Annotated in this window: 48 protein-coding genes, 7 pseudogenes and 1 riboswitch (1 of these 56 cut by a window edge); of the genes and pseudogenes, 29 read left to right on the forward strand and 26 right to left on the reverse strand. The window is 70.9% G+C overall.

What is annotated here, in order from left to right; all coding sequences use genetic code 11:
• Positions 1-177 precede the first annotated feature (177 nt).
• The 4 genes from IH68_RS0101370 to IH68_RS57670 form a co-directional block, all read right to left on the reverse strand.
• Positions 178-1,095 carry a hypothetical protein gene (locus IH68_RS0101370; RefSeq protein ID WP_051833054.1) on the reverse strand — a complete coding sequence of 306 codons (918 nt, stop codon included), beginning with the start codon at positions 1,093-1,095 and terminating at the stop codon, positions 178-180.
• The gene (locus IH68_RS0101375; protein WP_030927051.1) at positions 1,092-1,730 is read right to left on the reverse strand and encodes a hypothetical protein; all 639 of its coding nucleotides are present in this window, start codon (positions 1,728-1,730) and stop codon (positions 1,092-1,094) included. The genes IH68_RS0101370 and IH68_RS0101375 overlap by 4 nt, the downstream gene beginning before the upstream one ends.
• Positions 1,727-2,890 carry a tryptophan dimethylallyltransferase family protein gene (locus IH68_RS0101380; RefSeq protein ID WP_051833057.1) on the reverse strand — a complete coding sequence of 388 codons (1,164 nt, stop codon included), beginning with the start codon at positions 2,888-2,890 and terminating at the stop codon, positions 1,727-1,729. The genes IH68_RS0101375 and IH68_RS0101380 overlap by 4 nt, the downstream gene beginning before the upstream one ends.
• Positions 2,891-3,442: 552 nt before the next feature.
• Positions 3,443-3,727 carry a VOC family protein gene (locus IH68_RS57670; protein ID WP_324607658.1) on the reverse strand — a complete coding sequence of 95 codons (285 nt, stop codon included), beginning with the start codon at positions 3,725-3,727 and terminating at the stop codon, positions 3,443-3,445.
• A gap of 472 nt (positions 3,728-4,199) precedes the next feature.
• Between IH68_RS57670 and IH68_RS0101390 the strand changes: the two genes are divergently transcribed.
• From IH68_RS0101390 to IH68_RS0101400, 3 genes are all read left to right on the forward strand, one after another.
• Complete coding sequence (locus IH68_RS0101390) at positions 4,200-4,778, forward strand: dihydrofolate reductase family protein (RefSeq protein WP_030927055.1); 579 nt, start codon at positions 4,200-4,202, stop codon at positions 4,776-4,778.
• Positions 4,778-5,740 (forward strand): GNAT family N-acetyltransferase, encoded by a 963-nt coding sequence (locus IH68_RS0101395; protein WP_030927057.1) that lies wholly within the window; start codon positions 4,778-4,780, stop codon positions 5,738-5,740. Before IH68_RS0101390 ends, IH68_RS0101395 begins: the two co-directional genes overlap by 1 nt.
• 123 nt (positions 5,741-5,863) lie before the next feature.
• Positions 5,864-8,617, forward strand: coding sequence for a helix-turn-helix transcriptional regulator (locus tag IH68_RS0101400; protein ID WP_030927059.1), 2,754 nt, complete (start codon positions 5,864-5,866; stop codon positions 8,615-8,617).
• Positions 8,618-8,880: 263 nt separating this feature from the next.
• On the opposite strand, the pseudogene IH68_RS52345 reads toward IH68_RS0101400, so the two are convergent.
• Positions 8,881-10,132 (reverse strand): annotated as a pseudogene (locus tag IH68_RS52345) (IS256 family transposase).
• A gap of 135 nt (positions 10,133-10,267) precedes the next feature.
• Here IH68_RS52345 and IH68_RS59645 point away from each other — a divergent pair.
• Positions 10,268-10,421 (forward strand): annotated as a pseudogene (locus tag IH68_RS59645) (transposase); the annotation flags it as partial.
• 619 nt (positions 10,422-11,040) lie between these two features.
• Positions 11,041-11,583: a GNAT family N-acetyltransferase gene (locus IH68_RS0101410; RefSeq protein WP_030927061.1), complete on the forward strand. Its 543-nt coding sequence runs from the start codon at positions 11,041-11,043 to the stop codon at positions 11,581-11,583.
• 347 nt (positions 11,584-11,930) lie between these two features.
• On the opposite strand, the gene IH68_RS56210 is transcribed toward IH68_RS0101410, so the two are convergent.
• Positions 11,931-12,098 (reverse strand): hypothetical protein, encoded by a 168-nt coding sequence (locus IH68_RS56210; RefSeq protein WP_159403628.1) that lies wholly within the window; start codon positions 12,096-12,098, stop codon positions 11,931-11,933.
• 290 nt (positions 12,099-12,388) lie between these two features.
• On the opposite strand from IH68_RS56210, the pseudogene IH68_RS0101420 reads away from it, so the two are divergent.
• The 4 genes and pseudogenes from IH68_RS0101420 to IH68_RS0101435 all read left to right on the forward strand — a co-directional run.
• A pseudogene (locus IH68_RS0101420) lies at positions 12,389-12,772 on the forward strand (BON domain-containing protein); the annotation flags it as partial.
• 16 nt (positions 12,773-12,788) lie between these two features.
• Positions 12,789-13,272 (forward strand): annotated as a pseudogene (locus IH68_RS49465) (flavodoxin domain-containing protein); the annotation flags it as partial.
• 236 nt (positions 13,273-13,508) lie between these two features.
• A complete protein-coding gene (locus IH68_RS0101430) occupies positions 13,509-15,569 on the forward strand; it encodes a discoidin domain-containing protein (protein WP_030927064.1) in 2,061 nt (686 codons plus the stop codon).
• Positions 15,570-15,596: 27 nt separating this feature from the next.
• The gene (locus IH68_RS0101435) at positions 15,597-16,205 is read left to right on the forward strand and encodes a TetR/AcrR family transcriptional regulator (RefSeq protein ID WP_030927066.1); all 609 of its coding nucleotides are present in this window, start codon (positions 15,597-15,599) and stop codon (positions 16,203-16,205) included.
• 40 nt (positions 16,206-16,245) lie between these two features.
• Here the strand turns inward: IH68_RS0101435 and IH68_RS0101440 are convergent, their stop codons facing one another.
• A complete protein-coding gene (locus IH68_RS0101440; protein WP_030927068.1) occupies positions 16,246-16,611 on the reverse strand; it encodes a DUF6479 family protein in 366 nt (121 codons plus the stop codon).
• Between the two features lie 110 nt (positions 16,612-16,721).
• Between IH68_RS0101440 and IH68_RS0101445 the strand changes: the two genes are divergently transcribed.
• Positions 16,722-17,093: a ferredoxin gene (locus tag IH68_RS0101445; RefSeq protein WP_030927069.1), complete on the forward strand. Its 372-nt coding sequence runs from the start codon at positions 16,722-16,724 to the stop codon at positions 17,091-17,093.
• Between the two features lie 3 nt (positions 17,094-17,096).
• Here IH68_RS0101445 and IH68_RS0101450 read toward each other — a convergent pair whose 3' ends face one another.
• Positions 17,097-17,672, reverse strand: a complete 576-nt coding sequence (locus tag IH68_RS0101450) for a histidine phosphatase family protein (RefSeq protein WP_030927071.1) — start codon at positions 17,670-17,672, stop codon at positions 17,097-17,099.
• 95 nt (positions 17,673-17,767) lie between these two features.
• A riboswitch (cobalamin riboswitch) is annotated at positions 17,768-17,921 on the forward strand.
• Between the two features lie 36 nt (positions 17,922-17,957).
• Here IH68_RS0101450 and IH68_RS0101455 point away from each other — a divergent pair.
• The 8 genes from IH68_RS0101455 to IH68_RS52590 all read left to right on the forward strand — a co-directional run bounded on the left by IH68_RS0101455 (position 17,958) and on the right by IH68_RS52590 (position 27,395).
• Positions 17,958-18,179: a CbtB domain-containing protein gene (locus tag IH68_RS0101455; RefSeq protein ID WP_030927073.1), complete on the forward strand. Its 222-nt coding sequence runs from the start codon at positions 17,958-17,960 to the stop codon at positions 18,177-18,179.
• A 25-nt stretch (positions 18,180-18,204) separates the two neighbouring features.
• Positions 18,205-18,960, forward strand: coding sequence for a CbtA family protein (locus IH68_RS0101460; RefSeq protein WP_037884427.1), 756 nt, complete (start codon positions 18,205-18,207; stop codon positions 18,958-18,960).
• A 139-nt stretch (positions 18,961-19,099) separates the two neighbouring features.
• Entirely contained in the window at positions 19,100-20,278 is a 1,179-nt protein-coding gene (locus tag IH68_RS0101465; protein ID WP_030927077.1) for an acyl-CoA dehydrogenase family protein, read from the forward strand.
• A gap of 69 nt (positions 20,279-20,347) precedes the next feature.
• The gene (locus tag IH68_RS0101470; protein WP_107057388.1) at positions 20,348-21,145 is read left to right on the forward strand and encodes an oxygenase MpaB family protein; all 798 of its coding nucleotides are present in this window, start codon (positions 20,348-20,350) and stop codon (positions 21,143-21,145) included.
• 62 nt (positions 21,146-21,207) lie between these two features.
• Entirely contained in the window at positions 21,208-23,445 is a 2,238-nt protein-coding gene (locus IH68_RS0101475) for a serine/threonine-protein kinase (RefSeq protein WP_030927081.1), read from the forward strand.
• Between the two features lie 300 nt (positions 23,446-23,745).
• Entirely contained in the window at positions 23,746-25,314 is a 1,569-nt protein-coding gene (locus IH68_RS0101480; RefSeq protein ID WP_030927084.1) for a phytoene desaturase family protein, read from the forward strand.
• Position 25,315: 1 nt separating this feature from the next.
• Positions 25,316-26,098: a class I SAM-dependent methyltransferase gene (locus tag IH68_RS0101485; protein WP_030927086.1), complete on the forward strand. Its 783-nt coding sequence runs from the start codon at positions 25,316-25,318 to the stop codon at positions 26,096-26,098.
• 172 nt (positions 26,099-26,270) lie between these two features.
• A complete protein-coding gene (locus IH68_RS52590; protein ID WP_078912266.1) occupies positions 26,271-27,395 on the forward strand; it encodes a glycoside hydrolase family 16 protein in 1,125 nt (374 codons plus the stop codon).
• On the opposite strand, the gene IH68_RS49470 is transcribed toward IH68_RS52590, so the two are convergent.
• The gene (locus tag IH68_RS49470) at positions 27,396-27,857 is read right to left on the reverse strand and encodes a hypothetical protein (RefSeq protein ID WP_159403629.1); all 462 of its coding nucleotides are present in this window, start codon (positions 27,855-27,857) and stop codon (positions 27,396-27,398) included.
• Positions 27,858-27,963: 106 nt separating this feature from the next.
• Positions 27,964-29,715 carry a serine hydrolase domain-containing protein gene (locus IH68_RS0101500; protein ID WP_030927090.1) on the reverse strand — a complete coding sequence of 584 codons (1,752 nt, stop codon included), beginning with the start codon at positions 29,713-29,715 and terminating at the stop codon, positions 27,964-27,966.
• Between the two features lie 158 nt (positions 29,716-29,873).
• On the opposite strand from IH68_RS0101500, the gene IH68_RS0101505 reads away from it, so the two are divergent.
• Genes IH68_RS0101505 through IH68_RS0101515 form a run of 3 tightly spaced genes read left to right on the forward strand, consistent with a single transcriptional unit; the run spans position 29,874 to position 33,528 of the window.
• On the forward strand, positions 29,874-30,983 hold the full coding sequence (locus IH68_RS0101505; protein WP_030927092.1) for an NAD(P)H-dependent flavin oxidoreductase: 1,110 nt from the start codon (positions 29,874-29,876) through the stop codon (positions 30,981-30,983).
• Positions 30,980-32,542 (forward strand): acyl-CoA synthetase, encoded by a 1,563-nt coding sequence (locus IH68_RS0101510; RefSeq protein ID WP_030927094.1) that lies wholly within the window; start codon positions 30,980-30,982, stop codon positions 32,540-32,542. Before IH68_RS0101505 ends, IH68_RS0101510 begins: the two co-directional genes overlap by 4 nt.
• A complete protein-coding gene (locus IH68_RS0101515; RefSeq protein WP_234341145.1) occupies positions 32,539-33,528 on the forward strand; it encodes a hypothetical protein in 990 nt (329 codons plus the stop codon). The genes IH68_RS0101510 and IH68_RS0101515 overlap by 4 nt, the downstream gene beginning before the upstream one ends.
• A gap of 43 nt (positions 33,529-33,571) precedes the next feature.
• Here IH68_RS0101515 and IH68_RS0101520 read toward each other — a convergent pair.
• The 3 genes and pseudogenes from IH68_RS0101520 to IH68_RS0101535 form a co-directional block, all read right to left on the reverse strand.
• Positions 33,572-34,051, reverse strand: a pseudogene (locus IH68_RS0101520) (penicillin acylase family protein); the annotation flags it as partial.
• Positions 34,052-34,360: 309 nt separating this feature from the next.
• Positions 34,361-35,095 (reverse strand): ABC transporter ATP-binding protein, encoded by a 735-nt coding sequence (locus tag IH68_RS0101530; RefSeq protein ID WP_051833063.1) that lies wholly within the window; start codon positions 35,093-35,095, stop codon positions 34,361-34,363.
• Positions 35,092-35,931: an ABC transporter permease gene (locus IH68_RS0101535; RefSeq protein ID WP_078912267.1), complete on the reverse strand. Its 840-nt coding sequence runs from the start codon at positions 35,929-35,931 to the stop codon at positions 35,092-35,094. Before IH68_RS0101535 ends, IH68_RS0101530 begins: the two co-directional genes overlap by 4 nt.
• A 145-nt stretch (positions 35,932-36,076) precedes the next feature.
• Between IH68_RS0101535 and IH68_RS0101540 the strand changes: the two genes are divergently transcribed.
• Positions 36,077-36,658, forward strand: a complete 582-nt coding sequence (locus IH68_RS0101540; RefSeq protein WP_030927106.1) for a helix-turn-helix domain-containing protein — start codon at positions 36,077-36,079, stop codon at positions 36,656-36,658.
• Between the two features lie 482 nt (positions 36,659-37,140).
• Here IH68_RS0101540 and IH68_RS49475 read toward each other — a convergent pair.
• From IH68_RS49475 to IH68_RS0101580, 8 genes and pseudogenes are all read right to left on the reverse strand, one after another.
• Positions 37,141-37,787, reverse strand: a pseudogene (locus IH68_RS49475) (FAD-binding oxidoreductase); the annotation flags it as partial.
• Positions 37,783-38,393, reverse strand: a pseudogene (locus IH68_RS49480) (sulfite oxidase-like oxidoreductase). The pseudogenes IH68_RS49480 and IH68_RS49475, both read right to left, overlap by 5 nt.
• The gene (locus IH68_RS0101555) at positions 38,390-39,694 is read right to left on the reverse strand and encodes an amidohydrolase (protein WP_030927108.1); all 1,305 of its coding nucleotides are present in this window, start codon (positions 39,692-39,694) and stop codon (positions 38,390-38,392) included. Before IH68_RS0101555 ends, IH68_RS49480 begins: the two are co-directional and overlap by 4 nt.
• Before the next feature lie 14 nt (positions 39,695-39,708).
• Entirely contained in the window at positions 39,709-40,461 is a 753-nt protein-coding gene (locus IH68_RS0101560) for a nucleoside phosphorylase (protein WP_030927110.1), read from the reverse strand.
• Positions 40,458-41,324 carry an ABC transporter permease gene (locus tag IH68_RS0101565; protein WP_030927112.1) on the reverse strand — a complete coding sequence of 289 codons (867 nt, stop codon included), beginning with the start codon at positions 41,322-41,324 and terminating at the stop codon, positions 40,458-40,460. Before IH68_RS0101565 ends, IH68_RS0101560 begins: the two co-directional genes overlap by 4 nt.
• Positions 41,324-42,355, reverse strand: a complete 1,032-nt coding sequence (locus IH68_RS0101570; protein WP_037884429.1) for an ABC transporter permease — start codon at positions 42,353-42,355, stop codon at positions 41,324-41,326. Before IH68_RS0101570 ends, IH68_RS0101565 begins: the two co-directional genes overlap by 1 nt.
• A gap of 1 nt (position 42,356) precedes the next feature.
• Positions 42,357-43,949, reverse strand: a complete 1,593-nt coding sequence (locus IH68_RS0101575; protein ID WP_051833066.1) for an ABC transporter ATP-binding protein — start codon at positions 43,947-43,949, stop codon at positions 42,357-42,359.
• Positions 43,930-44,982 (reverse strand): BMP family ABC transporter substrate-binding protein, encoded by a 1,053-nt coding sequence (locus IH68_RS0101580; RefSeq protein WP_030927118.1) that lies wholly within the window; start codon positions 44,980-44,982, stop codon positions 43,930-43,932. Before IH68_RS0101580 ends, IH68_RS0101575 begins: the two co-directional genes overlap by 20 nt.
• Positions 44,983-45,272: 290 nt before the next feature.
• Here IH68_RS0101580 and mtnA point away from each other — a divergent pair, with 290 nt between their 5' ends.
• Entirely contained in the window at positions 45,273-46,304 is a 1,032-nt protein-coding gene (mtnA, locus tag IH68_RS0101585; protein WP_030927121.1) for an S-methyl-5-thioribose-1-phosphate isomerase, read from the forward strand.
• A 72-nt stretch (positions 46,305-46,376) separates the two neighbouring features.
• On the opposite strand, the gene mtnB is transcribed toward mtnA, so the two are convergent.
• From mtnB to IH68_RS0101600, 3 genes are read right to left on the reverse strand one after another with little or no spacing between them, the layout of a single operon-like run.
• Positions 46,377-46,985: a methylthioribulose 1-phosphate dehydratase gene (mtnB, locus tag IH68_RS0101590; RefSeq protein ID WP_030927124.1), complete on the reverse strand. Its 609-nt coding sequence runs from the start codon at positions 46,983-46,985 to the stop codon at positions 46,377-46,379.
• Positions 46,982-47,707, reverse strand: a complete 726-nt coding sequence (gene mtnC, locus IH68_RS0101595) for an acireductone synthase (protein ID WP_030927126.1) — start codon at positions 47,705-47,707, stop codon at positions 46,982-46,984. The genes mtnB and mtnC overlap by 4 nt, the downstream gene beginning before the upstream one ends.
• Complete coding sequence (locus tag IH68_RS0101600) at positions 47,704-48,303, reverse strand: 1,2-dihydroxy-3-keto-5-methylthiopentene dioxygenase (RefSeq protein WP_030927128.1); 600 nt, start codon at positions 48,301-48,303, stop codon at positions 47,704-47,706. The genes mtnC and IH68_RS0101600 overlap by 4 nt, the downstream gene beginning before the upstream one ends.
• 520 nt (positions 48,304-48,823) lie before the next feature.
• Between IH68_RS0101600 and IH68_RS0101605 the strand changes: the two genes are divergently transcribed.
• The 4 genes from IH68_RS0101605 to mtnK are packed head-to-tail and all read left to right on the forward strand — an operon-like array spanning position 48,824 to position 53,715.
• Positions 48,824-49,921 carry a substrate-binding domain-containing protein gene (locus IH68_RS0101605; RefSeq protein ID WP_030927131.1) on the forward strand — a complete coding sequence of 366 codons (1,098 nt, stop codon included), beginning with the start codon at positions 48,824-48,826 and terminating at the stop codon, positions 49,919-49,921.
• Complete coding sequence (locus IH68_RS0101610) at positions 49,908-51,431, forward strand: sugar ABC transporter ATP-binding protein (RefSeq protein WP_030927133.1); 1,524 nt, start codon at positions 49,908-49,910, stop codon at positions 51,429-51,431. The genes IH68_RS0101605 and IH68_RS0101610 overlap by 14 nt, the downstream gene beginning before the upstream one ends.
• A 37-nt stretch (positions 51,432-51,468) precedes the next feature.
• Positions 51,469-52,515, forward strand: coding sequence for an ABC transporter permease (locus IH68_RS0101615; RefSeq protein WP_030927135.1), 1,047 nt, complete (start codon positions 51,469-51,471; stop codon positions 52,513-52,515).
• Positions 52,516-52,530: 15 nt separating this feature from the next.
• Complete coding sequence (gene mtnK, locus IH68_RS0101620; protein WP_030927137.1) at positions 52,531-53,715, forward strand: S-methyl-5-thioribose kinase; 1,185 nt, start codon at positions 52,531-52,533, stop codon at positions 53,713-53,715.
• A gap of 28 nt (positions 53,716-53,743) precedes the next feature.
• On the opposite strand, the gene IH68_RS56215 is transcribed toward mtnK, so the two are convergent.
• Positions 53,744-53,917 carry a hypothetical protein gene (locus IH68_RS56215; RefSeq protein ID WP_159403630.1) on the reverse strand — a complete coding sequence of 58 codons (174 nt, stop codon included), beginning with the start codon at positions 53,915-53,917 and terminating at the stop codon, positions 53,744-53,746.
• 2 nt (positions 53,918-53,919) lie between these two features.
• Between IH68_RS56215 and IH68_RS57680 the strand changes: the two genes are divergently transcribed.
• Positions 53,920-54,279 carry an LLM class flavin-dependent oxidoreductase gene (locus tag IH68_RS57680; protein ID WP_030927139.1) on the forward strand — a complete coding sequence of 120 codons (360 nt, stop codon included), beginning with the start codon at positions 53,920-53,922 and terminating at the stop codon, positions 54,277-54,279.
• 6 nt (positions 54,280-54,285) lie between these two features.
• On the opposite strand, the gene IH68_RS0101635 is transcribed toward IH68_RS57680, so the two are convergent.
• A complete protein-coding gene (locus IH68_RS0101635) occupies positions 54,286-55,134 on the reverse strand; it encodes a LysR family transcriptional regulator (RefSeq protein WP_037884430.1) in 849 nt (282 codons plus the stop codon).
• Positions 55,135-55,475: 341 nt separating this feature from the next.
• Here IH68_RS0101635 and IH68_RS0101640 point away from each other — a divergent pair, with 341 nt between their 5' ends.
• Positions 55,476-56,110 carry the 5' portion of an alpha/beta hydrolase gene (locus IH68_RS0101640; protein ID WP_030927143.1) on the forward strand. The gene runs 76 nt beyond the window's last position, so the window shows 635 of its 711 coding nt (coding positions 1-635); its start codon is at positions 55,476-55,478; its stop codon lies beyond the right edge, outside the window.

The following is a 56,110-nucleotide window of genomic DNA, read 5'->3' on the forward strand; positions in this document are numbered from 1 at the left end:
GCCTCGATGGACCCTGTTCTGGCAGCCGGTCCACGAATCCGACCCGACCGTTGGCCCGGCCACCCACGTTTCGCCGGTGTATCTGATGGCAGATCTCGCCTTCCTGCGGGATCGCACGCTCGTGAACGAAGGGGAGAGCCACATCTCTCTGCATGCGGCTTTCACCCGGGCCGGGGGTCACGGTGGAGCTGGTGAGGTGCCTGCCGTGTGTCCAAGGCCCTGATCTGGGAGGTCGTGCCGTGGAGGTCGGTGTGCGGGGTGTGGGTTGTACCGGTCCAGGAGTCGTGCGCGCCAGTGGTTGAGGCTTTGTGGCAGGTCGCCGTCTGCGGGAGTCAGTCTGGGAAGGCAGCTGTCGATGTAGTGGAGGTAGAGCGGAACGAGCTCGGCGTGGAGGAGTTCGGTGAGGTGCTCTGCGGAGGCCGGCCGTCCGTGGCGTGCGTCCGTCGCGGCACGGACGAGCTCCTCGGCTACCGGTGAGGAGTGTGCGAGGTGGTGACGGATCGCGTCGTCGGTGGATCCGGGATCCGCAGTGGCGGCGGTGTAGAGGAACCTGAGGGGGAGCAGCACAGCCTTGGTGAACCGCCTGATGTCGTTCGCCAGGCGCGCGGGGTTGTGGAACTCGGCCAGTACGGGGCCCGTCGCGAGCATCTCCAGCGCGAAACGGACACTGTCGGTCAGCAGCGTATCGGCGCCCGGTTGTTTCACGTCCTGGCGTACATCCTTGCCCAGGAGCAGCACGCCGCTGTTCTTGAGGTCGAGCCGGTCGACGGCTGGGAATCTGCCGTCGTCCCGGTTCGTGCGCAGGGCCGCCAGAGAGCTCCAGAATACCGACAGCCGCTGGTGGGAGCCGTCCTTCTCCTGCAGGTCGCGGGTTACACGGTGGATGGTCCGGTCGTCGTCGTGATGGCGGTCCGTCAGGACCAGTCCGAGGTCGATGTCGCTGACGGCGGGTGCGAACCCTCCGTGCGCAAGGCTTCCCAGGGCGTAGGCCGCGATGAGGCGGCTGCCGAGGGCCTGCCGGAACAGCCTCGCGCAGCGTTCGGCGATCCTTGTGGCGGAGCCTGCGTCGAGGGCCTCCTGGGGGAACGTGCTCATGCTGGGGCGACGGTGTCGCGGCGCGCCAGCTCGGCGATCCGGTCGGAGACCATGGTGATGATCTGCCAGGCGCGGTCAAGGAGTTCAGTGACCTCGCCGAGCTGCCACTCCTGGCGCTCGGAGAGCAGACGGTAGCCCATCTCGATGTGCTCCTCGTCCGCTTCGTCGTGCAGCGCGAAGTAGGCGTTGCCGGGGAATGCCAGGGAGCCGGCGTTACTGAAGGTGAGGCTGCCGGCCTCCAGCACGAGGTGGGCCAGGACGACACGCTGCAGTCCGGGCAGGGTGCGGAACTGGTCGACGAACCAGGCGGCTCCGGCTTCGACGACCGGGTCCCAGCCGGCGGTGCGGCTGGTGCGGCGGCTGTCCGCCAGGATGTCGTTGTGGCCGAGCTCCTCCTCCTGGTGCTCCAGGGCGAGTTCCTTGAGCTGGGGGTCGGTCTCGAACGCGACCCGGGCACTGATCATCCGTTGGAACGCGTCCGACCACGGTGCCACGTGTGCCAGTACGGCGTCCTTGGTGGCTGACGGCGTTGTGGGGTCCTCCAGCAGGACGATCAGGTCACTGGCGCGGTAGTCGCGGACGTGCTGTTCGTTCCTGTCGGCGACTTCGCGTAGGGGCGCGGGCATGGTGGTCATAGGGATTCGTCCTCCAGGAGGGTGCTATGGGACGGCTGTGGCGGCGGGCTGGGCTGGGCGGCCTGAAGGGGGTAGACCGGAAACCTGAAGTAGACGGACACATCGCCGTCGTGGCCGAGCGAGCGGTAGCTGACCAGCTCCTGGAGGCCCCGGATCTGGTTCAGGGGCCGTGGCGCCACGGCGTGCAGGAGGGCGTGGTGACGTTGTGAGTCGAGGCCCTCGTGCACCATCAGTGCGCCGATCCTGGCCGCGGCTTCCTCATCGGACGCGGTGAAACTCGACACCCGGAAGTAGGTGGTCGACTCGTCGGCGCATGCGGCGTCCGGCCGAAAGGCCAAGCAGGTCAGCGGGGCTTTCCCGGCGGCTTCGGGGCCTGCGCCGAGCAGAGTCCGGAAAGCCGAGCGAGCCCTGTCCGGTTCATGGGCCCGGGCGAGCGAGGCCATCTGTTCAAGGACCGCGACGCTGCTGGTGTGGTTGCGGTAGTAGACCTTGGCCCGAGCCCGCGCGCTGGTGTCCAGGTCGAGGGCGAAGAACTCCAGTTCGCGCTCGGCTCCGTCCGCCTGTGTCCCTCGGGCCACCCGTGCGCAGGTATCGGCCCACGCGGCGCCCATCGCGAGGCGTTCCATCGCCTCGCTCACCAGAGCGTAACGTTCCTGCAGGGACACGGCGTACAGCCCGAAATAGATCTTGAAGGCCGGAGGTTGCCCTGGCTGCCAGGCCAGGGAGTGCCACACGGGTACTGGCACTGTCCCCGGGCCGGCGCCCGGCGCGAACACATCGGCTACCTTCCCGTAGCGGTCGAGACTGACCAGCGGCTCCCCGGCCAACCGGTCCGTCAGCGCCGCCGCGGCGGTCCGGTTGGAAGCCGCGGTGACGGGCCTGTTGGCGCCCAGCGCCTCGAACAAGATGCGCAATTCCGGTCTCCCCTGGGACCACTTCACCGACATTTCTGCGGGGAAACCGTCGCCGGCGACGTACGAGGGGAACGGGCAGACCTGCCCGACGGGCCTGTCGGCCCATGGCCGCAGAAGATCGTGGACCTGGTCCGTCACAGGCCCGCTCATGGCCTGCGGCAGGCCGAGCCCGTCGCACATTTCGGTCCAGCGTTCGCGGAGGAACCCGCCGATGGAATGCCCTTCACCTGAGAAGATGCTGTCCACTCACCCATCCGTTCTCCAAGCGTTCCGCCCCCTCCCACACCGGCGATTGACACCCCATGGCACGCGGGACGAAGCCATCGACCCTGAGGGGATATGCAGGCATTTCACGCCAGGACTGTCCGATCGCCTTCACAATCCCCGCAGTTGTCCCCGCGGAAAGAGCGCACACGAACCGCTTCACCGCCGGTGTCGACAGATCTCGCTGCGTCTGAGGCGAGCACTACTCTGCAGGCGCTCAAGCGGGGCGATCCAGCTTTTCGACGAGGATCGAAATGGTGGCCTTCAGCGCGCAGCGACAACGACCCACAGGCCTCCGCCGGAGCTCCCGATGGGAGTGTCAGGAACAGGCTCTGACTTGAGTTTCAGCCTCCGCGCCGGTGCGGAGGAGGCGGTCGTAGCGCCCCTGGGCAGACTTTGCCGGCGGTACTGGAGCCGCTGCTGCCAAAGAGCAACCGCCGGTGTGGCCGAGCAATTGTCAAGAGTTGTGGATCGCGGGACGGTTCGGACGTTTCGGGCCTGGGCCGGTATCTGATCCGAGTCAGGTACAGCCGATCATGCTTGATCAAAGCACAGGCAGAAGGGGTGTCCGGCGGGGTCGAACATCACCGGGACCTTCTCCTGCGGCTGGAACTCGGCCACGGTGGCTCCCAAGGCGACTGCCTCGACGACGGCCGAGTCCAGGTCGCCGACCTGGAAGTCGAAGTGCATCATCGGGCGCTGTTCCCCGTCGATCGGAGGCCAGACCGGACTCCGATAGCCGTCCGCCTGCTGGAACACGAAGAACGGTCCTTGCGGGGAGACAGCGACGATGGCCGTTCCGGGCTCCTCGTGTCCGATATGTCACCCGAGGAGCTCAGCGTAGAACTTGGCCAGACCGCTGGGTTCCTGTGCCTCGATCGTCGTTCCCCACCACATGCCACCCGTTCGAGATCTCATGCCAGTAGCCTGCTCCGTGATCACGGTCCAGTCCCGTACGTGAGCCCGGGCAGCAGGCGACAATCGCGCATGATTTCAGGCGGCGCTGGACTGCTTCCGTTCGACCAGGATGCCTCTCCCAGCGTGACGTGTGTTCTGGAGAAGCAGATGTCATGCGAAGGGCTACAGGAATCTGACCTGGGATTTTCCCTCTGAGGCCCGTGAGGGAACTGTCTGCCGATGCCGCGTCGGAACCGTATGGTCGGCAGGTCGGAGTCGACACATTGGGTCGCTGTGACCGATGCCCGGGAAGGCGACCGCGGCCTAAGTTCGGGTCGTCCTCGTCGGTCGCCCAGAGCCCGACGGTCACCCAGCAACAAAGGAAAGGCCGCCCATGCGCCAGCTCACCTACTACATCGGCTGCAGCCTCGACGGCTTCATCGCCGGACCGGACGGGGAGACCGACTCCTCCGGATTCGACGGCGATCTCAAGGACGCGATCCTCAGCGAGTACCCCGAGACGATCCCCGCCCACGCCCGCGAGGCGCTGGGTCTCGCCGACGTGCCCAACAAGGTCTTCGACACGATCCTCATGGGCCGCGCCACCTACGAGCCCGCCCTGCGGATCGGGGTCACCAGCCCCTATCCGCACCTGCGGCAGTACGTCTTCTCCTCCACCCTGACCCGGACCGACCCGGAGGTGGAGGTGGTGTCGGGGGACCCGGTGGAGTTCGTTCGTGGCCTCAAGAGGCAGCCGGGCGCCGGCATCTGGCTGTGCGGCGGGGCCGGCATCGCCGGGCAGTTGCTCGGGGAGATCGACCAACTGGTAGTGAAGCGCTACCCGGTGGTGTTCGGCAGCGGCATCCCACTCTTCCGCGCTCCGTTCGCCCCCGCCGACTGGCAGCTCTGCGAATCCCGGGTCTTCCTCACCGGCACCACCTTGACCAGCTACGTCCAACGCCAGGAGCACTGATGCTGTTTCGACCCACGACCGGGGCCGAGGTCGACCGCGTCGCCGCGGTGACAGTCCCCGAGCCCGTCGGCTGGATCGACGCCGACCGCTACCGGGACGAGCTCGGGAAAGGGATGTACCGGCCGGAGTGGACCTGGCTCGCCGAGGACGACGACGGGCGGCTGCTGGCCCGTGCCCTGTGGTGGGGCCGCGCGGACAGAGCCCACCCGGTCGCCTTGGACTGTCTGCATGTCGACCCGGCGGCGGGCGACCGGGCCCAGGTGGCGACCCGGCTGCTCACCGCCGGGCTGCGGGCGTTCGCCGACGCGGGCGCGCCGAAGCCGCCGCTGTACAACCTGACGCTGCCGGTCGGGTGGCGCGACGACCCGGCGGCGGCGGACGCGGTGGCCTGGCGCCGGACCGCCGCGCGGGCCGCCGGCCTCAGTCACGAGGTGGAGCGGCTGCGGCTGGAGTGGGCGGCCGGCGATGTGCTGCCGAAGCCCGGGAACCGGCTCACCTTCGCCCCGGCCTCCGACGAGGAGTTCCTCGGGATGTTCCGGCGGATCGCGGTCGGCAGCCTGGATGACGAGACCCGCCGGAACGTCGCCGCGATGGGCGTCGAGGCGGCCGCCCGGGAGGAGTTGGAGTTCTACCTCGGCTGCCCGGGCGAGCGGGAGTGGTGGCGGCTGGCCTACGGCCCCGACGGGCGGCTCGCCGGACTGGCGATCCCCTCCGCAACGCCTTACGCCCGGAACGTCGGATTCCTTGGCGTGCTGCCCGAGTTCCGCGGCCGCGGCTATGTGGACGACCTGCTGGCCGAGGTCACCCGGAGCCATGCGGAGGCGGGCGCCGAGCTGATCACCGCCACCACCGACACCGGGAACGCGCCGATGGCGGCGGCCTTCGCCCGGGCCGGCTACCGGACTACGGAGATCCGGATGATCTGGTCGGCGCCGGTGGCTGAGCAGGAGCGACAGCCGTAGGCGCGGCGGTCGCAGCGCCCGGTCCGCCCTCGGGATCATCCCCGGTCCGTCCCGCCCGGTCCGCGTACAGTGATGATCAACGAGGCCCGTCGGTGGCCGGGTTGGCGGATCCGCGGGGGGCAGATGCAGGGACGCGACGAGGAGCTGCGGCGGATCGAGCTGATGCTCGCCGACGCCCGTTGCGGTGAGAGCGGCGCCCTGCTGCTGCAGGGCGAGGCGGGCATCGGCAAGACCGCGCTCCTCGAGTACGCCGCCGCCCGCGCGGAGGGCCTGCGGGTGCTGCGCGTCGAGGGTATCGAGTCCGAGATGGAGCTGGGCTTCAGCGGACTGCACCAGCTCTTCCTGCCGGTCCTTCAGATGCTCGACCGGCTGCCCGCCCCGCAGGCCCAGGCGCTGCGCTCGGTCTTCGGCCTCGCCGACGCGCCGGTGCGGGACCGGCTGACCGTCGCCCTCGCCGCGCTGTCCCTCCTCGCCGAGGCCGCCACCGAGATGCCCCTGCTCTGCCTGGTTGACGACCTGCAGTGGCTGGACCAGCCGTCCGCGGACGTGTTGGCGTTCGCCGCCCGCAGGCTGCGCGCCGAGGGCGTCGCGATGCTCTTCGCCGCCCGCGGCGACTCGCCCGGCAGCACGGCGCGGGCGCTGCCCCGGCTCCACGTCACCGGCATAGACCGGACTGCGGCCGCGGCGCTGCTGCCCGGGCTCGCGCCGTACGTCGTCGAGCGGATCATCGACCAGGCGCAAGGCAATCCGCTGGCGCTGCGGGAGCTGTCCGCAGCGCTCACCCCGGCGCAGCGGTCCGGTCAACTGGGGTCGCTGGCGCTGCCGGAGGCGCCGTCGATGCTGCCGAGCCAGCTGCAGGAGACGCTTGCTGAGCAGATCCGCCGGCTGCCCGAGGCCAGCCGTCGGATCCTCACGGTGGCCGCCGCGGACGATACCGGGGACCTTGCCGCTGTGCTGGCGGCGGCGGCCCGGTCCGGGGGGTCGGTCGAGGATCTGGCGCCCGCCGAGCGGGCCGGGCTGGTGGCCGTGTCCGGCGTGGGGCTGCGCTTCCGGCATCCGCTGGTCCGGTTCGCCGCCTACCGGCGCGCGCCGCTCGCCGAGCGGATCGCGGCGCACCGGGCGTTGGCGGAGACGCTGGATGGCGCCGAGCACGCGCACCGCCGGGCCTGGCACCTGGCCGCGGCAGCGACTGGGCCGGACGAGCGGGTGGCTGCGGAGCTGGAGCGAGTCGCCGAGTGGGCGGGCAGTCGGCAGGCGATGGCGTCGGCCTCCGCCGCCTATGAGCGGGCCGCGCAGCTGACCGTGGACCCGGTGCTGCGGGCGAGGCGCCTGATCGGCGCGGCGCAGCGCGCCAGCGAGGCCGGACAGGACGAGCGCTGCGGCGCCCTCGCCGACCAGGTGCCGCAGCCACTGCAGGACCCCGGCATCGCGGCGGACTTCGCCCGGGTGCGGGCCGTGGTCGAGCTCGGCTTCGGCAGCCCGGCGCGAGCCGCCCGGATCCTCGCCGAGGGCGCGGACGCGACCGCCACGGAGCACCCCGACAAGCTCCCCGTGCTGCTGACGGACGCCCTGCACGCGGCGTTCGCCGCGGGGGACGCGACGCTGATCGCCGAGATCGCGGCCCGCGCGCCCGGTCTGCCGGTCCTCGCGGTGCCGGCTCAGCTCTTCGCCGACGCGGCGCCCGGCCCGCGCGAGGACGGGGAGGCCGCCACGGATGGCGTGCCCACTGTCCTCGGCGTCCGAGCAGTACGCGGCGCGCAGCGGCCGCTCCGCGAGCTGGTAGCCGCCTGCGGCCGCGCCCAAGTCGGCCTGATGGACCGGCTGATGACCGGGCACTACTGTCACCTGCTCGCCGACCACGCGACCGCGCACCAGGTCGCCTCCGCCGCCGTGGCGCACTGCCGCGACCGCGGCGTCGGCGGCTGGCTGCCCACCACGCTGCACCTGCTCGCCCAGGTCGAGCTCGCGCTCGGCCGGCGCGACGAGGCCCGGGCGCACGCAGCCGAGGCGCTCCGGCTCGCCGACTACTACGACCTCGACCACCGGGTCGCCCACCTGCGCGCCCTGCTCGCCGTGCTGGCCGCCGCCCGCGGTGAGGAGGACCGCACCCGTCAACTCGTTGACCTGGCCCTGGAGTACACCCGTCCACGGGGCGTCGGCCGGGGCACCGCAGACGCGCTCTGGGCTCTGGGCCTGCTCGACCTCGGCTCCGGGCAGGCCCAGCGGGCGCTGGACCGGCTGGAGGCGGCACGGGACTCCGTCGGTCACCCGCTGATGGCCCGCCACCTGATGCCCGACCTGGTCGAGGCCGCCGTGCGGGCAGGCCACCCGGAGCGGGCGAAGGCGCCCGCGGAAGCCCTCGCGGCCTGTGCGGACGCCCTCCGGCAGCCCGCGGTCAGCGCGCAGTCCCGCCGCTGCAGGGCCCTGACCGCACCGACTCCCCGAGCCGAGAAGCACTACCTCGCCGCGCTCGACCTGCACCCGGCCGACGACAGCTTCGAGCGGGCCCGCACCGAGCTGCTCTACGGTGAGTGGCTGCGCCGACAGCGCCGCAAGCTCGACGCGCGCGACCGGCTGCGCGCCGCGCTTGAGCGCTTCGACCGGGTGGGCGCGCAGCCGTGGGCGCGGCGGGCCCGGACCGAGCTGCGGGCGGCGGGCGAGCACCACGACCCGGCGCTCGCCGCGGACTCGCCGATCGCGCGGCTGAGTCCGCAGGAGCGCGAGGTCGTGCGGCTCGCCGCGGCCGGCGCGACAAACCGGGAGATCGCCACCCAGCTGCTACTGAGCCCGCGCACGGTGGGGCACCACCTCTACCGGGCGTTCCCCAAGCTCGGCATCAGCTCCCGCACCCAACTCGCCGATCTGCTCGGCGGGTAGCCGGTGCGGGCACAAGCGGCTCCGTGGAGCAGGTCGACCTGGGGCCAAGCCGGTGCCGGTCGCGTCACCCGCCTCGGCGAGACTGTCCGCGATGCCCCCGGTGGTCGAAGCCGGGAGTCGTCCACGGCGAGCACACAGTGGGCGGTGGGTGAGCACGCGGCTGACCAGATCGATCTCGTTCGCATCGGCGACCTGCTGCAGCTTGTCGAGGTAGGCCGCGAAGCGGACATGCTTGTCCCGGGTCTGCGGGATGTCGTGGAGGTTCAGGCGGCCTGCTCCTCGCGCTCGACCAGGACGCCGTTCTCGGCCCGTGCACCCGCTCGGACGAGCGGGACGAGGTGGGCACCGGTGACCGCGCGCCAGCGGGCCTGGGCGGATTCGACGAGCTTGAACACCATCGCGAGGGCTGCGGCCGGGCTGCCGGCACCGCGGGTGACCTTGGTGCGGAGCTTGACCGTGGAGAACGTCGACTCGATGGGGTTCGTGGTCCGCAGGTGGATCCAGTGCTCGGCCGGGAAGTCGTAGAACGCCAGCAGCTCCTCCCGGTCGTCGGTGATCTTCGCGACGGCCCTGGGGAACTTGGCCCCGTAGGTCCTCGCGAACGCCTCGATCGCCTTCTCGGCGTGGGCGCGGGTCTCGGCGTTGTAGATCTCTTGCATTGCCTTCGTCGCGCCCGGCTGTGCGGACTTCGGCAGAGCGTTTGTGACATTGCGGGCCTAGTGAACCCAGCAACGCTGGTGGGGGGCAGCTGGGAACACCTCGGCCAGCGCCTTCCACAGGCCCATCGCGCCGTCGCCGAGGACCAGCTCGGGATCGCGCATGCCGCGACGGCGGCAGTCGCGCAGTAGGTCGGCCCACCACTCGGCCGACTCACGCAGCCCCTCGGCCAGCGCGATCAGTTCCTTGGTGCCGTCCAGACGCACGCCCATCAGCACCAGGACGCAGGAGTGCGCCTGCCCGAGCCGCACCTTGGGGTGCACCCCGTCGGCCCACACGTACACGTAGTCGCTGTCGGCGAGGTCGTGATGTTGGAAGGCGGTCGTGGTCGTCCTGCCACTGCTTCGTCAGCCGGGTCACGCTGGCCGGCGACAGGCCGGCTGCCGACCCGAGGAACTGCTCGAGCGCCGGGACGAAGTCCCCTGAGGACAGGCCCTGCAGGTAGAGCAGCGGCAGCACCCCGCTGACCTTGGGCGACTTGCGGCACCACGGCGGCAGGATCTTCGAGGAGAACCGCATACGTTCTCCGGTGGCTGCGTCCACGCGCTTGTCGTTCACGCGCGGGGCCGTGACCTCGACTGGACCTGCGGCGGTGGTCACGGTGCGGGGCCGGTGGTGGCCGTTGCGGACCACCAGGCGGCGCCCGGCCCCGTCCGTCTCGGCGGCCAACTCGGCTATGTACTGGTTAACTTCGGCCTCCAGAGCGGCGGCGAGCATCCGGCGGGCGCCCTCGCGGACGATCTCGTCGATCAGGGAGCCGGACTCGGTCGAACCGTCGGCGTTTACTCCGCTGAGCACGGGCGAGCCTTCCCGACCCGCGCTGCGAACGCGGGCCTACTCGGTGACCATCACAGGATCATTCGGGAAGGTACGCCCTTCGCGCCCTGTCCCGAAGACCGATCCACAGGTCCTGAGCATTGCTCGTGTGGCCGGTGGCGCGATCACCGACAAATGATCAACGGGATCATCCACCGGCTCAGCACCGGGTGTCAGTGGCGCAAACTGCCTGAACGCTTCGGCCCATGGCAGACCGTCCATGAACGCCACATGTTGTGGTCGGCCGACGGTACCTGGGAACGACCGCTCCAGCACGTCCAGGCCGCCGCCCATGCCGCAGGAGAGGCCGACTGGAACATCAATATCGCCTCCACCTCGATCCGTGCCCATCATTACGGCGCCGGAGCTCCCCAAGATCCACCGCCTCGTCCCGCTGTCTCAAAAGGGGCCACGTAAAGATCAGTTCACACGCGCGAGCATGTGCGCCTTGCGGTCTTCCTGGCGGAGGTGGTGCGGCGGGTGAGGCTCTCGGCCGCTCGCGCGGCGGACTGACCACCAAGAGCCGGCCCGGTCTACGTCGAGGGCCGCGGCTCCTGCGTCGCCTGGGGCGGCACGATCGGCAACGCCTCAGCCGAGGGCTCCGGCCACTGCAGGTGATCCAGGGGCGCTGGGGGCGCGACCACCCGCCACCCGGCACCACCGACCGAGCCGGCTGCGCGAGCACGCCCGCCCCGCAGCGAGAACGCCACCCGTGGTGTCGCCGGCACCGCCTGGTCCAGCCGGTGCCGCCCTCTCCCACGGCGGTCTCCGCGTCGTGACGTGCTTCTGGGCGAGCGACCAGAGTGAGTAGGCCCAGGCGTCCTAGGGCGTGGATCGAAAGTGCCTGGTGAGGATGGCGGACAGCCCATTTTGTGATCCAGAATGATTGGATGCTCACGCTTGAGACTCCCCGGTTGATCCTGCGTCGCTGGCGCGAGGAAGACGTTGCGCCCATGGCCGCCATCAATGCCGACCCGGAGGTCATGCGGTGGATCCGTGACGGCAGTGTCCGTGACGAACAGCAGACTCGCGGCGGGATCCAGGCATGGGAGAGCGAGTGGGAGTCACAGGGCTTCGGCCTGTTCGCCGTGGAGATCCGCTCCACTGGCGAGCTGGCCGGGTTCACCGGCCTTTCGGTGCCCAACTACTTGCCGGAGGTACTGCCGGCGGTTGAGGTCGGCTGGCGGCTGGGACGTTCCCACTGGGGGCAGGGCTTGGCCACCGAGGCCGCCGCGGCCGCTGTACGGTTCGGGTTCGAAGAGCGAGGGCTGGAGCGGATCGTCAGCATCGCTCAAGTGGGCAACAACGCCTCCGAACGGATCATGACCAAACTGGGGATGCATCCGGTCCGTGAGACCCTCAATCCCACCGGTGGTCGGCGGGTCCGGGTTTTCGAGTTGTTGTCGGACCAGTACGTCACAACCACTCGTTGATGGCGGCTACGAGGCCGGTAACCTCGTAGCGGACGGCGAGTTTGATGCCCCTGTGGATGTCATATCTGCCCTCGCTTCCTGCGGTTGTGTATCTGGTCGGCCTTGTCCGGAATGGTGCAGCGGATTGCCCGGCCGTCACCACGATCGACGTGGGCTTCTGCCCCTGCTCGACAGCCAAGTGCAGCTTGGTCGTGAACCCGCCGCGCGAACGCCCCAGCCCCTGATCACCGCACTCGTCGAAGACACCGCCCGGTGGTTCCTTCTGCAGGTCACCCTGCTTGCTGCCGTCCGCTCGCGGCTCACACACCCAATCATGCGTGGGAGGCATTCCGCCGAAGGTTTGTGACTCAACGCCTGGCGGGGACCGAGTTCTGCTCCAACACCTCCTTCATGCGCTGGTGGCGCGCGAAGTCCCGCCCCAGCGGGGGAGTGTGGATGCGTTGCGCGAGGATGGACCAGATACCGGCTCCCACCCCGACGACGCCCGGTATCAATAGCCAGACCAGTGCTCCCACGGGCACGCCTCCTTCAGGCCGTGTGTGCGAGCACCTTTCCGACCTTCTCTGGGGTAAACGCGGTGAGCCCTGGCGTTCTGGCTCAACGGGGCGTGTTCGCGATCAAGGCGCCTGCCTCGTTTCGAGATGTTGGTGGAGTCGATCACGCATCTGAGTGTTCAGGCAGACCGAAGCCACATCCGGATCCATCGTTCGGACGGCTTCCACTGCTTCCCACTGCTTCGGCTTACGGCTCTCGTGTCGCGCCCGCCGCCGAGGCGAGGAACGGGCCCGACAGTTGGCGCTGAAGTTCCATGGCGCAGCACCACATCGAGCGGCTGCCCGTCCTCGACGAGGAGCACCGGCTGGTCGGCATCGTCCCCCGCCGCGACCTGCTCCAGGTCTTCCTGCGGCCCGACGCGGTCATCCGCACCGAGGTCGTCGAAGAGGTGCTGGTGCGCGCGCTGTGGCTGCCGCCGCGCAGCATCGACGTCCAGGTGGTGGAGGGCGTGGTCACGCTCTCCGGTCAGACGGAGCGCAAGAGCGAGACGGAGATCGCCGTCTCCATGACCCGTCAGATCGATGGAGTCGTCGCTGTCGACGACAAGCTCACCTACCGGCTGGACGACGCCAGGATCCAGCCCAAGGAGCAGGCCCTGCACAGCGTGGCCGACGACTGGCCGCGCAAGCTGTGAGAGGAGGCGGACCGCCATGCCGGGCAACGTGCTGGTCGCCTACGGGACGACGAACGGATCGACCGCGCAGATCGCCGAGGCCGTGGCCGAGGTTCTGCGCAAGGAGGGACTGACGGCCGTCGCGCTGCCGGCCGGGGCCGTCGTGAACCTGACGGGGTACCACGCCGTCGTGGTCGGCGGCGGGCTGTACGCCGGACGCTGGCACAAGGACGCCCGCCGGTTCGTACGCCGACACCGTCGCGCACCGGCCGAGCGCCCGCTGTGGTTCTTCAGCAGCGGCCCGCTCGACGCCTCGGCCTCGGAGCGGGACATCCCGCCCGTGCCGGGTGTGCGCCGCGCAATGACCCGGCTCGACCCCAGAGGACATGTCACCTTCGGAGGCTGCCTGCAGGAGGGCCAAGGGCAGGATCGCCAAGATGATCGTGCGCAACGGCAAGGGTGGGGACTTCCGCAACTTCCCCGAGATCGAGGCATGGGCGGCGCGCGTCGCGGGCGAACTGGTGGCGGAACGGGCGAAGAACCGGACAGCGGGAGACGCACTGAATGCGGTGCGGGCAGCTGAGGGGCACGGCTTCGTGACGCCTGGCCGGCGGGAGTCGCGCGCCATCAGGTCAAGCGTCCCGGACTCTTGACTCGGAAGGTGCCCGCACCCATCCTCGTCCCATATCTTGCGCAGGTCATGACAACCTTATGGGTTGGTCAACCGCGCGATCCCGCCGACCGAGGGACGTGGGCCGTGACGCCGACTCGACGCTCGTACCGCAGCCGCAAGAACGTCACCGTGGTGTCGCTGCTTCTCTTTCTCCTGACCCTGACCTTCGGCCCCACGCCGAGTTCCGCGGCCGGCAACGACTGGTGGATCCCGACCTCACGCCCCGCCCCGGACGCCAAGATCAACGTCACCGGCGAGCCCTTCACCGGCACCGATTCCGCGGGCGACGTGCGCGGATTCGTCGACGCGCACAACCACCTGTTCTCCAACGAGGCCTTCGGGGGCCGGCTGATCTGCGGCAAGGTGTTCTCCGAGGCCGGGGTCGCCGACGCGCTCAAGGACTGTCCCGAGCACTACCCCGACGGCACCCTCGCGATCTTCGACTACATCACCCACGGCGGCGACGGCAGGCACGACCCGGTCGGCTGGCCGACCTTCAAGGACTGGCCGGCGTACGACTCGATGACCCATCAGGCGAACTACTACGCCTGGCTGGAGCGGGCCTGGCGTGGCGGACAGCGGGTGCTCGTCAACGATCTCGTCACCAACGGCATGATCTGCTCGGTCTACCCCTTCAAGGACCGCAGCTGCGACGAGATGACCTCCATCCGGCTGCAGGCGAAGCTGACGTACCAACTGCAGGACTACATCGACAAGATGTACGGCGGTCCCGGCAAGGGCTGGTTCCGTATCGTCACCGACAGCTCGCAGGCCCGTGAGGTGATCAAGCAGGGCAAGCTGGCGGTCGTCCTGGGCGTGGAGACCTCCGAGCCGTTCGGCTGCAAGCAGATCCTCGACATACCGCAGTGCAGCAAGGCCGACATCGACAAGGGCCTCGACGAGCTGTATTCGTTGGGTGTGCGCTCGATGTTCCTGTGCCACAAGTTCGACAACGCGCTGTGCGGCGTCCGCTTCGACTCGGGAGGCCTCGGAACCGCCATCAACGTCGGGCAGTTCCTCTCCACCGGCACCTTCTGGCAGACCGAGAAGTGCACCGGACCCCAGCACGACAACCCCATCGGCACCGCTTCCTCCGCCGCGGAGAAGGACCTGCCGGCGGGCGTGGACGTCCCCTCGTACGACTCCGACGCCCAGTGCAACAAACGCGGCCTCACCGACCTCGGTGCATACGCCGTGCGCGGCATGATGAAACGCAAGATGATGCTGGAGATCGACCATATGGGCGTCAAGGCGGTCGGCCAGGCCCTGGACATCTTCGAGGCCGATTCCTACCCCGGCGTGCTCTCCTCGCACAGCTGGATGGACCTGAACTGGACTGAGCGCGTCTACTCGCTCGGCGGCTTCGTCGCCCAGTACATGCACGGCTCCCAGGGGTTCGTCGCGGAGGCCGCCCGCACCAAGGCGCTGCGCGACAAGTACCACGCGGGCTACGGCTACGGCACCGACTTCAACGGCATCGGCGACCACCCGGCCCCGCGCGGCGCCGACGCCCCGAACAAGGTCACCTACCCCTTCAAGAGCGCCGACGGCGGCTCGGTCATCGACCGGCAGACCACCGGTGAGCGCACCTTCGACTTCAACACCGACGGCGCCGCCCACGTCGGCATGATCCCCGACTGGATCGAGGACATCCGGCTCAACGGCGGCCAGGGCGTGGTGAACGACCTGATGCGGGGCGCCGAGTCCTACCTCGACACCTGGGGAGCGACCGAGCAGCACCAGGCATCGGTCGACCTCGCCAAGGGCGCGGCGGCCACCGCCAGTTCGTCCGAGTGGAACCCGTTCACCAGCTACCAGCCGGGCCGCGCCGTCGACGGTGATGACGGCACCCGCTGGGCCAGCGACTGGAGCGACGACCAGTGGTGGCAGGTCGACCTGGGCGCAAGCCACCGCGTCAGCCGGGTCACGCTGGACTGGGAGCGCGCCTACGGCAAGTCGTACCGCATCGAACTCTCCACCGACGGCACCGACTGGCAGACCGTCTGGTCCACCACGTCCGGCGACGGCGGCCTGGACACCGCCCGCTTCACCGGCACACCGGCCCGCTACGTCCGTATCCACGGCCTGCAGCGAGGCACCGACTGGGGATACTCGCTGTACGAAGTGGGCGTCCACAGCGCCTGAGGTCCGTCACCACCCCCGAGGACGCACATGGCACGCATGCCGTCGGCCGAGCGGCGCAGACAGCTGACGGAAGCGGCGATCAGGGCGATGGCCCGGGACGGCGTCGCCAGGACGACGACCCGGTCCATCGCCGCCGAGGCGGGCGTGTCCCTGAGCGTCTTCCACTACTGCTTCGACTCCAAGCAGGCCCTGGTCGAGGCCGTCATCACCACCCTCACCGACCACTCGGTGACCGTGGTGAAGCAGGCCCTGCGGCCCAGGACCACCCTCGTGGAGACTGTCCGGGCCGGCTTCCGGGCGTACTGGGATCACGTCCGCTCCCACCCCGAAGAGCACATGCTCACCTACGAACTCACCCAGTACGCCCTGCGGGAGCCGGGCTTCGAGCACCTGGCGCGACGGCAGTACGAGCTGTACGGCGCCGCCTACGCCGAGCTCATCGACGGGCTGCGCCGCACCATGGACCTGCAACTCGCCGTCCCGGCCTCGGTGCTGGCCCGCTACCTGGCTGCCATGACCGACGGTCTGACGCTCAACTACCTCGTACTCGGCGACGAATCGGCCTGGACCGACATCCTCGACACGGTCACCACCCACATCGCAGGCCTGGTCGACGACGACGTCCGCCGGGCCTAGCCTCGCCGGACACGAGGGAACCCTCCCACCCGTGCCGGTGTCAGCGGCCGCCCGGCCCCCCGCTGCCGAAGGCCCCGCTGTTGCCCTCGCGCCAGCGGCGCCGTGTCTGCGACGTACTGGTCCTGCTCGGCGCATTGCCGTGCCCGGGCAGCTCGTGCGGGGTCAGCCGGTGCTCGCTGCGGGGTATCTCGGCGGGCTCACGGTTCTCCCGTACCTCGCGGACCGGGCCGTCCTCCGGCAGCTGGGGCTGCTCCTCCGGGCGTGGCGGAGCGGGTTCGCGGCGACGGATGCGGGCGCCCAGCAAGAAGGCACCGATCAGCAAGGCCACGACCGTCACCCCGACGACGACCAGGCCGATCCCGAGTGCGCCGCGGCCTGCGGCGATGTCCATCCATGAGGTGCTCATGGGCTCGCGGGTACCCATGGGACCCGGTGCGAACCGACCCGTCCCGGCCCGATCGGGCCGGACCGCGGTCAGCGGTGTTTGAGGCGATCGACGACGGCAACCCGACAGGTGTGACTACGACGACCCAGCAGGAGCTCTTCCGGTTCCTGGAGGACCGCTTCGCCTGCGCGCAGGCGTGCACCGAGTGCGCACGCGCGTGTGCTCTGCGCGCCAGCCTCGTGGACCCGGACGGCACGGAGGAGCAGGAACTCGTACGACGCAAGGGCATCATGTGCGCGGAGGTGTGTGACGCGACCTGCCGTGTGCTGTCCGAGCAGAACAGCCTGGACGAGGCCGCCATCCGCATCCAGGTGGAGTGGTGCCGCACCGTGTGCCTGGAGTGCGCACATGCCTTCGACCGGCTGCCGGGCGCCGAGGACGGCGCGAAGGCGAGCCGGGAGTGCGCACAGGCGTGCACGGACTTCCTCGCCACGCTGAACTGAGACTCACTGCGAGACACCGAGCGACTGCCCGAGCCGTACGTTCCACCGCCCCGACCTGCCGCTGAGTTCGACGGCAGTCAGCGGCGGTACGTCCGCACGCCAGAACGCCGACTCCGGAGCCCCGAGCACCCGGACCACCGCCGCCCGTACGGCCTCGGGCTCGACCACGGCCAGGGTGCGGCCCGGCGTCCGCGCGACCTTCTCCAGCCAGCCCGCCACCCGGTCGCACAGTGCCGCCACCGACTCCCCGCCGTGCGGCGCGGCACAGGGGTCCGACAGCCAGCCGGCAAGCGCCTCAGGCTCACGCTCGCTCACCTCCGCCAGCGTTGCACCGCGCCAGCGGCCCGCATCCAGTGCAGCCAACTCCGGCGCGTCCACGGCGTCGAGGCCGAGGGCCCCCGCCGTCTCGCGGCAGCGCACGGTGGGGGAGACCCAGACCTCTTCCGCCGCCGGGAGCGTGCCGGCGGCCGCCCGTGCCTGCCGCAGCCCGGAGGCGTCCAGCGGGCAGCCGTCGTCGAAGCGGGCCTCCCTGAGGGCCGCGGTGATCGCAGGTGAGATCAAGATCACTCGGCTCGTCATGTGTCCATTCCCGCCCTCGACACTCCTTCAAATCCCTTGATCCGACAGCGAAAACGGCTCACCAGGGGCGCTCGCCGCCGTTCCGTGCGCCCTTGGCCCCACCTCTGCTTCGCGGTACCTTCTCGTGGATATTGACGACGGCACAGCGGAAGCCGGTGGAAGTCCGGCACGGTCGCGCCACTGTATGCCGGGCACGCACCCTGGGTGCGCGCCGGGCGAGTCAGACCCGCCCCGTCGTCGCGTGCACCACCGAGACGGGACGCGAGTTCCCCAGGAGGGCCTGCCATGGCGCAGTCTGTCGCTCAGCCGACCACCACCCCCACCGCCGTACCGGCAAAGCTGCCGATCGGCGCGATCGCCCCCTGGGCGGTCTTCTTCGGCATCCTGATGCTGGTTCTGCTCTACTTCGTCGGCGCCGAACAGGGCGCCACCTCCGTGATGAACGGAGACAACGTCCACGAGTGGGTGCATGACGCCCGCCACCTGCTCGGCTTCCCCTGCCACTGAGGGCGGCGAGAAAGCAGCACCGCCCATGAACTCGGCAACCGTCCGCAACCTCTTGGTGCGTGGCATGCTCGCGGGACTCGCCGCGGGCCTGCTCGCCCTCGTCGTCGCCTACTTCCTCGGAGAACCGCGCGTCGACGCGGCCATCGCCTACGAGGAGGCGCACTCCCACGAGCACGGCGTCGAAGCCGTCAGCCGCACGATGCAGTCCACCGCGGGCCTGTCCACCGGTGTCCTGGTCTACGGCGTCGCGTTCGGCGGCATCGCCGCCCTCGCGTACTGCTTCGCGCTCGGCCGCATCGGCCGCTTCGGGCCGCGCGCGAGCGCGCTGCTCCTCGCGGCTGCCGGTCTGATCACCGTCTACGTCGTGCCCTTCCTGAAGTACCCGGCCAACCCGCCGTCCGTCGGCGACCCCGACACCATCGGCAAACGCACCACCCTGTATTTCCTGATGGTGGTGCTGAGCGTGCTGCTGGCCGTCGCCACCGTCATCCTGGGCAAACGCCTCGCGTCCCGCCTGGGCAACTGGAACGCCACGCTCGCCGCGTGCGCCTTCTTCGTCCTCGCCATCGGGCTCGCGTACGCGTTCCTGCCGTCCTTCAACGAGGTCCCCAAGGACTTCTCCGCCACCCTGCTCTGGCAGTTCCGACTGGCGGCCCTGGCCGTCCAGTTGACCCTGTGGACCTCCTTCGGGCTGGTCTTCGGGATTCTGGCGGAACGCGTTCTCGTCCCGAAGCAGGTCCGGGCACCCGGAACCGCACGGCCAACTCCCGTCACCCACTGATCGGTTCCGCCGGCTCATCGGGCAAAGGGCCCCCGGACGGCGACCGGGGGCCCTTTCCTCATCCCTCGCCATTCCCAATTTCTGGAACACGTTCTACGGTGTGCGCCGTCAGGACCGGCCTGGGAAGCCTGGAGGCGCCGTGCACCTCGAATACACGCCCGAGCAGCAGCGGCTGCGCACCGAACTGCGCTCGTACTTCGCCGAGTTGGTGCCCGACAACGCCTACGCCCGGCACGGCGACCCGGCCGCCCAGAAACGCTTCTACCGCGAGACCATCCGGCGCCTGGGCAGCGACGGCTGGCTCGGCGTGGGCTGGCCGAAGGAGTACGGCGGGCGCGGTCTGACCGCGATGGAGCAGTTCATCTTCTTCGACGAGGCCGCCCAAGCAGGCGTACCGCTGCCGCTGATGGCACTCAACACCGTCGGGCCGACGATCATGCAGTTCGGCACGGACGAGCAGAAGGCCTACTTCCTGCCCAAGATCCTCGCCGGCGAGATCGACTTCGCGATCGGCTACAGCGAACCCGACGCGGGCACCGACCTCGCGTCCCTGAAGACGCGCGCCGTCCGGGACGGCGACGAATACGTCGTCAACGGCCAGAAGATCTGGACCACCAACGGCGACACCGCGGACTGGGTCTGGCTGGCGACCCGCACCGACCCCGACGCCCCGCCCCACAAGGGCATCACCATGCTCCTCGTCCCCACCACCGACCCCGGCTACTCCTGCACCGTCATCAACACCCTCGCCTCGCACGACACCACAGCCAGCTACTACGAGAACATCCGCGTCCCCGTCTCCCGCCGTGTCGGCGCCGAGAACCAGGGCTGGCGGCTGATCACCAACCAGCTCAACCACGAGCGCGTCACCCTCGCCGCCCACGGCACCATGGCCATCCGCGCCCTCCAGGACGTCCAGCGCTGGGCCACCGAGACCAAACTCGCCGACGGCCGCCGCGTGATCGACCTGCCCTGGGTGCGCCGCCGCCTGGCCCAGACCCACACGAAGCTCGACGCGATGAAGCTCCTCAACTGGCGCATGGTGCACGCCGTCCAGAACGGCACCCTCACCCCGCAGGACGCCTCCGCGGTCAAGGTCTACGGCTCCGAGGCGCGCCGGGACGCCTACGCCTGGCTGATGGAGATCGTCGGCACGGCGGGCGCGCTGAAGGAGGGCTCGGCGGGCGCGGTGCTCCACGGCGAACTGGAGCGCGGCTACCGCTCCGCCGTGATCTTCACCTTCGGCGGCGGCAACAACGAGATCCAGCGGGAGATCATCTCGTGGATCGGTCTGGGGATGCCGAGGGTGCGGCGCTAGCCTGCAGAGGTGAAGGACATCCAGGCAGGTGACCCCGGGCTCTTCGGGCCCTCCTCGGTGACCTGGCAGATGCACGGCGACCCGATGATGTGGGTCGCCGGCGTCCGCGCGCTCTACCTCCAGGCCCTGCACCCCCGAGCCGTCCGCGGCGTCATGCAGAACTCCGACTTCCGGCGCGACGCGTGGGGCCGTCTCATGCGCACCGCCAACTTCGTCGGCACCATCACCTACGGCACCACCGAGGCCGCCGAACGGGCCGGCGCCCGCGTCCGGAAGATCCACACCATGCTGTCGGCGACCGACCCGGACACGGGGGAGCGGTACGGCGTCGACGAGCCGGAGCTGCTGCTGTGGGTGCACTGCGCGGAGATCGACTCCTATCTGCAGGTCGCGCGACGCTCCGGCTTCCCGCTCACCGACGCGCAGGCCGACCGCTACATCGGCGAACAGCGCGCCGGCGCCCGCCTGGTGGGCCTCGACCCCGACGCCGTACCGGCCGATCAGGAGGAGATGGCCGCCTACTTCGACAAGGTGCGGCCCGAACTCGCCGTCGGACCCGAGGCACGCGAAGTGGACGACTTCCTGCTCCGCCCGCCGACGCACCCCCTCCTCGTCCCCGCGCGCGAGGTGCTGTGGCGGCGCGTGGCCCGACTGGCGTACGCCGCCCTGCCGCCGTACGCCCACGAGTTGTACGGCAGACCTGCCCCGAAACCCGACACCGTCACCCTGCAACTGCGTGCCACAGGCAACGTGCTTCGCTGCATTCCCGCACGTCTGCGTTGGCAACTCCCGCCCAAACACATCCTGCGCGCCATGTCACGGCTCGGCCCCGGCTCCCGCCCGGCACCGTACAAACTCGGACGATAGGTCGCCATACTGGACGAGCCAGGGGTGGGCGGGGCGAAAAGTTACGGGGGCGATCGCAGCAGATGGGGGACAGCAGGCTGATCCAGGGCCGGTACCGGCTGCTCGACCTGATCGGGCGGGGCGGGATGGGCGAGGTGTGGCGTGCGCGCGACGAGTCGCTCGGCCGTCATGTCGCCGTGAAGTGCCTCAAGCCGCTCGGCCCGCACCACGACCAGTCCTTCACTCGCGTGCTCAGGGAACGCTTTCGCCGCGAGGCGCGTGTGGCCGCGGCCCTCCAGCACCGCGGGATCACCGTCGTGCACGACTTCGGCGAGTCCGACGGCATCCTCTACCTGGTCATGGAACTCCTGGAGGGCCGCAACCTCTCCCAGCTCCTGGAGGACAACAAGCACCACCCGCTGCCGGTCGGCGACGTCGTCGAGATCGCCGACCAGGTCGCCTCCGCCCTCGCCTACACCCACCAACAGGGCATCGTGCACCGCGACCTGAAACCCGCCAACATCATGCGGCTGGCCGACGGCACGGTGAAGATCTGCGACTTCGGCATCGCGCGCCTCGGCGCCGACATCGGCTTCACCTCCCGGCTGACCGGCACCGGCATCGCCATGGGCACCCCGCACTACATGTCGCCGGAGCAGATCGGCGGCTCGGAGGTCGACCAGCGCAGCGATCTGTACTCGCTGGGCTGCGTCCTGTACGAGATCGCCACCGGAGCACCGCCGTTCGACCTCGACGACGCCTGGGCGATCCTCGTCGGCCACCGCGACACCCCGCCCCGCCCGCCGCGCAGCCGACGCGCCGAACTTCCCGAATACCTCGAGAAGATCATTCTGGACCTGCTGGCCAAACTCCCTGAGCAACGCCCGCACGACGCCCGCGAGTTGGGCCGCCGCATCAGCACCGGCCGGACGACACCGGCCTACGTACCGACCGTTGTGACCGCGCAGCCGGTGCTCCGACCGCCCGAGCAGGTCCCCTCCCGCGAGGCCCGGCTGCCCTCCTGGACCCGCGGCATGACCACCGGGCACAAGGCCACCGGCGCCGGTCTCGGCACCACGCCTCCGGACGCGGCAGCGGGCCTCACCGGCGAATGGATTCCGCGGCCCGCGAACGGACGGAGCGAGGACCCCGCCCCCCGGCCTCCCGCTCCCTCCGCGGAGACCCTCACCGCCCTCGCCGGCCGGCACAACGCCGGGCTCAGCCTGGGCCGCCTCGGCCGCTGGGCGGAGGCCGGCGAGGTGCACCGCGCCGTCGCCGCCGAACGCGCCCATCTGCTCGGCGCCGACCACCCCGACACCCTCGCCAGCCGCTACGAGGTCGCCTTCACCCTCAGCCGCACCGGCTGCGCCGCCGACGCCCTGCAGGAGTACAAGTTCGTGGCCGCGGCGAGAACCCGAGCCCTGGGCGCCGACCACCCCGACACGCTCGCAGCCCGGCAGGAAATGGCGTACGTGCTGGGCCAGTTGGGCCGTCACTTCGACGCCCACCAGGTGTACACGTCCGTGCTCGCAGCCCGGGAGCGCGGCATGGGCCCCGACCACCCCGACACCCTGCGCTGCCGCCACAACCTCGCCTTCAACCTCAGCAGACTCGGCCGCCTCGAGGACTCGTACCGCATGGCCTGCGACGTGGCCGCCGCCCGCGCCCGCGTGCTCGGCTCCGACCACCCCGACACTCTGGTCACCCGCTACGAAGTCGCCTACGCACTGGGCCAGTTGGGCCGATGGCCCGAGGCCCTGCAGACCTACCGCGAGGTCGCCGAGGCCCGCGCCCAGGCCCTCGGCCCCGACCACGCCGACACCCTCGCCGCCCGCTACGAGGTCGGCATCAGCCTCGGCCGCCTGGGACGCAGCGGCGAGGCACTCACCCTCTACCGCGACCTGATCGACGACCGCAGCCGCGTCCAGGGCCCCACCCACCCCGAGACCCTGCGTGCCCGCCACGGCCTCGGCGTCAACCTCGGCCGCCTGGGCCGCTGGGAGGAGGCCCTCGCCGAGTCCCGCGACGTCTGCGCGATCCGCGAGCGCGTGCTGGGCCCCGATCACCCCGACACCCTGGTCAGCCGCCGCGAGGTCGCCGTCGGCCTCGGCTGGCTGGGCCGCTGGTCCGACGCCCTCACCGAATACCGGCGCGTCGCCGCGGCCCGGGAGCGGGTGCTGGGCCCCGACCACCCCGACACCCTCGCCAGCCGCAACGACGAGGCCCACTGCCTGGAGCAGCTCGGCCGGGGCGCCGAGGCCGTCGAGCTGTACCGCCGAGTGGCGGTACTGCGCCAGCAGCGGGCCTCCGGGGGGCGCTGACGCGCGTCGGGATCTTCCTGGCCGGTTGTCGATGGTCGCCTGGGCAGCCGTGGGCCTTGGCCGGCGGGGTCGTGGGCACGATGGGCGGGCCGTGCTCCGTGGTGTGGCTGCCGCCCGCGACGATGTCCAGGGCTCCGGACCCCGCGTGCTCGCCGGCCGCAACGACGAGGCCCACTGCCCGGAGCAGCTCGGCCGGGGTGCCGAAGCCGCCCGAGCTGTACCGCCAGCGCCTCCGGCGGGCGCTGACCCCGTCGCCGTACACCCCTGGTCGCTGACGATCATCGCGTGCTACCAAGAACCATGGCTGCACACGAGGGACACCGGACTTACGACGCTGTGATCGTCGGCGGAGGCCACAACGGCCTGGTCGCCGCCGCCTACCTGGCCCGGGCCGGACGGTCCGTACTGGTCCTGGAGCGGCTGGACCACACCGGAGGTGCCGCGGTCTCCACCCGCCCCTTCGCCGGCGTCGACGCACGGCTGTCGCGCTACTCCTACCTGGTCAGCCTGCTGCCGAAGAAGATCGTGCGCGACCTCGGGCTGGACTTCCGTGTCCGCGCCCGCACCATCTCCTCGTACACCCCCGTGGAACGGGACGGGCAGCCGACCGGACTCCTGGTCGGCGGTGGCGAGCGGCGCACCCGGGAGGCCTTCGCCAAGCTCACCGGCTCCGACCGCGAGTACGAGGCCTGGCAGCGCTTCTACGGCATGACCGGCCGGGTTGCCGAGCGGGTCTTCCCGACCCTCACCGAACCGCTGCCCGCCCGCGACGAACTGCGGCGCCGTATCGACGACGAGGAGGCCTGGCGGACGCTGTTCGAGGAGCCCATCGGTACGGCGGTCGAGAGCCGCTTCGCCGACGACCTCGTGCGGGGTGTCGTCCTCACCGATGCCCTCATCGGCACGTTCGCAGACGCCCACGACCCGTCACTGGCCCAGAACCGCTGCTTCCTCTACCACGTGATCGGCGGCGGCACCGGTGCCTGGGACGTCCCCGTCGGCGGCATGGGCGCCCTGACCGACGCCCTGGCCGGGGCCGCCCGGGACGCGGGCGCCGTCCTCGCCACCGGCCACGAGGCCGTACGCATCGACACGGACGGCCGAATCGCCGAGATCACCTACCACACGGCGGACGGGGAAGGCGTCGCGGCCGCCCGGCACGTCCTCGTGGGCGCCTCCCCGCAGGCCCTCGCCGAACTGACCGGCGACACGCCTCCGGCCCCTGCCGAGGGCGCCCAGCTCAAGGTGAACATGCTCCTCAAGCGGCTGCCGAGGCTGCGCGACAGCTCCGTCGACCCGCGCGAGGCGTTCTCCGGCACCTTCCACATCGCCGAGGGTTACCAGCAACTCGCCGCCGCCCACGCCCAGGCCGCCTCCGGCCGACTCCCCGATGCGCCGCCCTCGGAGATCTACTGCCACTCCCTCACCGACCCGACGATCCTCGGCCCCGACCTCGTCGAGCAGGGCTACCAGACCCTCACCCTCTTCGGCCTGCACACACCCGCCCGGCTCTTCGCCCGCGACAACGACTCCGTACGCGAAGAACTCCTGAAGTCCACCCTCGCCGGGCTCGATGCCCACCTGGCCGAACCCCTCGCTGACTGCCTGGCGACCGACGCCGACGGCTGGCCCTGCATCGAGGCCAAGACCCCGCTCGACCTGGAGCGCGACCTGCGCCTGCCCGGTGGGAACATCTTCCACCGCGAACTGACCTGGCCCTACGCCCAGTACGACACGGGCCGCTGGGGCGTGGAGACCCGGCACGCGAACGTGCTGCTGTGCGGGGCGGGCGCGGTGCGGGGCGGCGGCGTGAGCGGGGTGCCCGGGCACAACGCGGCCATGGCGGTTCTGGAAGAGACCGGTGACTGACGTGAGTGAGTCATCCGTCCGGGACTTCTACGACTCGCTCGCCGCCGACTACCACCGCATCTTCCCGGACTGGGACGCGAGCATGGCCCGCCAGGCCGCGGCCCTGGACAGGCTCGTGCGCCGCGAACTCGGCACCGGGCCGCGCAAGTTGCTCGACTGCGCCTGCGGGATCGGCACCCAGGCGATCGGGCTGGCGCGCGCCGGACACGGCGTCGTCGGCAGTGACTTGAGCCCGGCGGCCGCGACCCGGGCCGCGGCCGAGGCCGCTGCCCGCGGCGTCGTCCTTCCGGCCGTGGCGGCAGACATGCGTCAACTCCCCTTCAGGGCCGGGGTGTTCGACGCCGTCGTCTGTGCCGACAACTCCCTCGCGCACCTGCTGACCGCGCAGGACGTGGGAGCGGCCCTCCGGGGCATGCGGCGGGTACTGAGAAACGACGGACTGCTGCTGCTCACGCTCCGTGATTATGACGAGCTCCGCAGGACTCGACCCGCGGCCGCGCCTCCCCAGGTGTCCCACGGTGCCGACGGCCGGTCGATCACCTTCCAGCTGTGGCACTGGCACGACGACGGCGAACGCTACGACCAGGAGTACTTTCAGCTCGTGCCCGGGGGCGAGGGGTGGGAGGTGCGTGTACGCCGCACGACCTCCTGGGCGCTGACCCGGACCCAGGTGACCGACGCCGTGGCCGCGGCGGGCTTCGCCGACATCACCTGGCACGCTCCGGAGACCAGCGGCTTCTACCAGCCTGTGCTGGCTGCGAGAGCGAGTCGGCGGAATGCGTAACTCCATTTTGATCACTCAGTGTGAGTGAGATCTCGTTGAACACGAACGGCCCGTCCGCCTAGCCTTCGGGAGTCCTCCCGGGTGGCCTCAGCCGCCGGAACGCCGAGTCCTGCGGACGGGGCCGTGCCGCACAAGCTGCCCCCTCGCAGGCGCTGTTGAGGAAGCCCCCACCATGCGCCACTCCATCTCTCCTGCCCGCCTGGGCATAGCCGGAGCAGCAGCCGCGCTGTTGCTCCTGCCGTTCGCCCCCCAGGCATTCGCGGCCCCCTCCGTCACCCAGGACAGCCTGACGCCGACCACCATGACCGCGGGCGTCGCCGCGCCGGCCAAGCTGACCGTGCACTCCTCAAGCTGCTTCACGGCCAAGACCCTCGGTGTCGGCGTCCGGGACGCGGCCGGAAAGAACCTGGACTTCCCGGGGAACGCCTCGAATGTCCGGATCTGCCCCGGTGGTGTGAAGTTCACCAGCTCCCCGCGCACACTGCCGGCAGGTTCTTACACGATCTTCGGCTTCTGGCAGGAGTCCGGCGGGGCCTGGCACAACCTGCCCTCGCACAAGCTGACCGTCGCGGCGGCCTCGACCGCAACGTCGAGCAGCGGCGGCTCGCCGGTCTCCGGCCAGTCCGTGGTCTGGTCCGACGACTTCTCGGGCAGCATCGCCTGGGGCTCGAAGTGGGTCGGCGACAAGAGCTCGTCCTACCGTTACGGCGACCACAACCCGGACGACAACAAGCTCGACTGGCTGGACCAGAGCAAGGTCACCACCTCGGGCGGCATCGCGACCTTCACCGCCCAGCCCTCCTCGCACACCCTGGAGAACGGCAAGCAGGCCTGGACCACCGGCCTGCTCACCACCGAGGGCTCCAGTGGCGGCTTCCAGGTGAAGACCGGCGACTACGCCGAGACCCGGGTCAAAATGCCCTCCGGCAGCGGCGCCTGGCCGGCGCTGTGGACCTGGAAGGACGGCAACGGCGAGATCGACTCCTTCGAGTACCACCCGGACAACCCGAACCTGCTGGAGCTGACCAACCACGTCACCTCCGGCTCGAACTACTACACCGACTCCGCCGCGGTCGCTCCCGGGCAGTGGGTCACCATCGGCACCCACTACGGCGCGAGCTCGGTGGACTGGTACGTCAACGGCAAGAAGGTCTACTCCGACGGCCACGGCGTGGGCAGCAACTTCTCCGCGTACCTGATCCTCAACCTGTCCATCAGCGCCGGCCAGTACCACCCCGCGCCCACCGGCTCGACGCCGCTGACCATGCAGGCGGACTACGTGAAGGTGTACCGCTGATCAGCAGTCGACGGACAGGGTGAACGGCGTACGGTCGTCGCGCGGATCGCGGTCGTCGACGCTCATCACCTGGACGTGCCCCTCGGCCTTGCTGCCGGGGGGCACGTCCGCGTCCACCCGGACCGGAACCAGTGCGGTGGCCGTCCGCAGCCGCGCCAGACCGGGTCCGAAGGTGCAGCGCACCAGGCGGCCGCGGGCCTCGGCGCGGCAGTCCTCGGGGAAGTACGGCCCCTGGGCGGTGAAGCCCGGTGGCAGCCTCACGACCACGGTGAACGGCGAGGCGGTCTGCTCCGGGCCCCTGTTGGCCACGAAGGCGTGCACCACGGTGCGGCCGCCGGGCGGCGCGGCGGCGGGGTCGAGCCGGACCACCTCCAGCTCCGAGTCGGAGGGCGCGGCCGCCAGACCGGTCACGCACACCACCGCCACGCCCACCGCGAGGGCTGTCGTCACCCCTCTGGCCATCCGACGCCTCCCACGTTCCGTGCGCTGATCAACACTCACGGTAGCGGGGCGGCGTGGGATTCCCTGTGAGCACGCTGTCGCGATGCGTGTTGCGCGAGGCACGCCGTCAGTCGGCCGACCGAACCCACCCTGCCGCCACGATCCGCGCCGAGTCCGCCGGGCGCGCCTCGTCGAACAGGACGGAGTCCGGCGTCCCGGCGCGGATTCCGTCGACGTATGCGCCGCGGCCGACGTACAGCTTGTCGGTCGTGTACCGCCAGCGCACGGTCAGCTCCGTGTGCGCCGGGAGATCGGCCGCCAGTCGGTGCCAGACGCGGCCCGACCAGCCGGTGACCGAGCCCGACGGGTGCTCCTGCGGCTCCTCGCCGTGGCGCTTGGTCGTGAAGGGGAGCGGCTGCCAGGTCGTGCCGCCGTCCGTCGTGGCCTCCAGGACGAGGACGTCCGAAGCGGGTTCGGTGTCCCACCACAGGGCGCAGGCCAGCCGCGCGGCGCCGTCCGTCGTGTCGAGCGCGGGCAGTGCGAGCGTGGCGGTCGTGGCGTTCGCCATGCCCGAGAACCACGCCGTAGGTCCGTACGCCGGGCGTACCGGCACGGCGCGCGCCAGGTTGTTGCCGGCCGCGACCCGAGGAGCCGAGCCCGAGCGCCAACTGCGCACCGGATGGACCGAGTTGCCGAGCACGACGAGGAACGAGTCGGTCGTCGGGTCGAGCACCAGGCAGGTGCCGGTGAAACCGGTGTGCCCGGCGGTGCGCGGGGTGGCCATGGCGCCCATGTACCAGTGCTGGTAGAGCTCGAAGCCCAGGCCGTGCTCGTGACCGGGGAACGCGGTGTTGAAGTCGGTGAACATCAGCTGCACGGACTCCGGCCGCAGGATGCGCGCCCGGCCGTAGCAGCCGCCGTTGAGCAGCGTCCGCCCGAGCACGGCCAGCTCCCAGGCGCACGAGAACACCCCGGCGTGTCCGGCGACCCCGCCGAGACTGTAGGCGTTCTCGTCGTGCACCTCGCCCCACACGAGCCCCCGCTCCAGACCGGACCAGGGCCCGCGCTCGTCCTCCGTGGCCGCGATCTTCGGCTTCCAGGAGGCGGGCGGGTTGTAGCGGGTGCGGTCGAGACCGAGCGGCCCTGTGATCTCGTCGTGCAGGAGGGTGTCGAGCGTGCGGCCCGTGATCCTCTCCAGGACCAGCTGGAGCGAGATCAGATTCAAATCGGAGTAGAGGTACTTGGTGCCGGGCGGGTTGATCGGGGCTTCGTCGAAGACGAGCTGAATTCTCGCCTCGTGCGTCGGCGCCTTGTACAGCGGGATCCAGTCACGGAACCCCGAGGTGTGGGTGAGGAGCTGACGGATCGTGATCTCCTGCTTGCCCGCCGCGCCGAACTCGGGGAGGTACGAGGCGACCGTCCCCTCCAGCTCCAGTGCGCCCCGTTCCAGCTGCTGCACGGCCAGCAGCGAGGTGAACAGCTTGGACACCGAGGCCAGGTCGAAGACGGTGTCCTCGGCCATGGGGATCTGCCGGTCGGGCGGGAACTCGACACCGGTGTCGGTCTTCTCGTCGTACGCCGCATAGCGCACCGCCATCCCGATGGGCCGGTGCAGTGCCACCGTGCCGCCCCGCCCGGCGAGCAGCACGGCGCCCGCGTACCACGGGTGCTTGGGGGAGGGGCCGAGGAACGCCTCGGCGTCGGTGACCAGTTGACGCAGGTGGGCGGCGAGCAGGCCGGCGCGTTCCGGGGTGCCGTGGCGCAGTATCGGGTGCGCCGAGGCCGTGGCCGCACCGGCCGGTCCCGCGGGGAAGGGGGCGAGGGCCAGGGCGCCGCCCAGGGCCAGGGCGGCACGTCCGACCTGGCGCCGCGTCGGCATCTGGCGGCCCTTCGCGTCTGTTGCCGCTGCGTCGTCGGTCACCCGAGAAACCCTCGTGTCGGCGGTGAAGCATGTCAACAAGGCCCGCTGGCCAATAAATCTGACGGTGTATCAGGAAAGCTCTTCCGTCGGCCGGAGGACTGCGGCATTCTGCGCCCATGCAGACGGAGCTGAGCAAGAAACTGGGAGTCGAGCACGCCATTTTCGGCTTCACGCCGTTCCCCGCCGTCGCCGCGGCCATCAGCCGGGCCGGCGGTTTCGGAGTGCTCGGCGCGGTCCGCTACACCGCCCCCGACGAGCTCAAACGCGACCTCGACTGGGTGGAGGCGCACGTCGACGGCAGGCCGTACGGCCTCGATGTCGTCATGCCCGCGAAAAAGGTCGAAGGCGTGACCGAGGCCGACGTCGAGGCGATGATCCCCGAGGGGCACCGGCAGTTCGTCAAGGGCACCCTCGCCAAGTACGGCGTCCCGGAGTTGGCCGAGGGCGAGGCGTCCGGCTGGCGCATCACCGGGTGGATGGAGCAGGTCGCCCGGGGCCAGCTCGACGTCGCCTTCGACTATCCGATCCGGCTGCTCGCCAACGCCCTGGGCTCCCCACCCGCCGACGTGGTAGCCCGTGCCCACGAGCACAACGTCCTCGTCGCGGCCCTGGCGGGCAGCGCCCGGCACGCCGCCAAGCACCAGGAAGCCGGCATCGACATCGTCGTCGCCCAGGGGTATGAGGCAGGCGGTCACACCGGCGAGATCGCCTCCATGGTGCTCACCCCCGAGGTCGTCGACGCCGTCGATCCACTGCCCGTCCTGGCGGCCGGCGGCATCGGCAGCGGGCAGCAGGTGGCCGCCGCGCTCGCCCTCGGCGCGCAGGGCGTGTGGCTGGGCTCCCTGTGGCTGACCTGCACCGAGGCAGACATGTCCTCGCCCGCGGTGACGCGGAAACTGCTCGCCGCCGGTTCCGGCGACACCGTCCGCTCCCGCGCGCTGACCGGGAAACCCGCACGCCAGCTCCGTACCGAATGGACCGACGCGTGGGACGACCCGGCCGGACCCGGCACCCTCCCCATGCCCCTGCAGGGCCTGCTGGTCGCCGACGCCCTCACCCGCATCCAGAAGTACGAGGTCGAACCCCTGCTCGGCACCCCCGTCGGCCAGATCGTCGGCCGGATGACCAGCGAACGCAGCGTCCAGGCCGTCTTCGACGACCTCACCCGCGGCTTCGAGCAGGCCGTCGACCGCATCAACCGCATCGCCGGAAGGAGCGGTGAATGACGAGCACGACGAGTACGCCCCCGGCCGGATTCTGGGCCCAGGCCACCGCCGACCCCGACCGCCCGGTCCTGGTCGCACCCGACGGCGAGCAGTGGACCGCCGGACGCCTGCACGCCGCCGCCAACCGTCTGGTGCACGGCCTGCGCGCCGCCGGACTGGAACGCGGCGACGCCTTCGCGGTCGTGCTGCCCAACGGCATCGAGTTCTTCACCGCGTATCTGGCCGCCAGCCAGGCCGGTTTCTATCTCGTCCCGGTCAACCACCACTTCGTCGGCCCGGAGATCGGCTGGATCGTCGCCGACTCCGGCGCCAAGGTGCTCATCTCCCACGAACGGTTCGCAGGCCCCGCCCGCCACGCCGCCGACGAGGCCGGCCTCCCGGCCACCCACCGGTATGCCGTCGGCGCGGTCGAGGGCTTCCGCCCGTACCCCGAACTCCTCGACGGACAACCGGAGTCGGCGCCCACGGACCGCGAGCTCGGCTGGGTCATGAACTACACGTCGGGCACCACCGGCCGCCCCCGCGGCATCCGCCGCCCGCTGCCCGGCAAAGCCCCCGAGGAGGCCTATCTCGGCGGCTTCCTCGGCATCTTCGGCATCAAGCCGTACGACGACAACGTCCACCTCGTCTGCTCCCCGCTCTACCACACCGCCGTACTCCAGTTCGCGGGCGCCTCCCTGCACATCGGCCACCGTCTGGTCCTGATGGACAAGTGGATGCCCGAGCAGATGCTTCGGCTGATCGACCGTGAGAAATGCACCCACACCCACATGGTCCCGACCCAGTTCCACCGCCTGCTCGCGCTCCCGGAGGACGTGCGTCACTCGTACGACGTCTCGTCCATGCGGCACGCCATCCACGGCGCCGCCCCCTGCCCCGACCACGTGAAGCGGGCCATGATCGACTGGTGGGGTCACAGCGTGGAGGAGTACTACGCGGCCAGCGAGGGCGGCGGCGCCTTCGCCACCGCCGAGGACTGGCTGAAGAAACCCGGCACCGTCGGCAAGGCCTGGCCCATCAGCGAGCTCGCGGTCTTCGACGACGACGGAAACCGGCTGCCGCCCGGCGAACTCGGCACCGTCTACATGAAGATGAACACCGGCGGCTTCGCCTACCACAAGGACGAGGCCAAGACGAAGAAGAACCGAATCGGCGACTACTTCACCGTCGGCGACCTCGGCTACCTCGACGAGGACGGCTACCTCTTCCTCCGTGACCGCAAGATCGACATGATCATCTCGGGCGGGGTCAACATATACCCGGCCGAGATCGAGTCGGCCCTGCTCGCCCACGCCGCCGTCGCCGACGCCGCCGTCTTCGGCATCCCGCACGACGACTGGGGCGAGGAGGTCAAGGCGGTCGTCGAACCGGCCCCGGGCCATGAGCCGGGCCCCGCCCTGGCAGCCTCGGTCCTCGACCACTGCGCCGAGCAACTCGCGGGCTACAAGCGGCCCAAGAGCGTCGACTTCATCGCCGAGATGCCCCGCGACCCCAACGGGAAGCTGTACAAGCGGCGGCTGAGGGACCCGTACTGGGAGGGGCGCACCCGCCCCGTGTGACCCCGGGAGCGGCGGACGGCGGACGGATCGAACGCGGCGCGGTGCCGGCGCGTCACAGGAACGGCACCGCGTTCGTCACCGTCACCATCAGCCCTGGGGGACCCATGCGCAGGCACACCGCACGCGCCGTAAAACTGCTGGCCGCACTCGCCCTGTGCACCGTGGGAGGCGCTGTCGCCGTCGGCTGCGGCAGCGAGAAGGCCGTGAGCCACAGCGGCTCGTCGGCCCGGGCTCGTGCGGTCGCCGATGCCTGGCACGGCTCCAAGGCCGCGCATGTGTGGGCGCAGGGCTACTACCCCATGGGCGACGTGATCCAGTTGCCCGAGGGCGCCTTCCACAGCGACGCCGACAAACGGGCGTACACGACCCAGAACTTCGTGCTGCGCACCGCCCTCCCCGGCGCCCCGGACCGCAACGGCGTGGTGAATTGGGACGACGGCCGCTCGCTCACCCTGCCGCTGATGGGCGCACGCAAGGCGTACGACAGCGTGGCCCGCGGCTCCAACGACGGTCCCCATCTCACCGTGACAGGCGCCAGGCTGGGCGAGACGACCGTGGCCACCAGCCGCGGCCCGGCGACCGTCCCGGCCTGGCTGTTCACGCTCAAGGGTTACGACACTCCGCTGAAGCGGGTGGCCGTCGGTCCGTCGAAGCCGCCCAAGCCTCCGATCGCACCGGCGGCCCAGTCTCCCAGCGACGAACTGTGGCCGGTCCAGCGCCTGGTGGGGGTGAGCGATGACGGCCGGACCGTCACCGTGCTCGCCGCTCATGGAGCCTGCGACGACGGTCCCGCGGTGGACGTCCTGGAGACGCACGACAGCGTCGTGTTGGCCGCGTCGATCGTCGGAACCAAGGACGGTCCCTGCACTGCCCAGCTGCTGGGCGCGGAGAAGACGGTGAAACTGCACCGGCCGCTGGGCGAGCGGATCCTCCTGGACGCGTTCACGGGTGGGCCGATGCGCTCCGGGAGCCTGATGTGGGGGTGAACCCTGTCCCACGCGGGAGGCGCGGGACAGGGCCCTCCCGCGGTCAGCGGTGCTTGCCGACCCGGATCACCCGCAGCGCGGGGGACGACAGGACGTCCTTCTCGCAGAAGCGGGCCGTCACCCACTTCTCAGCCGACAGCAACCGGGTCTGGTCGCTGTAGTGCGGCGAGTCCGGGTTCGACGACTGGGAGTACGTCAGCAGGGTGCGGGCCACCGGGCAGCCGCTGCCGTCCCAGCCGACGGCCTGCAGGTGGCTCGATCCGAACGGCACCTGCGTGTACGCCCCGCTCACCGCGTCCCACGTCGGCTCGATCACGTTCCACACGCCGAGCCTGTTCGAACCGCACGGTATCGCGATGCGTTCGCCGCCTCGGACGACGTACTGGTGGTCACCGAGCCGGGCGTCCAGCGGTGTGCCCGAGCCGTGCAGTTCCGCCACCGTGTCGGCGAGGGCCGTGGCGAAGCCGGGCGCGGCGGTGTCGAGCGTGTTCGGTGTGTGGACCGGGTCCGCGGCCGAGAACGGCGACCACGCCGTACTGGGCCTGCCCGCCGAGGACGGCGTTGAGCGCGTCGCGACCGGTGCCGAACGACTGGAGTTTCGGGGTGAGCCCGTTCGCGGCCCACCGCTTGTCCTGCGTGGCGGTGTAGACGGGGGCGCCGCCGAGATAGTCGCTGCCGGCGATGGTGACCTGGGTGGTGGCCCGGGTGGCGGGCGTCGACTTGGCGTCCGCTGCTCCCGAGCAGGCGGTGAGGAGCAGCGCCGGGATCACGGCCACGGCGGAGAGGAATCTGGGCAGGCGGATGTGCACGGTAACTCCTGGGCGAAGGCGGGTCATTCGGCGTCCGGACCGACACCGTGGTCGGCACCGGCGTCGAGCTGGGCGACGATGCGGGGGAGGAGGTCGGACTGCGAGGTGCCGTCCAGACGGTGGTCGGCGGTCACGCGGCCGGGTCCGGCGGCCATGACGATGATCCGCTGGGACAGGGCGAGCGCTTCGTCGACGTCGTGGGTGACGAAGACGACGGTGGTGCCGGTGCGTTGCCACAGCTCGGAGAGCAGCTGCTGCATACGGCGCCGGGTGATGGCGTCGAGCGCGCCGAACGGCTCGTCCATCAGCAGGACTCGGGGCTCGGCGGCCAGCGCGCGGGCCAGCGCGACCCGTTGCCGCATGCCGCCGGACAGCTGCGCCGGGTACTTCTCTGCGGCAGCGGCGAGGCCGACGTCGTCCAGGTGGCGCAAGGCGCGGGCCCGGCGTTCGGCGCGTGACAGACCGAAGCGCTTGAGGGCGAACTCGACGTTGCCGCGCGCGGTGAACCAGGGCAGCAGCGCGTAGTGCTGGAAGACCACGCCCCGGTCGGGGCCCGGCCCGATGACCGGCACGCCGTCCATCAGCGCCCGGCCGGCCGACGGCGGCACGAAACCGGCGACGACGTTCAGCAGCGTGGACTTGCCGCAGCCGGTCGGCCCGAGCAGCGAGGTGAAGGAGCCCTCAGCGAACTCCAGGTCGGTGGTCTCGACGGCGAGGGCGCCGCCGTAGCGCACTTCCACCCCCTCCAGACGGATCATGACGTGCTCCAGTGGACGAGACGACGGCCGGCGAAACTGATGAGCGCGTCGGCGGCAAGACCAAGCAGGCCGAGCTCGATCAGCCCGACGAACATGCGGTCGGTGCGCAGGAACTGCCCGTCCACCTGGAGCCGGTAGGCGATCCCGCTCTGCGCCCCGCCCAACTCGGCGGCCACCAGGGCGAGGAAGGCCAGTCCGGCGCCGTAGCGCAGGGCCGCCACGACCGACGGGGCGGCGGCCGGCAGCAGCACCTCCGTCAGCCGTCGCCACGCCGGGACACCGAGGGTGCGGGCGGCGCGCAGGTAGTCGGCCGGGACGCGGGCGACGCCGTCGTGGACGTACAGCCACACCGCGAGGAAGACGGCGTACGCGATGACCAGGTGTTTGGCCTGCTCGCCGATGCCGAACCAGGCGGTGATCAGCGGTACGAGGGCGATGGCCGGGATCGGCCGCAGGAACGACATCACCGGACCCACCAGGGCCGCGACGCCGGGCCGGTGCCCGGTCAGGAACCCGACCGCGATCCCGGCCGACGCCCCGTAGGCGAAGCCCTGCCCGGCCCGCGCCAGACTGGCCCGGAGGTCGGCGGTCAGGGTGCCGTCGGCCCACATCGCGTGCGCCTCCCGCAGCGTCTGCCACGGCGTCGGGACCAGCCCGGCGCCCAGTACGGCGCCGCGCGCGGCGGCCCACCACAGGACGAGGACCAAGGCCGCCGAGGCGAGCGGCGCCGCGGCGGAGCCGAGCGCCCGCGACCGCACAACCGCCCGCCGCCGGCGGACCGGCTGCCCCGGCGACGCCACCTCCCGGCGGCCGGCCGGCCGTGCCGTGTGCGCCATGACCGGACTCCTCTCACCACGCGATATTGACGTCGTCAATAATTCGCGTGGTTTATTGCCGCAGCATGTCGGCGGTATGAAACCTCCAACAGCCTCAGTCGGACCCCATCCGGCCGCCTCGCCCGACTGCGCTACCGTCGCTCCCGTGCGACGCCCCGACCCCACTCCGGAAGCCCTGGCCGTCGGATCCGTGATCCGCGGTCACCGCAAGCGCCTGGGCGTTCCCATGGCCGAACTCGCGGCCCGCTCGGGCCTCTCCCAGCCGTTCCTCAGCCAGCTGGAGCGCGGCCTGACCACCCCGAGCCTGACCTCGATCTACCGCATCGCCGAAGCCCTGGGCCTTCCGCCGGGCATCTTCCTGCGCCCCTCCAGCGTCGCCGACACCGTCGCCCACGAGGAGGACCCCCAGGTCATCCGCGTCAGCGAAACCGCCGGGCAGGTCGCCCATGTACTCATCCCCGGCGGCCGAAGCGACGTCATGGAGGCGTACGAGCAGCACTTCGACCCGGGACAGGGCGAGCGCCCGTGGTTCGAGCACACGGGAGAGGACTTCGTCTACGTCCTCGAAGGCGAGGTCGACCTCGAACTGCGCGGGCAGGAACCCATCCGCCTGACGGCCGGCCAGAGCGCACACCACCGGGGCGACATCCCCCACCGTTGCCGGCTCACCGGCGACTCGCCCGCCCGCACCCTCCTGGTCGTCACACTCGCGGGCTCGTCGATGTAGTCGATGCGGAGCACTTGCCGGGCTCGCGGGCGCTTTCCGTTGTTGATGTCCCGGACGTACCGTGCGTGCTTCTCCGGGTTCTTACCGGCCCGCCCGTGTGCAAGAGCCCAGCCCTGAAGCGCCTCGGCGTCCATCCGGATTCTGGTGTCGCGCAGCGCCAGGAGCACGCCGACGACCTGTTCCTTTCTCACAGCCGGCCGAGATCGTGTTGTTGCGGTTCACCGTGCGCGTCAGGCCGTTCAGAGCCTCGACGAGGATCGGGTTGAGATCGGGGGAGAGGTTCTCCCAGTCCGAGCCGTCGCCGAGGACGTCGGGCTTCATTGCCGTGACCCACGGGCGAATCCCGTCGGCATCCCAGGTGATGACGCAGATGGGTGAGCGCGAACGAGAGAGGAGCGTGACCGCACCCCGTGCCGCCGGTGCCGAGTACCGCTCCCACGGCCCCCAGCCGTCCGGTGTGGCGCTCCGCGACCACGACGTGCCGGGGACTGCGCCAGCCATGGTTCGAGGTGGGCGGCCGAGAGGCGGCCGACGCGCATGCCGGGCGGGGCGCTGCGCGTGAAGACCATGGTGGTCTCGTCCCCGTACTCGTTCGCGTAGATCAGGTCCTCGGGAGTGCGCGCCGAGACCAGCAGACGCAGAGGGACGGTCAGCCGGCGCAGACGGTGGTGGCGGACCATCGACATCAGCGGTACGACGCCGGAGCCTGCCCCGAGCAGCAGGGCGGCCGGTCGCCGGGCCAGGCGAAGAACCCGCTGAGCGGACCGCGCACCTCGACGGTGTCCCCGGGCCGGGCCACCTGGTGGAACCATCCGGACACCTCGCCGCCCTCGACGTGGTCCAGGGTGAGCTCGATGTGACCGCTGTCGTCGGGCGGTGAGGCGATGGAGTAGTGGCGCTGGGCGACGTAACCGTCGGCGGCCCTTAGGCGCAGCATCAGGTGCTGGCCGGGCAGCTGGCCCGCCCAGTCCGGCACGGCGAACCGGAACGTTGACGCGCGTGGCGTCTCGCGGCGGATCTCGACGAAGCGGGCCGGCTGCCAGGTGGCCGTGGCGCGGCTGCTCACGGCGATCCGTCCCGGGACGGCGAACCGGGTCGGAGGAGTGAAGGTCCCGGTCGTGCTCTCAATCACCGGCGTACCGCTCCTCGTTCCAGGGGTTGCCGCGCGCGTGATAGCCGTTCTGCTCCCAGAAGCCCGGCTCGTCGTGGTCGAGGAGCGTCAGGCCCGCGATCCACTTGGCGCTCTTCCAGAAGTACAGATGCGGCACCAGCAGCCGGGCCGGGCCGCCGTGTTCGGGCGCCAGTGGCTCGCCGTCGGACTCCCAGGCGATCCATGCGCGTCCGCCCGTCAGGTCGGACAGCGGCAGGTTGGTGGTGTACCCGGTGTGCGCGTACGCGACGGCGTGCGTCGCGAAGGGATGGGGGCGTGCCAGCCGAGGAACGTGTCCAGGGACACCCCGCCGAACCGCACCCCGAACTTCGACCAGCCGGTGACGCAGTGGATGTCGCCTTCGTACCCGGACCGCGGCAGCGCGTGCGCCTCGTCCCAGGACCAGATGCGCTCCTCGGCCACCAGGCCCTCGACGCGGAGCGTCCAGTCGGCGGGTGTGAGACGAGCGGTGACCTCGGCGGACAGTACGGGCCACGAGTCGCGGGCGTCGTACTGTCCGGGCGCCAGTCGCGGATCGCGGTCGCCGGCGGGGAAGTGGCCGGTGAAGCCTCGGGTGACGGTCATGCCAGGGCCTCCAGGTCCGACAGGGCCTTGAGGACTGCGGCCTCGTCGAGGGTGGTGAGCGCGCGGTCGCGCATCAGGATGCGTCCGTCGACGATCGTGTCCCGTACGTCGGAGGACTGGGCGGCGTAGGCCAGCGTCGACCACACGTCGTGGCGGGGTGTGAGATGAGGCCGGTCGAGTTCCAGCACGATCAGGTCCGCGCGCTTGCCCGGTTCCAGGGATCCCAGATGCACGTCGAGGCCGAGGGCGCGGGCGCCCTCGATCGTCGCCATGCGCACGGCCTGTTCGGCGCCGACCGTCGTGGGGTCGCCGCCCGCCTTGTGGACCAGCGCGGCCTGCCGCACCACTGCCAGCAGGTCAAGGGTGTTGGAGCTGACCGCGCCGTCCGTGCCGAGACCGACGGTCACCCCGGCGCTCAGCAGCCGCGGCACCGGCGCGATCCCGCAGCCCAGCTTCAGGTTCGACACCGGGCAGTGCGCGACCGAGGTGCCGGTGCGGGCCAGCGTCGCGATCTCGGGCCCGGTCAGGTCCACGGCGTGCGCGAGCAGCACGTCCGGGCCGAGCACGCCCAGGGAGTCGAGCAGTTCGACCGGGCGCTTGCCGTGCCGCACCTCGACCGTGGCGACCTCGGTCGGGTTCTCGGCGGCGTGGATGTGCAGCAAGGCCCCGAACTCCCGAGCCAGGGCGGCGACTTCGGTGAGCTGGTCGGGGGAGAGGGTGTAGGCGGAGTGCGCGAAGACGACGGGACGCCGACCGGCGCGGGCCGGGCCACGCGCCTCCAGGTCCCGGCGGGCCCACCGCATCCGGTCCTCGTAGGCGATGCCGTCGGCCGGGTCGGGTACGTCCATGAAGGTGGGGCCGGAGTGCAGTCGCCAGCCGGCCTCCCGGGCGGCCTGCTCGGCGGCCTCGTGGAACCAGTACATGTCGAGCGCCGACGTCACCCCCGCCCGCACGCTCTCCGCCACCGCCAGCCGGACCGCCGCCGCCACGTTCTTCGGAGTCAGCAGCTCGGCCTCCCACTTCAGCACCCGCTCCAGGAAGCCCTGCAGGGTGACGTCGTCGGCGCGGCCGCGCAGCAGCGTCATCGCGAGGTGGGTGTGCGTGTTGACGAGGCCGGGCAGCACGAGACAGCCCGCGGCGTCAATGGCCTGGGCCGCTGTGAACCGCGTACACAGCTCCTCGGCAGGACCGACGGCGACGATCTCGCCCTCGTGCACGGCGACCGCCCCCCTGTGAACGACCGTTCCTGCCTCGTCCACGGTCAGGACGTCGCCACCGTGCACCAACAGGTCGATGTTCACAGTGTGTTCGCGGTTCACAGCTCGTTCGCCTCCGCCAGCAGCCGCAGCGCCTCCAGCGAGACGACCGCGCCCCGCTCGACACCGGCCACGACCACTTCCCGGTGCGGGTCGTAGACGCTGGTGCCCTCCTCGTCCACCAGCTCGTCCGCGTTCGCCCCGTCGACGACGAGCACACCGCCCGCCACCAGCCCGCGCAGCGAGGCCGTCACCAGCAGCGCCGAAAGCTCCATCTCGATGGCGGCGAGCCCCGCACCGTCGTAGGAGAAGAGCGGGAGCAGGCCCGGCTGGAAGGCCGCCCGTGTCCAGACGATGCCCCGGTGGTGCGGGGCGCCCGCCTCGCGTGCGGCGCGCTGGAGCGCGAGGACCGCCTCGGGGGAGGAGACCGCCGGGTACTCCGGCGGCAGGAGCTGGTGGGTGACCCCGTCGTCCCGTACGGCCGCCTCCGCGATGACGAGGTCGCCGTCGCCGATGCCCGGCTTCATCGCGCCCGCCGTACCGAACCGCAGGATGGCGCGCACCCCTGCGTCCGCCAGCTCCTGGAAGAGCAGGATCGCTCCCGGCGCGCCCACCCCGTGCGAGGCGACGACGACCGGCAGTCCCTTCCAGCTTCCGCTGAACACACGGTATTCGCGGTGGTACGACACCTCCTCCGCGCCGTCGAGGAGCGCGGCGACGGCGGCCGCGCGGGCCGGGTCGCCGACGACGACCGCATGCGCCGGGAGCCCCGTGCGCGGGATGCGGGTGACGGGCAGCAGGTCCTGGGTCATACGGCGGCTCCGGAGGAGGGACGGGTACGGCGACGGCGGGCCGTCGTGAGGAACAGGGCGCCGAGCGTGACGACGTAGGGCGCGGCGTCGGTTGCCTGCTGCGGCAGCCCGAGGCCCTGGAGACGGAAACCGGCCGCCTCCGCGAGGCCGAACAGGAGCGCCGCGAGGAGCACGCCCACGGGTGCGGCACGGCCGAGCATGACCGCCACCACGGCGATCCAGCCGCGGCCCGCCGTCATGTTCTCGGAGAACAACGTGACGTTGCCGAGGGCGAGTTGGGCACCGGCGAGACCGCACAGTACGCCCGAGACCAGCACGGCCGCGTACTTGTACCTCGCCGGGCTCACCCCCAGCGTCGCCGCCGCGTCGGGCGCCTCGCCGACCCCGCGCAGCCGCAGGCCCCACACATGCCGTGACAGCATCACCGCGGCCACACCGACCGCCACCCACGCCAGATACGCGAGCGGCGTGAGGCCACCGACCAGCGGCAGCCCGGACAGTGACGGATCGTCAAAGGTGCCCTGAACACCGAAGACCGTACGCAGGAGAAAGCTCGTCAGGCCGACTGCCAGGAGATTCATGGCGATTCCCAGCACCACCGCGTCTCCGCGCAGGGTGACGGCTCCGACGGCCAGAATCAGCGAGTACGCGGCGGCGGCGAGGGCCGCCGCCAGCACGCCCAGCCAGGCGCTGCCGGTGAACCAGCTGGTCGTCACGGAGGTGAAGCAGCCCATCAGCATCATGCCCTCGAGGCCGATGTTGAACACCCCCGCCCGCTCGCACAGGGCACCGCCGAGCGCGGCCAGCAGGATCGGGGTCAGGGCACGCAGCGCCGACATCAGGAGATCGGAGTCGAAGAACATCACACGGCCTCCTTGGCCTTGCGGCGCGGAAAGCTCAGCCGGGCCGCCAGGAACACGATCACGATCGCCTGCAGCACCTGCGTCAGCTCGCGCGGCACCTCGGTCGTCCGCTCCATCGCCAGACCGCCGACCTGGAGGACGGCGAAGAAGAAGGAGGCGATCAGCGTGCCGAGCGGGGCCGCGGCGGCCAGCAGCGCGGCCGTGAGTCCCGTCCAGGTGTAGCCGGGTGCGGTGAGCGAGCCGTCCACGAAGCGGTAAGGGAAGCTCAACACGCCGATGGCGCCCACGAGTCCGGCCAGTGCACCCGAGACGGACATCAACTTCAGTGTCAGGCCCCGGCGTTCGACGCCCGCGTACGCCGAGAAGCGCGCGTTCAGACCCGTCATCCGTATCTCGTACCCGATCCTTGTGCGCCGATCCGTGAACCAGTACGCGGCCGCCGCGAGGACGACGAGAACCAGCCCGAAGGTCACAGTGGATGCACCGAACGCGGGCAGTGCCACCCCGTCCGGCAGCGCACGGGTCTGCGGGAGGCTGGAGCCCGGCTCCTTGAGCGGGTAGCGCGCCAGGTAGGAGGCGAGCGAGACCGCCGGGTAACTGAGCAGCAGGCTGCTGACCAGCAGCGGGACGCCGAGGTGGTTCTCACACAGGGCGGCCAGGACGGCGTACGCGGCGCCCGCCGCCATGCCCGCGAGCAGGGCGAGGACGACGGTGAGGGGCGCGGGCAGCGGGGAGTACAGGCCGGTCACGGCCGCGGTGATGCCGCCGAGCACCATCTGCCCGTCGCCGCCGAGATTGATCAGCCCGGCCCGCAACGGGATCGCCAGCGCGAGTGCCATGCCGAGCACGCTGGTGCCCGTGGTGAGCGTGGAACCGATGCCGTCGGCGCCGAGCGAGCCGGTGAGGACCGCGCCGTAGGCGGTGATCGGGTCGGCGCCGGTGCCGACGAGGAAGAGCGCGCCGATGAGGACGCCCGCGAGGACGGAGAAGGTGATGGGGGAGCGGAGGGCTCCGGATATCCGGTTGTTCATGTCAGTCGGTGGCCTCAGCGTTGGTGTGCGGCGACCCGTCAGCGGTGTGTGAGATTCCACCGGCCCGGGCGGCAGAGCCCGCCATGGCCAGCCCCAGCGACCGTTCGTCCGCCTCGTCCTTCCCGTACGACGCCGTGACCCGGCCCTCGTACATGACGAGCACCCGGTCGGCGAGGCCGCGGATCTCGCTCAGCTCGGCCGAGACGAGGAGTACCGCGTGGCCGGCGTCGCGGTAGGCGATCAGCTGGTCGTGGATGTTCTGGATCGCGCCGATGTCGACGCCGCGCGTGGGCTGCTCGACGAGCAACAGCGGTGCGTCGTGGGCGAGTTCGCGGCCGATCAGCAGCTTCTGCAGATTGCCGCCGGACAGCGCCGTCGCGGGCACGTCGGGCGTGGCCGCCTTGATGCCGAACCGTTCGATCAGCCGCTTCGCATGCTCCCGCACGGACGCCGGCGGCAGCAGGCCGCGGGACGACAGGGACGTACGGTGATGGCCCATCGCGAGGTTGTCCGCGACGGACGCGGCAGGTGCCGTACCGACCGCATGGCGGTCCTCTGGCACGTACGCCAGTCCCTTGAGTCGCCGTTCGGTCGCCGAGGCGTGCGTGATGTCCTGGGCGTTCAGAGTCACCCGCCCGGCCGTGACCGGGCGCAGCCCGGCGAGCGCCTCGACCAGTTCGCTCTGCCCGTTGCCCGCGACGCCCGCGATACCGACGATCTCCCCGGACCGGACGGCGAGTTCGACGTCGTGCACGGCGTCCGTGGCCAAACCGGAGACGTCGAGAACGACCTCGCCCGGTGTGCCCGGCGCGTGGATGCGGTCCAACTCGACGGCGCGGCCTGTCATCGCGGCCGCGATCTCGTCGGCGGAGGTCTCCGCGGTGACCAGCCGGGCCACCACCCGGCCGTCCCGCAGCACGGTCACATGGTCGCTGCCCTCCAGCACCTCGCGCAGCTTGTGCGTGACGAGGACGACCGAACGGCCCTGTGCGGCAAGGGACTTGAGCACCGCGAACAGGGCGTCCGCCTCGGCGGGAGTGAGCACGGCGGTCGGCTCGTCGAGGATGAGCGTACGGGCGCCGCGGTGCAGCAGTTTCAGGATCTCCACGCGCTGCCGCAGCCCGACCGGCAGCTCGCCGACCCGGGCGTCCGGATCGACCACCAGGCCGTGCTCCTCGGCGAGTTCACGCACCCGGCGCCGGGCCGCGGCCCGGTCCACCAGGCCGAAGCGGCGCGGCTCGGCGGCGTAGACGACGTTCTCGGCGACCGTCAGCGAGTCGAACAGCTTGAAGCTCTGGTGGACCATGCCGAGCCCGGCGGCCATGGCGTCGGACGGGCTGCCGAAGTGTGCGTCCCGACCGTCGATACGGATCGTCCCGGCATCCGGGCGCTCCATGCCGTACAGGACCGACATGAGGGTGGACTTGCCGGCGCCGTTCTCGCCCATCAGGGCGTGGATCTCGCCGCGGCGGACAGTCAGGTCGACGGCGTCGTTGGCGAGCGTGCCGGGGAACCGCTTGGTGATTCCCCGCAGCTCGACCGCGACGCCGTCGAGGCCCGTGTCCTCAGCCGCGTCAGCTCGCGGCGGGGTCATCGACCTTCAGCTTCCCGGCGACGATCTGGTCGCGCAGCGCCTCGACCTTCTTCAGCACGTCCTTGTGGTCGGCGATCACGCACTTGGAGGAGCCGACGCCGGCCTCCAGACCGGTGAGGCTGATGCCGCCCTCCTTCAGGCCGTACGAGACGGTCGTGCCCGCCTTGCCGCCGAGGACGGTGTCGATGCCCTTCTCCACGGCGACATCGGTGCGCTTGATCACGTTGTCGACGACCGTGCCGGGCGCCGAGGGGCACTGGTTGACGTCGACGCCGTACGCGAAGGCGCCCTTGGCCTTGGCGGCCTCGAAGACGCCGTAGTTGCCGGCCGCGGCGGCCGCCATGAGCTGGTCGTAGCCCTTGGACAGCAGCGAGTCGGCCTGCTCCTTGGCGCGCGCGGAGTCGTCGAAGGGGGACTGGCCGCCGACGAAGCGGGTGGAGGTCTGCGTCTTGGCCGCGACCTTCTTCGCGCCGGCCGCGAACGGGTCGCTGTAGCGCCGGAACTGGGGCGTGTCGAGCACATCCACCGCGCCGACCTTGCCGGACCTGCTCAGCAGACCGGCCTCGGCGCCCGCGAGGTAGACACCCTCGTGCTCCCGGAAGACGGCGCAGCTGACGTTCTTGTACGTCTTCGTCGTGCAGGCGTCGATCATCAGGAACTGCTGCTTGGGATGCGCCTTGGCCTGCTGGGCGACGAGGTCGGCGAACTCGAAGCCGACCAGCACGATGACGTCCGGCTTCGCCTCCACGGCGGCCTGCACGTTCTGCTGCTGGGAGGCGGTGTCGGTCGACTCGTACACCTTCTGCGAGCCGTCGTGCTGCTCGGCCGCGGCCTTTACGCCGGTGACGGCGAGCTTGAGGAACTCGTTCTGGCCGACGGCGTCGGGCGTGACGAGCGTGAACGACTTTCCGCTGCTCTTGGCGGAGCCGGAGGAGGCGTCGTTCTTCGCGGCTGCGTTGCACGCGGTGGCTGCGGTGACCAGGACCGCGGTGGCGGCGGCGACTTGGAGGGTGCGACGGGATCTGCGGAGCATCGGGGGACCTTCCGGGGTACGGCAGAGCACGCCCGGGCAGGGGCGTGTGAAGGGTGGACGGGGGAACGCCGAGGGGACGGGTCAGCGTCGACAGCCGTCGCCGGCACACCGGCAGAAGTCGAGGAAGCGGCGCTTGGTCAGCAGCACGACATCCTCCTTCGTCTCGGTGAGTGGACTGGGTGCTGGACTGTAACACCCGTTTCCAGACACCTGCGCGACTGTCTCGAACTGTGGTTCTCCCAGGTCATGTACGGTGACGAGGACCACCGGATCATCAGGAGTGCCCCGAAATGTCCCAGGAACTGCGCGCCGTCGACTGGACCGGAACCGGCCTCGCGCTCATCGACCAGACCCTGCTCCCGCACCGTACCGAGACCAGGAACGTCCGCGATGTGGACGCTTTGGTGGACGCGATCCAGCGCCTCGTGGTGCGCGGCGCACCCGCGATCGGCGCGGCGGGCGCGTACGGTGTCGCGCTCGCGCTCCTGGAGGGCGAGCGGGAGGGCTGGTCCGAGGCGCAGACGCGCGCGGCCGTCGCTCGTATACGTGAGGCCCGGCCCACCGCCGTGAACCTCATGGTGTGCGTGGACCGGGTCATGGCCCGCTTCGAGGAGGGCCTGGAGGCGGTGTTGGAGGAGGCCGCAGCGGTCCAGCGCGAGGACGTCGAGGCCAACCGTGCGATGGGCGCGTTCGGCGCCGACTGGCTGCTCGAACGGGTCGGCGTGGAGCGGCCGTTGCGCATCCTCACGCACTGCAACACGGGCGCGTTGGCGACGGCCGGCTGGGGCACGGCACTGGGCGTCGTCCGCGAACTGCACGCCCGTGGACGGCTCGAGCTCGTCTACGCCGACGAGACGCGCCCTCTGTTGCAGGGATCACGTCTGACTGCCTGGGAGTTGGTCCAGGAAGGCATCCCGCACTACGTCCAGGCTGACGGGGCGGCGGCCGGCACCATCCTGCGCGGCGAGGTCGACGCGGCGATCGTCGGCGCCGACCGCATCGCGGCCAACGGCGACACCGCGAACAAGGTCGGCACCGTGGGCGTGGCCCTCGCCAGCGCCGATGCCGGGATCCCGTTCCTTGTGGCGGCGCCGACGACGACCGTGGACCTGGCGACGAAGACCGGCGACGACATCCACATCGAACTGCGTGGCGAGGCCGAGGTGCTGGAGTGGGGCGGGGTGCGGGTCGCGCCCGCCGAGTCGCGCGGGCACAACCCGGCGTTCGACGTGACACCGGGGCGACTGGTGACCGGGCTGGTGACCGAGCGGGGCGTGCTTGAGGTGTCGGCCGGCGAACTCCCAGGAGACAGGCTGAAGTAGGAACGGACGGGCGCCCCGAGGCCGGAGCAGGAACGGAAGGGCTCCCCGAGGCCGGGGAGCCCTTCCTCCGTCCTAGCAGCCCGTCAGCTCCAACTCCAGCAGCCACTCCACCACTTCGGTGTGGTGCCGGGCCTGCCGGGGATCCGTTCCCCACACATACAGCCCGTGCCCGGCCACGACCACCGCCGGCATCCGCGGATCGCGCGCCGCCTCCAGCCGGTCCCCGAGCACCTTCATGTCCTGGCTGTTGGCGATGACGGGCAGCGTCACCTCGACGTCGTGCGCGGGCTGCCCCACCCCCTTGAGCATCTCCAGGTCCCTGAAGACGATCCCGCCGGGCTCGCGCCGCCCCATCGCCACCGAGGCGACCGTGTGCACGTGCACCACGGCACCTGCGCCGGTCAGCGCGGCCACGCGCGCGTGCAGCTCGGCCTCCGCGGACGGCTTGCCGCCCTGCACGGCGGCGCCCAGGCCGTCCACCAGCACCACGTCCGCGGGCGTCAGTTCGCCCTTGTCGTGGCCGCTGGCCGTGACCGCGAGCCGCAGCGGATCGCGGGTCAGGACCACGGAGAGGTTCCCGGACGTGCCCCGCATCCAGCCGAAGGAGGCGAAACGCGCGGACTCGGCGGCGAGGACCGCCCCCGCCTCCTCGAGGTCGAGTGCTGTGATGCCGTCGCTCATATGGTGCTCCCGGTGGTGCTGATGGTGATCTCGTCGAACGCCCCCGCCTGCGCGTGGTCCCCGACGCCCTGCGCGTAGTACGGCTCCCCGGGCCGCCGGATCCCGACGGCGTGCCAGCCCGCCGCGCGGGCCGCGTCCAGCTCGCCGGGCCGGTCGGACAGGAACAGCAGCCGCTCCGGCGCGATGCCGGCCGCGCCCGCGATACGGCCGTAGGACTCCGGCTCCTGCTTGGGGCCCGCGTTCTCGGTGTCGTACAAGCCCGAGACCAGCGGCAGCAGATCGCCCGCCGGACTGGACGCGAACCACGCCCGCTGGGCGGCCACCGAGCCGGACGAGTAGACGTACAGGCGCACGCCCGCCGCGTGCCACGTCCGCAGCGCCTGGACGACGTCGTCGTAGAAGTGCGAGACGAGGTCGCCGCGCGCGAAGCCCTCGGACCAGATGACGCCCTGGAGGGTCTTCAGCGGGCTGGCCTTGCGGTCCTCGTCGAGCCAGCTGTTGAGCGTCTTCTCGATGCGGGCGTGGTCGGCGGTCGGGTCGCCCAGCTCCTCGCGGACCTGGGCCACCGCCCGCGCCACCTCCGGATCACCGGCCCGCTCGGAGAGCAGCTCGGCGAAACGGGAGCGCGAGTACGGGTACAGGACGTCGACGACGAAGCCCGTGGCGCTCGTGGTGCCCTCGATGTCGAGCACCACGGCGTCCACGTCGTAGTGCAGGGTCACACCGCACCCTTGTCCGCCGCGTACCCCGCCGCGATCGTGTCGTAGTCCGGGAACCGCGAGGCGATCGTGGACCCGGTGAAGTTCCCGATCCAGCCGTCCTCCTCGTGGAAGAACCGGATCGCGGTGAACGACGGCTTCGTGCCCATGTCGAACCAGTGCGTGGTGCCGCGCGGCACGCCCAGCAGGTCGCCCTTCTCGCAGAAGACCGCGTGCACCTCGCCGTTCACGTGCAGATAGAAGATGCCGGAGCCGGAGACGAAGAAGCGGACCTCGTCATCGTCGTCGTGGGTGTGCTCCTGCAGGAACTTCTCGCGGGCCGCCTTCGCCTTCGTCGGGAACTCCGGGTCGTCGCTGGGGTGCAGGCCGAGGACGTCGACGGTGGTGAAGCCCTCCTCGGCGTTCAGCTTGTCGATCTCTGGGCCGTAGGCGGCGAACACCGTCTCGCTGTCGGCGTCGAAGGGGACGTCCGCACGGATCGGCCACTGCTCGTAGCGCACACCGAGCGGCCTCAGCGCCTCGGCGATCTCGGCGGGGTCCGCGGTGCGGCGCACGAGGGTCTCGGGGCCGGACTCGGACCAGGTGGTCAGCAGGGTCATGGCAGCAACTCCAGGAGTCTGGAAGGAAAGTCCGGATACCGAGACAAGCACCGGACGGGCGGGGAGGAAAGGGCGACTTCGGCGGACGGTGGTTCAGCCGCGACACAGCGCGCCGGGACAGCGGCGCATGCAGGGCATGAGCAGCGCGGTCGCGCGTCGGGTCGTCATCAGGGCCTCACGGTGCCGGGTCGGGTGCCGGTTCGTCGATGGTAACTCCAGGCGAACCGGCCGCCTGGTGTGACGTAGTCGTTGTCTCAGCTGGTGAGAAACCGCTTACACAGCTTTGACGTGTGGCTGAAAACGTTCTCATGATCTATGCATGAAGACGCTGCTGCTCGTGCGGCGGCTGTACGTGGACTTGCTCCGGTCGACCACGGCCAGCTGTCGCTGACCTCATCCGGAGCCCCGACGCGCCCTGTTGCTGCGCGAGTTCGCCACCCCTTCGTGCGTTGGCGCCTGCCTTGCCCTGCTCCGGTTCAAGTACCCCCTCTTCCCCACCTCTTGCACCAGGAGCACCCTCATGTCCCGTACCCGCGTCCCCCTTGCCGCGCTCTCGCTGGCCTCCGTCTCCGCGCTCCTCCTCGCGGGCTGCTCCCAGTCCACGGACGCCTCGAAGAACACCGGCGACACCGCCGCCTCGGCCTCGGCCGCCACCGGCAAGAATCCCGCCCCGTTCAGCAAGGGCACGGTCAAGGTCGCCCTGGTCCGGCAGAGCGGCGCCGGCGACTACTTCGAGCAGTGGGGCAACGGCGCCAAGGCCCAGGCGAAGGCCCTCGGCATCGACCTGACGGTGTACGACGCCCAGGCCGACAACGCCAAGGAGGCCACCGACCTGTCGTCGGCGATCAACTCCGGGGCCAAGGCGATCATCATCGACCACGGCTTTCCGGCCACGATCAAGTCCGAGATCGACCAGGCCGTGAAGAAAGGCATCAAGGTCGTCGTCTACGACGTCGACACCACCAACGCCTCGGTGGTCAGGACGTCCCAGGACGACGCCAGCATCGCCCGCGCCGCGCTCGACGTCATGGCCAAGACCGTCGGCAAGAACGCGAAGGTCGGTTACGTCAACGTCGCCGGATACGCCGCCCTCGACGCCCGCGACAAGGTCTGGAAGCAGACCGTCGCCGCCAACGGCTGGAAGCAGCAGTTCAAGGTAGGCAAGGTCACCGACTCGACCGCCACCGACAACGTGCCGCTGGTCTCCGCCGCCCTCACCCAGCACTCCGACGTCACCGGCGTCTTCGCCCCCTACGACGAGCTGGCCAAGGGCACCGTCCTCGCGGTGCAGAACAAGAAGCTGCAGAGCAAGGTGAAGGTCTTCGGCGCGGACGTCTCCAACGCCGACATCCAGGCCATCACCGCCGCCGACAGCCCCTGGATCGGCACCGCCGGCACGGACCCGTCCGCGGTCGGTGCCGCCGTCGTCCGCACCACCGCGCTGGAGCTGGCCGGCCAGCTGAACAAGACCTCCGTGCAGTTCCCGGCGGTCGCCATCACCCAGGACTTCCTGCGCTCGAAGAAGATCGAGAACATGGACCAGCTGCGCGCCGCCCTGCCCGCGCTGAACCTCTCCCGGGTCAGCACCGCCGACTGGATCCCGAATGTCGCCCACTGAGATTGCCCCGGCGGTCAGCCTGCGCGAGGTCGGCATGGCCTTCGGCGGCAAGACGGTGCTCGCCTCCGTCTCGCTGGACATCGCGCCGGGCAGCGTGGTCGCGCTGCTCGGCGCCAACGGTGCCGGCAAGTCCACGTTGATCAAGATCCTGTCGGGCGTCCACACCGACCACGCGGGCGAGGTCCGGGTCGCAGGCGAGCCCGCGGAACTCCAGTCCCCGCTCGCCGCCCGCCAGTTGGGCATCCAGACGGTCCACCAGCGCATCGGTGAGGGCATCGTGCCCGGCCTCAGCGTCGCGGAGAACCTGGTCTTCGAGGAGCTCGCCCGCAGCCGCGGCAACCCGTTCCTGAACGGCCGGCGCGTCCTGGCCCGGGCCCGGGAGATCCAGGCCACCCTCGGCCTCGGCTGGAGCGACTCCGTCCTCAAGGGCGATGTCACCCGACTCGGCATCTCCGACCGGCAGTTGCTGATCCTCGCCCGCGCCCTGGTCACCCGCCCCCGCCTGCTCATCCTCGACGAGCCGACCTCCGCGCTCTCCGCCGCCGAGGCGGACCGGCTGTTCGGACTCGTCGCGAAGATGCGCGAGGACGGCATCGCCGTTCTGTACGTCTCCCACCGGCTCGGCGAGATCGACGCCCTCGTCGACCGGCTGGTCGTCCTGCGGGACGGCCGTCTCACCGAGGACCAGGCGCGCCCCTTCGACTGGGACGCCGCCCTGCGCGCCATGCTGGTCCAGGCCCAGGAGGCGACGACGGCCCGGCCGGTCCGCAGGGGCGCCGTCGGCGAGGTCGTCCTCGCGCTGCGCGGTGTCCGCCTCTTCGACGGCCGCGCACCCCTCGACCTCGACGTGCGCGGGGGCGAAGTCACCGGTGTGGTCGGCCTGCTGGGCGCCGGCAAGACCGAGCTGGCCCGCGGACTGTTCGGCGCCGAACCCTTCACGCAGGGCACGGTCGAGCTCGACGGCACGAGGTATGCGGCCCGCCGTCCGTCCGACGCCATCCGGGCCGGGGTCCATCTGGTCCCCGAGGACCGGCACGCCGACGCGCTGGTCCCGGGCTGGTCGGTGGCGCAGAACATCTCGCTGCCGTTCCTGAAGTCCCTCTCCCCGGGCGGCCTGGTGAACCGCTCACGCGAGGACGCCCTCGGCCGCGACACCATCGACGCCCTCGGCGTCGTCACCCGCGACGAGCACAGCACCGTGGAGGAGCTGTCCGGCGGCAACCAGCAGAAGGTCGTCGTCGGCCGCTGGCTCGCGAAGACCCCACGAGTCCTCATCCTGGACGAGCCGTTCCGAGGCGTGGACATCGGCGCCCGCCGTGACATCGGCCGCCGGGCCCGCGCCCTGGCCGCCGAGGGCGCGGCCGTGCTCGTCCTGTCCGCCGATGTCGACGAGATCCTGGAGATCGCCGACCGGGTCGTAGTGCTCGCGGCCGGAGAGGTCCACCTCGACGCGTACGGCGAGGACGCGGAACGCGACCGCGTGATCGAAGCCATCGCCGTGTCCCTCTGAGCCTCTCCGACACCGGCCGCCCAAGGAAGCAGCACCCATGACCACCACCCAGAGCAGCGAGGTCCCCGCCAAGGCGGCGATCCCCTCCGCGACGTCCACCGCCGTACGCGTGCAGAACGCCGTGATCAAGTACGGCTTCATCTTCGTCACCGTCGCGCTCTTCGCGTACTTCGCGCTGAGCGAGGGCTCCTTCCGCGAGTCGGCGACCCTCCTGGACACTCTCCGCTACGTCTCCGTGGCCGCTATTCTCGGCCTCGGTGTCACCCTCACCATGGCCGTCGGCGGGATGGACATGTCCGTGGGCGCGGTCGCCGGTCTCGGCGTCTCGGTCGCCGCCCAGACGATGGTCGTCTACAACCAGGTCGGCACGGTCGCCATCATCGCGGTCCTCGCGGCCGGCGCGCTCGCCGGCCTGCTCAACGCGCTGCTGATCGTCGTCCTGAAGATCCCCGACATGCTCGCCACCCTCGGCACGATGTTCGTGATCCAGGGCAGCAAACTCATCCTCGTCGACGGGCAGTCCATCACCCCGGGCATGACCGAGTCCGACGGCACCACCGCACCGGGCAGATTCACCGACGGCTTCCTGCGCATCGACCGCGGCACTCTCCTCGGCATCCCCGTCTCGGTCCTGATCTTCGGTGCGCTGACCGTCGCCGCCTGGGTCTTCCTCGCCCGCACCCGCTGGGGCCGGGTCCTGTACGCCATCGGCGCCAACCCGGAGGCAGCCCGGCTCGCCGGCATCCGCGTCGGCGGCTACCGCGCCCTGGCCTACGTCATCTCAGGTGTCCTCGCCTCGGTCGGCGGCCTGATCCTGGCCTCCCGTATCGGCCAGGGCGATGTGAGCGCTGGCACCTCGCAGCTCCTGGAGGCGGTCGCGGTCGCCCTCGTCGGCACCTCGGTGCTGGGGCGGGGCCGCCCGAACGTCTGGGGCACGGCCCTGGGCGCCGTCCTGATCGGCATCATCACCACCGGACTGACCATCAAGGGCCTGCCGTACTACACGCAGGACGTGGTCGAGGGCGCTGTCCTCATCCTGGCTCTGGTCTTCAGCTTCACCCTGTCCAAGCGCCGTACCGCATAAGGGAGTTCCCCGACCATGGGCTACCGCATCCTGGAGACCGAAGACATCCCCGCGTACCTGCACGAGCGGGGCCACTGGGAGAACCCCGCCGACATCACCGTCCGCGAGGTGTCCGACGGCAACGTCAACCGCGTCTTCCTCGCCTCCGACGCCGCCGGCACCCGCGGCCTCGCCCTCAAGCAGGCGCTGCCCTGGGTCCGGGTCGCCGGTCCCTCCTGGCCGCTGAGCCCCGACCGTGCCGACGCCGAGGCCCGCGCATACGAGCAGGTCGCCAAGGTGGCCCCGGACAAGATCCCCGCGATCCACGGTTACGACCCCGAGAACCACGCCCTCGTCATGGAGGACCTCTCCGACCTGGAGGTGCTGCGCACGGCCCTCAACGAGGGCGCCGCGTACGGCCCGCACACCTCTGCCCGGATCGGCGAGTTCGTCGCCCAGTTGTCCTTCGCCACCAGCGACTTCGGCATGGAGTCCACCGACCGCAAGGCGCTCCTCGCCGTCTCGGTCAACCCGGAACTCTGCAAGATCACCGAGGACGTCGTCCTCTCCGAGCCGTACATCGAGCACGAACACAACCACTGGCCCCCGCAACTGGACGACCTCGCCGCCGAGTTCCGCGCCGACACCCGCCTGCGCACCGAGGTCGCCGAACTCCGTCACCTCTTCATGACGAGCGGTCAGGCACTGCTCCACGGTGATCTGCACACCGGCAGCGTCATGGTGGGCCGACGCGACGGCGCCGAGGTCGTGCGGGTCTTCGACCCCGAGTTCTCCTTCGTCGGCCCGATCGGCTACGACCTCGGCCTGTACTGGGCGAACGTCCTGGTCTCCGAGGCCCGCGCGCAGGCGCTGGGCGTCGACGGCGACCACTCCGACCAACTGCGCCTGAGCTGGGAAGCTTTCGAGGCAACATTCCGCGGCCTCTGGCCGTCACGCGTCGACACCTTCTTCGACGACGCCTATTTGGAGCGCTTCCTGCGCCGCGTGTGGACGGAGTCGGTCGGCTTCGCGGGCACGGAGATCGTCCGCCGCATCATCGGCTACGCCCACCTCACCGACCTGACGACGCTGGCGGACCCACTCCAGATCCCGGCCTCCCGCCGGGCCCTGCTGCTGGGCCGCGAACTCATCCTGCGGCGGGCGGAGTTGGAAGGCCCGGACGCCATCCGTACCTGTGTCGAGTCCCTGCGCGCCGGCTGAGGGGCGGCCCGCCCAGCGCCCCCAGGACCTACTTCGGCGGTGCGTCCGAGGGGCCGGGGTGGTGGAAGGTGCTCGACACTGTCGCGATCAGACCGATCCGCGAGTCCACCCGTGATGCCCGACCGGCCTTGATGGCGCGTGCGCGGGGGTGTTCGCCCAGCCCTGAAAAGGCACTGCGGATCACCACGGTTGTGCGGGACATAGGTGGTCCCCGCTCCCCCGCCACCGAACTTTCCGGACGCCTTCTCCGGCCACCCGCGCAACCACCTCAAACTGGTCCGCTACCCCGGGCGGGCCCTGCAGGGCGACCGCGACCGGGTGCGCCCGATCCATCACTCCGGCCGGTTCTTCACCGTCACCGGCCCGTTGAACATCCCGCCGCTGCCGCAGCGGCGCCCGGTGCGGATACAGGCCGGGCGGTCCGCGGCGGGGACGGCGCTGGGCGCCCGCTACGCGGAGATCGTGTTCACGTCGCTGCCCACCCTCGACCACGCCCAGGACTTCGTCTTGAGATGCATTCATCCCCGGCGTGAACGCCGGGGCTTTCTGCAAGGAACCCGGTAATCGGCCTCAGCGCAGCAGTCCCCGTACGGCGTCGAACGCCGCCGCCACCGTTGCCGGATCCGCCCCCGGGCGGGCCAGGGCGCTCATGGGGATCGGGGTGACCGGCGGCAGCCCCTCGTAGGGGGTCAGGCCGTCCGGTGCCGGGCCGACCGCGGCGAGCAGGGCTACGCCCTGGCCCGTGCGGGCGATGTCGAGGACGCCGGCCAGATAGCCCGCGTCGCCGACGACCGTGGCCTGCACTCCGTGCGCGGCAAGCGTCGCTATCGCCCGGCGGCGGATCGCGCAGGGGTCCTCGATGGCGACCAGCGGCACGGGAGCCGGCGCGGTCGGCGGCTCCCAGCCGGGCGTTGCGTGCCAGAGCAGGGGAAGGCCGCCGACCGGCGTGCCCTCGGTGGCCGCGGCCTCCGTCACGTACACCGCGACATCCACGCTGCCCCGCTCCACGGCCTCGACCAGCCGCGCCGAGCGGTCGATGCGGAACCGCACCCGGCAGCCGGGCCGTACCTCCTGGACGGCCGCGGTGAGGCGTGGCAGGAACTGGTCGGCGGCGTGCTCGGTGGAGCCGATCGTGACGGTGTCGCCGTCGACGTCGAGCAGTGCGCGCACTGCCTCGTCGTGGACGGCGAGGATGCGCCGAGCCTGCTCGACGAGAAGGCGCCCCTGAGGGGTGAACCGCATGCCTCGGCCCTCACGTTCGACGACCGGGCCCCCGAGCGTCTTCTCCAGTCGGCGTACATGCTGGCTGACCGCGGACTGGCTGAGCGCGAGAGATTGGGCCGCGCGGTGGAAGCCGCCGCAGTCGGCGATCGCGGTCAGGCTGCGCAGGGCCACGATGTCGAGGACAGGTTGGGGCATACGGCGACCGTAGCCGGTATCCGGCATCGATCGCGATTGCTGATCGGTTTCGATGCGGAATCGTCGTTGGACGCGATCCGTCCCGGCCGGTCATGATGAACGCATGGTTCCCACGACCGCTTCCGCTGCCCTTCTGACGCAGCGCCGAGTCATCGACTTCGGCGTCGGGTGCAGCACGCGCTGTCGTTGATCTCCGCCGCGTACCGGCGTTCCCGCTCTCCACGCCGGCGCTCTCGCCGGGCCTGAGCTGATCACACCCCGATTGTACTGACACGTGTCGGCATTCCCTGCCGCTCTTCACGTGTCCCTTCTTCCTGCCCCGACACGGGAGTTGCTTCCCCATGCCCTTCTCTCCTTCCTCCTCCTGGGACGAACCCGAAGGCCTCGCCGCGCGCGGCACGCTCATCGTGCTGGCCGGGCGGGGCGAACACGGGGGCGTGTACGAGCGGTTCGGCCGCCGTCTCGCCTTCGACGCCTACCGGGTGCGCGCCCTCGGCGACGCCTCCGCGGACCCCTCCGTGCTCGACGAGGCGGCCAAGCTCCTCGCCGACGAGTCGCTGCCCGGCCCCAAGGTGCTCGTCGGTTCGGACACGGGCGCCCGGTACGCGGCTCGGCTCGCCGCCGAGCAGACCGCGGGCGTCGACGCGCTGATCCTGGCGGGTCTGCCCACCGGCCCCTGGGCTTCCGGAAGCTGGGAGACCGAGGTCGAGGCACGCACCGCCTGCCCCACCCACCAGGCACGCCTCACGAACGACCTCCGCTTCCGGCGCGGTGCTCTCGACGAGCCGCCCGTTCTGCCGGATCTGCGACTGGATCTCGCAGGCGTTCCTGTGCTGGCCCTGCACGGCACGGACGACGTGGTGAGCCCGCTCGACCGGGCGCTCAGCGCCTACGAGGGCCACCCGGGCGTACGGGTCGTGACGTTCAACGGCGGCCGGCACGACGTCCTCAACGATGCGCTGCACCGCACAGCCGC

It is taken from the genome of Streptomyces sp. NRRL S-646 (genome assembly GCF_000720765.1).
Lineage (GTDB): Bacteria > Actinomycetota > Actinomycetes > Streptomycetales > Streptomycetaceae > Streptomyces.

Bases quoted from the DNA above. Each gene is read 5' to 3' on its own strand.
- IH68_RS0101605 (WP_030927131.1), top strand. From the start codon at position 48,824: ATGTCCCGTACCCGCGTCCCCCTTGCCGCGCTCTCGCTGGCCTCCGTC.
- IH68_RS49470 (WP_159403629.1), bottom strand. From the start codon at position 27,857: ATGGCCAGAGGGGTGACGACAGCCCTCGCGGTGGGCGTGGCGGTGGTG.
- IH68_RS0101570 (WP_037884429.1), bottom strand. From the start codon at position 42,355: ATGAACAACCGGATATCCGGAGCCCTCCGCTCCCCCATCACCTTCTCC.
- IH68_RS0101510 (WP_030927094.1), top strand. From the start codon at position 30,980: ATGACGAGCACGACGAGTACGCCCCCGGCCGGATTCTGGGCCCAGGCC.
- IH68_RS0101565 (WP_030927112.1), bottom strand. From the start codon at position 41,324: ATGTTCTTCGACTCCGATCTCCTGATGTCGGCGCTGCGTGCCCTGACC.
- IH68_RS0101480 (WP_030927084.1), top strand. From the start codon at position 23,746: ATGGCTGCACACGAGGGACACCGGACTTACGACGCTGTGATCGTCGGC.
- IH68_RS0101600 (WP_030927128.1), bottom strand. From the start codon at position 48,303: ATGACCCTGCTGACCACCTGGTCCGAGTCCGGCCCCGAGACCCTCGTG.
- mtnK (WP_030927137.1), top strand. From the start codon at position 52,531: ATGGGCTACCGCATCCTGGAGACCGAAGACATCCCCGCGTACCTGCAC.
- IH68_RS0101615 (WP_030927135.1), top strand. From the start codon at position 51,469: ATGACCACCACCCAGAGCAGCGAGGTCCCCGCCAAGGCGGCGATCCCC.
- IH68_RS0101455 (WP_030927073.1), top strand. From the start codon at position 17,958: ATGGCGCAGTCTGTCGCTCAGCCGACCACCACCCCCACCGCCGTACCG.
- IH68_RS0101400 (WP_030927059.1), top strand. From the start codon at position 5,864: ATGCAGGGACGCGACGAGGAGCTGCGGCGGATCGAGCTGATGCTCGCC.
- mtnB (WP_030927124.1), bottom strand. From the start codon at position 46,985: ATGAGCGACGGCATCACAGCACTCGACCTCGAGGAGGCGGGGGCGGTC.
- IH68_RS0101440 (WP_030927068.1), bottom strand. From the start codon at position 16,611: ATGAGCACCTCATGGATGGACATCGCCGCAGGCCGCGGCGCACTCGGG.
- IH68_RS0101460 (WP_037884427.1), top strand. From the start codon at position 18,205: ATGAACTCGGCAACCGTCCGCAACCTCTTGGTGCGTGGCATGCTCGCG.
- IH68_RS0101390 (WP_030927055.1), top strand. From the start codon at position 4,200: ATGCGCCAGCTCACCTACTACATCGGCTGCAGCCTCGACGGCTTCATC.
- IH68_RS56215 (WP_159403630.1), bottom strand. From the start codon at position 53,917: ATGTCCCGCACAACCGTGGTGATCCGCAGTGCCTTTTCAGGGCTGGGC.
- IH68_RS0101395 (WP_030927057.1), top strand. From the start codon at position 4,778: ATGCTGTTTCGACCCACGACCGGGGCCGAGGTCGACCGCGTCGCCGCG.
- mtnA (WP_030927121.1), top strand. From the start codon at position 45,273: ATGTCCCAGGAACTGCGCGCCGTCGACTGGACCGGAACCGGCCTCGCG.
- IH68_RS0101470 (WP_107057388.1), top strand. From the start codon at position 20,348: ATGCACGGCGACCCGATGATGTGGGTCGCCGGCGTCCGCGCGCTCTAC.
- IH68_RS0101505 (WP_030927092.1), top strand. From the start codon at position 29,874: ATGCAGACGGAGCTGAGCAAGAAACTGGGAGTCGAGCACGCCATTTTC.
- IH68_RS0101475 (WP_030927081.1), top strand. From the start codon at position 21,208: ATGGGGGACAGCAGGCTGATCCAGGGCCGGTACCGGCTGCTCGACCTG.
- IH68_RS0101635 (WP_037884430.1), bottom strand. From the start codon at position 55,134: ATGCCCCAACCTGTCCTCGACATCGTGGCCCTGCGCAGCCTGACCGCG.
- IH68_RS0101580 (WP_030927118.1), bottom strand. From the start codon at position 44,982: ATGCTCCGCAGATCCCGTCGCACCCTCCAAGTCGCCGCCGCCACCGCG.
- IH68_RS0101560 (WP_030927110.1), bottom strand. From the start codon at position 40,461: ATGACCCAGGACCTGCTGCCCGTCACCCGCATCCCGCGCACGGGGCTC.
- IH68_RS0101535 (WP_078912267.1), bottom strand. From the start codon at position 35,931: ATGGCGCACACGGCACGGCCGGCCGGCCGCCGGGAGGTGGCGTCGCCG.
- IH68_RS0101450 (WP_030927071.1), bottom strand. From the start codon at position 17,672: ATGACGAGCCGAGTGATCTTGATCTCACCTGCGATCACCGCGGCCCTC.
- IH68_RS0101370 (WP_051833054.1), bottom strand. From the start codon at position 1,095: ATGAGCACGTTCCCCCAGGAGGCCCTCGACGCAGGCTCCGCCACAAGG.
- IH68_RS0101435 (WP_030927066.1), top strand. From the start codon at position 15,597: ATGGCACGCATGCCGTCGGCCGAGCGGCGCAGACAGCTGACGGAAGCG.
- IH68_RS0101410 (WP_030927061.1), top strand. From the start codon at position 11,041: ATGCTCACGCTTGAGACTCCCCGGTTGATCCTGCGTCGCTGGCGCGAG.
- IH68_RS0101500 (WP_030927090.1), bottom strand. From the start codon at position 29,715: ATGCCGACGCGGCGCCAGGTCGGACGTGCCGCCCTGGCCCTGGGCGGC.
- IH68_RS0101610 (WP_030927133.1), top strand. From the start codon at position 49,908: ATGTCGCCCACTGAGATTGCCCCGGCGGTCAGCCTGCGCGAGGTCGGC.
- IH68_RS0101575 (WP_051833066.1), bottom strand. From the start codon at position 43,949: ATGACCCCGCCGCGAGCTGACGCGGCTGAGGACACGGGCCTCGACGGC.
- IH68_RS52590 (WP_078912266.1), top strand. From the start codon at position 26,271: ATGCGCCACTCCATCTCTCCTGCCCGCCTGGGCATAGCCGGAGCAGCA.
- IH68_RS0101375 (WP_030927051.1), bottom strand. From the start codon at position 1,730: ATGACCACCATGCCCGCGCCCCTACGCGAAGTCGCCGACAGGAACGAA.
- IH68_RS0101530 (WP_051833063.1), bottom strand. From the start codon at position 35,095: ATGATCCGTCTGGAGGGGGTGGAAGTGCGCTACGGCGGCGCCCTCGCC.